The following is a 56,992-nucleotide window of genomic DNA, read 5'->3' as shown; positions in this document are numbered from 1 at the left end:
AACTCCTCGTTCAGGGCGCCGCGGTCCATCATCTCGCCGGTGTCGGGGTCGCGGTACTCCTGGTCCTGGATCCAGTAGTCGGCGTAGGTCACGTAACGGTCGAAGATGTTCTGGCCGTACTCCGCGTAGGACTCCAGGTAGGCCGTCTGGAGCTCCTTGCCGATGAACTCGGCGTAGCGCGGCGCGAGGAACTGCTTCAGGTAGCCCAGATAGCGCTCCTGGATCTCGGGCGGCAACTGCTCGCGGGCGATCTGCTTCTCCAAGACGTAGAGCAGGTGCACCGGGTTGGCCGCGACCTCGGTGTGGTCGAAGTTGAAGACCTGGGAGAGGATCTTGAACGCGAAGCGCGTCGAGATGCCCGTCATCCCCTCGTCGACGCCGGCATAGTCGCGGTACTCCTGGATCGACTTGGCCTTGGGGTCGGTGTCCTTCAGATTCTCGCCGTTGTAGATCCGCATCTTCGAATAGGCGCTGGAGTTCTCCGGCTCCTTCAGGCGCGTGAGGACCGAGAACTGGGCCATCATCTCCAGCGTCCCCGGCGCGCACGGGGAGGCCGCGAGCGAGCTGTTGCGCAGCAGCTTCTCGTAGATCTGCACCTCCTCGTCGACGCGCAGGCAGTAGGGCACCTTGACGATGTAGACGCGATCGAGGAAGGCCTCGTTGTTCTTGTTGTTGCGGAACGACTGCCACTCCGACTCGTTGCTGTGCGCCAGGATGATGCCCTGGAACGGCAGCGCCGAGAGCCCCTCGGTGCCGTTGTAGTTGCCCTCCTGGGTCGCCGTCAGCAGCGGATGCAGCACCTTGATCGGTGCCTTGAACATCTCGACGAACTCCATCAGGCCCTGGTTGGCGCGGCACAGGGCGCCCGAGTAGCTGTAGGCGTCGGCGTCGTGCTGGGCGAAGCGCTCGAGCTGGCGGATGTCGACCTTGCCGACCAGCGAGGAGATGTCCTGGTTGTTCTCGTCGCCCGGCTCGGTCTTCGCGATCGCGATCTGCTCGAGGATCGAGGGGTAGAGCTTCACGACCCGGAAGCGGGTGATGTCGCCGTTGTACTCCTGGAGGCGCTTGACCGCCCAGGGCGACATGATGGTGCGCAGGTAGCGCCGCGGAATCCCGTAGTCGTCCTCGAGGATCGCCCCGTCCTCCTCGGGCGAGAAGAGCCCGAGCGGCGACTCGAAGACCGGCGAGTCCTCGATCGCGTAGAAGGGGACCTCCTGCATCAGCTCCTTGAGCTTCTCGGCGAGCGAGGACTTGCCGCCGCCGACCGGGCCGAGCAGGTAGAGGATCTGCTTCTTCTCCTCCAGGCCCTGGGCGGCATGCTTGAGATAGGCGACCAGGTGCTCGATCGGCTCCTCCATGCCGTAGAACTCGGAGAAGGCCGGATAGCGCCGCAGGACCTTGTTCTGGAAGATCCGGCTCAGGCGCGGATCGTTGCGCGTATCGACCAGCTCGGGTTCACCGATGGCCCGCAGCAGACGCTCGGCCGGCCCGGCGTAGGCCACCGGATCCGACTTGCAGAGCTCCAGATACTCGCCGAGGCTCATGACCTCGTGGCGAGACGCTTCGTAGCGGGCCTGATAGCGTTCGAAGATCGACATTTGAACATACCTCACACGGAGTCGGTATTGGCTCGCGGCCAGCCTCGGCGTGGCCAACCAAAATTCTGGGCGTCGGTTCTCGGCGGTTGCGGGCGCGGTCCCCGGCCTAATTCGGGCAATCTTCGGGCCAGCTAGGCCCCGAACCCGATCCATCGCGGGCTCACGACGCCCTGGACGTGGTCATAGACGGGGCACCACCGAGCCCGACGCCGCACCAAAAGGGTGCGTCACTCGATCGCCATTGCCGCGAGGCGATCCGGCCTGTTGGGAGAGTTGTTGGGCACCTGTGCGAAATTTGCAACGGCCAGATGGCGTTGCGTCGGCAATGTGACCCTGATTACAACTTGGCGACACCCCACCCGCGGGGGGCGGCGGCCCGACCCGGCGCCCCAGTGCACGACATCCCAACGGGAGCGGCGTGGTGATTAGATCGGGGCGGGAGGCGCCATGTTCCACCGCCCACCCGTTCGTCGTCGTCCCCGATCTCCGTCCCCGATCTCGTAAGAATAGCCGGGCAGATGCGACCAGACGGGCACCACCGTCCTCTGTGATGAGACCGCGGATTCGGCGGAAAGATCGGGGCGGGGAGGGCCTTCAGCGTTTACAGCCTTCAGCTATCAGCCACCAGCCTTCAGCCTTCAGCCTTCAGCTGGTGGCTGGCGGCTCGCGGCTCGCGGCTGGTTGCTGACAGCTGGTGGCTGACAGCTGGTGGCTGACAGCTGGTGGCTGACAGCTGGTGGCTGGTGGCTGACGGCTGGCGGCTGGCGGCTGGCGGCTGACGCCTCAGGCGCGTTGCGCGAGGGCGCGCCCGATCAGGGCCGCGGTCGAGGCGTCGTGGCGGGCCTGGAGCTTGCCGTCGACGAGTTCCTCGAAGATGACGCCGGCGAGTTGCTTGCCGAGCTCCACGCCCCATTGGTCGAACGAATTGACCCCCCAGATGACGCCCTGGACGAAGATCTTGTGCTCGTAGAGGGCGATCAGGGCGCCGAGCGTGCGCGGGGTGACCCGCTCGACGAGGATGGTCGTCGTCGGGCGGTTGCCATCGAACTGGCGGTGCGGGGCCAGGGCCTCGGCCTGGGCCGGATCCACCCCGGCGGCGAGCATCTCGGTGCGGGCCTCCTCGCGGGTGCGCCCGCGCATCAGGGCCTCGGTCTGGGCGAAGCAGTTGGCGAGCAGCTTCAGGTGATGGTCGCCGAGCGCGTGATGGCTCGCCAGCGGCACGATGAAGTCGGCCGGGATCAGCTGGGTGCCCTGGTGGATGAGCTGGTAGAAGGCATGCTGGCCGTCGGTGCCGGGCTCGCCCCAGACCACGGGGCCGGTCGGATAGGTGACCGTCACGCCCTCGCGGGTCACGTGCTTGCCGTTGCTCTCCATGTCGCCCTGCTGGAAGTAGGCCGGGAAGTACTTCAGGTACTGGTCGTAGGGCAGCAGGGCATGGCTCGCCGCCCCCCCGAAATCCGTGTACCAGACCCCGATCAGCCCGAGCAGGGCGGGCAGGTTCTCGCCGAGCTCGGCGCGGCGGAAGTGCTCGTCCATCGCGTGCGCCCCTTCGAGCAGCTCGACGAAGCGCTCGAAGCCGATCGCCAGCGCGATGGGTAGGCCGATCGCCGACCAGAGCGAATAGCGCCCGCCGACCCAGTCCCAGAAGACCAGCATGTTGGCGGTGTCGATGCCGAAGGCGGCGACGGCCTCGGCGTTCGTCGAGACGGCGAGGAAGTGGTGGGCGACCGCTGCCTCCTCACCGAAGGCGTCGAGGAGCCAGCGGCGCGCCGTGTGGGCGTTGGTCATCGTCTCCTGGGTCGTGAAGGTCTTGGAGGCGACGATGAAGAGGGTCCGGGCCGGGTCCAGCCCCTTGAGGGTCTCGGCGATGTGGCTGGCGTCGACGTTCGAGACGAAGTGCACGCGCAGCCCCGCGCGGTGATACGGGGTGAGGGCCTCGCAGACCATCTTCGGCCCGAGGTTCGAACCGCCGATGCCGATGTTGACGACGTCGCAGATCGACTCGCCGTTATAGCCCCGCCACTGCCCGGAATGGATGCGCGCGACCAGGTCGGCCATCTGCCCCAGGACCGCGTTGACCTGCGGCATCACATCCTCGCCATCGACCAGGATGGCGCGATTGGCGCGGTTGCGCAGCGCCACGTGCAGCACGGCCCGCTGCTCGGTGTTGTTGATCCGCTCGCCGGCGAACATGCGCTGGATCCAGCCCCGCAGGTCGACGGCGCCGGCCAGCGCCAGCAGCAGGTCGAGGGTCTCGCCGGTCAGGCGGTGCTTGGAATAGTCGACGTAGAGGCCGGCCACCTCGCCGGTCAACCGACGGGCGCGCTGCGGGTCTTCGGCGAAGAGGTCGCGCATGTGGACCCCCTGCATCCGCTCCCAGTGCCGCGCCAGGGCCTGCCATTCGGGGGTCTGATTGACGAGGGACATAGCTCTGATACTCCTCGGGATGTGACGCCCCGGACCGCGCCCGCGCGGAGGCAGGGGCCTGGTTGACGGATGAATCGGGTGGCCGGGACCGCGCCTGGGTCGGCAGCCTCAGCCATCGAGGCCGTTGCGCCAGTCTTGGTCGTCGCGATCGAAGAGGCGCGCGGCCTCGCGCGGCCCCCAACTGCCGGCCGGATAGGTATGGATGAAATCCCGCTCGCTCGCCCAACGGCGGATCACCGGGTCGACGATCCGCCAGGCCCAGTGCACCTCGTCGGCGCGCAGAAACAGCGAATGGTCGCCGCTGATGACGTCGAGGAGCAGGGCCTCGTAGGCATTGATCTGATCCGCCGCACCGAGGCAGGTGCTCGCATCCAGCCGCTCGGTGCGCGTGCGCATCTCCAGGCCCGGCTGCTTGGTCTGCAGTTCGATGCGCAGGCACTCGCGCGGCTGGATGTTGATGAGCAGCCAGTTGGGCTCGAGCCGCTCGATCGCGGTCGCCCGAAAGAGCTGCTGGGGCGGGTGCTTGAAGCGGATCGCGACCAGCGAGTTGGTCTCGCGCAGGCGCTTGCCGGTGCGCAGGTAGAAGGGCACGTTGCGCCAACGCCAGTTGTCGATGTAGAGCTTCAGGGCGGCGTAGGTCTCGGTGACGCTGTCTTGGGCGACGCCCGGCTCGTCGAGATAGCCGCCGACCTTGGCGCCCTCGCCCTCGCCGGCGCGATACTGGGCACGCACCGCATGGGCCGGGACGGCCTGGCGGGCGATCGGGCGGATCGAGCGCAGGACCTTGACCTTCTCGTCGCGCAGGGCCTCGGCGTCGCAGCTCGGCGGCGGCTCCATCGCGACCAGCGTCAACAACTGGAGCAGGTGGCTCTGGACCATGTCGCGCAGGGCGCCGACCTCGTCGTAATAGCCGGCCCGCTCGTCGATGCCGCCGGTCTCGGCGTGGAGGATCTGGATGTGGTCGATGTGATGGCGGTTCCAGAGCGGCTCGAGCATCAGGTTGGCGAAGCGGAAGACCAGCACGTTCTGGACCGTGCTCTTGCCGAGGTAGTGATCGATGCGAAAGATCTGCTCCTCGCGGAAGGACCGACGCAGCCGTTCGTCGAGGACCTGGGCGCTCTCCAGATCGAAGCCGAACGGCTTCTCGACGACCAGCCGCGACCAACCCGCGGCCTCCTCCGCCAAGCCCTGGGCCGCGAGTCGATCGGCGACCGTGCCGTAGTGGTTCGGCGGGATCGCGAGGTAGAAGAGCCGGTTGGCCGGCAGCGCACCATCGTGCAGCCGCCCGGCCAGGGCCGCGTAGGCGTCGTCCTCTTCGAGGTCGCCCGACTGGAAACGCAACCGCTCGGCGAGCCGCGCGAGGACCTCGGCGTCGAGCGAGCCGCCGAGCCGCCCCTCGAGGCCGCGGCGGACCTCGCCCCGCCAATCCTCATCCGACCAAGGGCGGCGGCCGATGCCGAGGATGCGCGTCGCCGCCGCCAGATGCCCGCCGGCCTCCAGGCGGTAGAGGGCCGGCAGCAGCTTGTTGCGCGCCAGATTGCCGGTCGCGCCGAAGATCACCAGTACGGCAGGCTCGGTCATGCAAGCGCCCCATTTGATGGAGATTTGTGCTAACGTTTCGCCCTTCGCGCCCGCCGGCGCGTCGCATCGATCGGCGACGGGCGGGACACCCCACACCCGGAACCCCGCGGCTCGTCATGGAGCAGTCCGTTATCTCATCGCCCCCCGACCGAGCGGGGCTGCGCATCCTGATCGCGAGCAGCGAGGTGCACCCGCTGGTCAAGACCGGGGGACTGGCCGACGTCGCCGCCAGCCTGCCCGCGGCGCTGCGCGAACTCGGCCATGACGTGCGGCTGATTATCCCAGCCTACCCGCGGGCGGTAAAACAGCTCGCCACGCTCGAGCCGGTCGCCACGCTGCGCCCGCCGGGCGCCCGCGCGACCGTGCAGCTGCTCGCGGGGCGCCATCCCGACCACGCGGTGCCCCTCTACCTCGTCGACGCCCCCGAGTACTTCGGCCGCGAGGGCAACCCCTACATCGACGTCAGCGGCCGCGATTGGGGCGACAACCCGGAGCGCTTCCTGCTGTTCTGTCAGGTCATCGCCCAGATCGGCCTCGGCGTGCCGGCCCTCGACTGGCGGCCCGAGATCATCCACGGCAACGACTGGCAGACCGGCCTCACCCCGGCCCTGCTGCACGACAGACCCGAGCGCCCGGCGCTGGTCTTCACGATCCACAACCTCGCCTATCAGGGGGTGTTCGATCGCGCCACCTTCGAGCGGCTGCGGCTGCCACCGGCGCTCTGGTCGCTGACCGGGCTGGAATTCCACCAGCGCATGTCCTTCATCAAGGGCGGCATCGTCTTCTCCGATCGGGTCAACACCGTCAGCCCGACCTATGCCGAGGAGGTCAAGACGCCGCGTTTCGGCTGCGGCCTCGACGGCCTGCTGCGCCAGCTCGGGACGCGCTTCCAGGGCATCCTCAACGGCATCGACTACCGGACCTGGGACCCGGCAGCGGACCCGCTCATCCCGCAGCGCTACGGACCCGAGACCCTGGAACTCAAGGCCCCGAACAAGCGCGCCCTCCAACTGGAGTTCGGGCTGCCGCAGACCCCCCGCGCGATCGTCTTCGGCTACATCGGCCGGCTCGTCGAGCAGAAGGGGGTCGACCTGATCCTCGCGGTGCTGCCGCGGCTGCTGGCCCACCCGGACGTGCAACTGGTGATGCAGGGCAGCGGCGACGCCCAGATCGAGCAGGCGATGCTCGAGGCCTCGCGCGCCCACCCCGACCAGATCGGCGTGCACATCGGCTACGACGAGGATCGCGCCCACCGCATCGAGGCCGGCTGCGACGCCTTCCTGATGCCGTCGCGCTTCGAACCCTGCGGCCTCAACCAGATGTACAGCCTGCGCTACGGCACCGTGCCCATCGTGCACCGCACCGGCGGGCTCGCCGACACGGTCGTCAACGCGACCCCGGAGCGCCTCGCCGAGGGCACGGCCACCGGGCTCTTGTTCGATCACTCCAACGCCGACAGCCTCTGGCACGCACTCCGCTACGGCCTGCGCCTCTATCGCGACCACCCGGATCAGTGGCGCTCGCTGATGCAGGCCGGGATGCGCCAGGACCTGAGCTGGGAGCAGAGCGCCCGGCGCTACGTCGCCCTCTACGAGGGGGCGTTGGCCGAGCGGCGCGACATCAGCAGCGTCGCCTGAGCGGCGCGACCGCCGAGGGCGCCGATCCGCGCGGGCGGGAGGCCTCAGGCCGCCTGGGCCGGGATCGCGTCGCCGGTGCGCAAGACCCGATTCTGCTCGTCGAGATAGACCAGGCTCGGCTTGAAGACCGCCGCCTGCTCCTCGCTCATCCCCGCATAGGCGCAGATGATGACCCGATCGCCCGGGGCCGCCTTGTGCGCCGCCGCCCCATTGACCGAGATCACCCGCGAGCCGGCCGTGGCGCGGATCGCGTAGGTCGTGAAGCGCTCGCCGTTGGTCACGTTGTAGATCTGGATCTGCTCGTACTCGCGGATCCCCGCCAAGCCCAGCAGCTCCTCGTCGATCGCGCACGAGCCCTCGTAGGAGAGCTCGGCGTGGGTCACGCAGGCCCGATGGAGCTTGCACTTCAGCAATGTCAGTTGCATCGCCAACTACCTCCGAATCAGTGCCGGGACCGCCCGGCCAGAAAGTAAAAGGGTCAATTATTGCAGAAAAGGGGGACGGTCGCCGCAGAAAAATGATGCGCCGCACAAAAGGGCCTCGCCCCGGTCGCGCCCGACCGCGATGGGGTGAGTCAGTCCAGTCGATCGCGCGAGCCGCCGCGGCGCACCCGCAGGTTGTCGATCAGCCGGGTCGTGCCGAGGAAGACCGCCGCGAGCACGACGAGGTCCCGGTCGGCCGGCTCCGGACGACCCAGATCGCCCGCCCGGCGGACCGCGAAGTAGTCCGGACGCAGCCCGGCCGCGTCGAGCCCCGCCCGCCCGGAGCGCTCGACCTCGGCGACGGCCTCGCCCGCGCGCAGTGCCGCGCCGGCGCGTTCCAGCGCATGATACAGCGCCGGCGCCAGACCCCGCTCGGACGGTGTCAGATAGCCGTTGCGCGAGCTCATCGCCAGGCCGTCGGGCTCGCGCACGGTCGGCACCCCGACGATCTCGATCGGCAGGCCCAGGTCCTCGACCATGCGCCCGATTACGAGGAGCTGCTGGAAGTCCTTCTCGCCGAAGTAGGCCAGGTCGGGCTGCACGATGTTGAAGAGTTTGCAGACGACGGTCGCGACCCCGGTGAAGTGCCCGGGCCGGCTCGCGCCGCAGAGGATCCCGGAGAGGCCCGGCACCTCGACGCGCGTCTGCTCGGCGAGGCCGCGCGGATAGATGGCCGCGGCGCTCGGCGTGAACAGGACATCGACCCCGGCCGCCGCGAGGCGCTCGCGATCCTCCTCCGGGGTGCGCGGATAGGTCGCCAGATCCTCGCGCGGCCCGAACTGGAGCGGGTTGACGAAGATGCTGACGACCAGCCGCACCCCGTCGGCGCGGGCCGCGCGCACCAGGGTCAGATGGCCGTCATGGAGGTTGCCCATCGTCGGGACGAAGGCGATACGCTGCCCACCCCCCCGCCAGGCGCGCACCTGCTGGCGCAGCGCGGCGATCTCCTCGATGACCCGCAGGCTCGCGCTCATAGTGGGCTGTGCTCCGCGGCCGGGAAGGCCCGCGACTTGACGGCCTGGACATAGGCGGCGAGCGCGTCGCCGACGCTCGCGTGGCCCGGCAGGAAGTTGCGGCTGAAGCTCGGCGAGCGGCCCGGATAGAGGCCGAGCATGTCGTAGAGGACCAGCACCTGACCATCGGTCTCGGCGCCGGCGCCGATGCCGATGACCGGGATCTCGAGCATCAGGCTGATCTCCTGCGCCAGGGCCGCCGGCACGCATTCGAGGACCAGCAGTCCGGCCCCGGCCGCCTGCAGCGCCAGCGCGTCGTGGCGGATCGCATCGGCCCCGGCGTGGTCGCGGCCTTGGTAGCGGTAGCCGCCGAGGCGGTGGATCGACTGCGGCAGCAGGCCGAGGTGACCGCAGACCGGCACGCCCTGGGCCGTGAGTTGGCGCACCGTATCCAGGATCGCCGCGCCACCCTCGAGCTTGACCATCTGGGCGCCGCCCTCCTGCATCAGCCGCCCGGCGGCGGCGAGGGCGCGCTCCGGGGTCGCCGCGGTCAGAAACGGCATGTCGGCGACGAGCAGCGCGCGCGCGCGGCCGCGGGCGACGCAGGCGGTGTGGTAGACCATCTGCTCGATCGTCACCGGCACGGTCGTGTCCTGACCCTGCACGACCATGCCGAGGCTGTCGCCGACGAGCAGGACCTCGACCCCGGCATGCTCGAGGAGCTGGGCGAAGCTCGCGTCGTAGCAGGTGAGACAGGCGATCGGTTCGCGCCGCGCCTTCATCGCGGCGAGGGTCGAAATGGTGATTGGGGCCGGAGCTTTGGCCATGATCGGGTCCTCGTGCGAGAACGGACTCAACAACAGGATAGGGGCGAGGCCGGGCGCACGCCAAGGGTCGCCGGCGCGTCGGCGAGGCGCGCCACGCCCTGCATCGGGCAGGCGCGCAGCAGTTCGCCGAGCACCCCTTGGCCGGGCACGGGCAGGTCGAGCGGGGCGATGTCGGCGAGCGGCACCAGGACGAAGGCGCGATGGCGGATCTGCGGATGCGGCAGGACCAGGCCCGGGACGACGGTCTCGAGCCGACCGTAGAGCAGGATGTCGAGGTCCAGGGTCCGCGGCCCCCAGCGCGCGCCATCGCGGCGCCGCCCGTGACGCCGCTCGATCCCCTGGAGCGCGGCGAGCAGGTCGGCCGGGGAACGCCGGCTCTCCAACGCGACGACGGCGTTGACGTAATCCGGCTGACCGGACGGCCCGACCGGGGCGCTCGCGTAGAGTGCGGAGCAGGCGAGCAGGCGAGCGCCGTCGAGCGCCGCCAGCTCGCCGATCCCCTGCTCGACCTGGGCCCGCGGATCGGCGAGGTTGCTGCCGAGGCCGATGTAGACGACGGCCACGGCCTCAACCCCCGCCGTCGTCCGGGGCGGCGGCCGGGCGCTTGCGCCGCCGGCGCCGCGGCCGACGCCGCTTGGCGCCGCCCTCGAGCATCTGCGCCCGTTCCTCGCCGTCGGCCTGCTGGAAGCGGGTCCACCAGGCGGCGAGCTGCGGGTCGGCCTCGCCGGCCTCGGCGCGCAGGAGAAGGAAGTCGTAGGCGGCGCGGAAGCGCGGATGGCTCAGCAGCCGGTAGGGCCGCTTGCCGTCGCACTGCTCGAGACGCGGCTGGAGCGACCAGATCTCGCGCATCGGCAACCCGAAGCGCTTCGGGATCGACACCAACGGCTGCTGGGTCGCGCAGACCTCGCCCGAGGCGAGGTACATCGCCTCGGTGGCGCCCATGCCCTCCTCGTCCACCAGGGCCTGGAAACGCCGGCGCACCGGCTCCCAGAGGAGGATCGCGAACAGGAAGGCCGGCGTGACCGGCTTGCCCTCCTGGATGCGCCGGTCGGTATTCTCCAGACCACGGGCGACGAAGGTCAGCGGGAAGGCCTGCTCCTCCCGCGCGAGCGCCGCCTCGGTGGCCGGGAACAGATACTCGAACAGGCCGTAGTAGCGGAGCTTCTCGAAGGCCGACAGGCCGGTGCCGGCGAGGAACAGCTTGATGAGTTCGTCGAACAGGCGCGCCGCCGGGATGTCGCGCAGCAGGCCGGCCAGCTCGAAGAGGGGGCGCTCGCAGGCGGGATCGACCCGAAAACCGAGCTTGCAGGCGAAGCGCACGGCCCGCAGCATGCGCACCGGGTCCTCGCGGTAGCGGCGCTCGGGGTCGTCGCCGATCAGCCGCAGGTTGCCGGCGCGCAGGTCCGCGAGACCACCGGCATAGTCGATCAGCGAGAAGTCGGCGATGTTGTAATAGAGGGCGTTGATCGTGAAGTCGCGCCGCAGGGCATCCTCCTCGATCGTCCCGTAGGCGTTATCGCGCACGATCCGCCCGTTCTCCAGGCAGCGATCGCCGTCGACGTCGTCCTCGAGGGCGCCGCCGCGGAAGGTCGCGACCTCGACGATCTCCCGGCCGAAGTGCACATGGGCGAGCCGGAAGCGTCGCCCGATCAGGCGGCAGTTGCGGAACACCTCGCGCACCTGTTCGGGGCGTGCGTCGGTGGCGACGTCGAAGTCCTTCGGCTCGTGCCCGAGCAGCAGGTCGCGCACCCCGCCCCCGACGAGATGGGCCTGAAAGCCCGCCTGCTTCAGGCGGTAGAGGACCTTCAGTGCGTTTTCGCTGATGTTGGCCCGCGAGACCTGGTGATCCGGTCGCGGCACGATCAGCGGGGCGAGGGCGGTGGTTGGAATGGGGTTGGTGTTGTCTTGGTCCGGCATGGCGTATCGCGTGGGCTCCTGTGCCGGCTCGATCTCGCGGGTGTCGTGGCCTTCCCGGTGGCGCAGGAGAGAACCCGAACCGGGCCGCCGTAGACGAAATGGCGGCTTGTGGAATGCCGGCGTCTCAGTATAATACCCGCTTTCACGATTGTATTCTGCTCCCTTCGTCTAGCGGTTAGGACGCCGGCCTCTCACGTCGGTAACAGGGGTTCGAACCCCCTAGGGAGCGCCAACCGCGAAGGGCCGCGCACCGCAGGTGCGCGGCCCTTTTTCGTGTCTGCGCCACCCCCTGGCCTCTTTGCGGGGCACCGCTCGCCCTACCCGTCGTTGCCGCCGAGGGCCGATGGCCTTACCATCGGGCTTCGGGGCACCGGCGTGCGTCACCCGCCGCCGGCAGCCGATCGAGACCCCACCGACCCCCATCGTCCCCGCACCCGCATCGGCCCAGCCTCCATCGTGTCCGTCGCCACTGCCAAGGCCTTCCGCCAGCAGGTCCTGAAGCCTGCCGACGGGGTCTTTCTGTTCCATGCTCGGGCCATCGAGCGGCTGATCGAGGAACAACTGGGGACCCGCCTGCTCGGCGTCTCAGTGCCGGATCTGCCCTACTACCTGATGCCGCGGACCGATTTCCTGCTCGGCCTCGAGACCGAGAACGCCGAGGCCCTGTCGGTCATCGAAGGCCTTCAGCTGCCGAACCACGTCATCCTGCTGCCGAGCCCACCGCGGCTGGGGTTGGAGGCACGCAACCTGCACCGCCTGCGGCTCGACTACTGGGGGCGCACCTTCGAGGCCGAGGTCGCCCGCGCCTGGCAGGACCACCGCGACGCCGCCGGCGGTGGCGACGACTACGGGGCCGCGGCCCTGACGCGGTTGATCGGGCCTCACGCCTTCGCCGAGGTGCGCGACGTCCTGGAGCGCGACGGCATCGCCCTGCCGATCTGGGACGACGATCTGATCTGCCGCACCTTCGCCGCCCTGGTCGTGCGGCTGCGCTACTTCGCCCCTGCGGCCCGCGGCTTCTTCTTCCCGGCGATTCGCGTCTGGGGCGAGATCGACGAGTGGCTCGCCGCCAGCGGCCTGGACCTGCCCGAGCCGGGTGGACGGCAGCCGGAGCTGCTCGCGCGCAGCCGCCCCGGCGACGTCGAGCTACCGGCCGAGCCCCCGGTCCTGCCGATCGGGCTGCCGTTCGCCGACTCCGACCCCGACCTGGCCCACCTCGGCCAGGTCGTCGACCAGCGTTCGGGCGACCAACCGAGTCGAACGCCGGCCGCGGCGACCCCGCCGGCCAGCGCGGCGGCCCGACCCGGCGCCGCGCTCGACAGCGAGCTGGCGGAACGCTGCCTCGCCGCGATACGCGCCGGCTCCCTGTTGCGCCGCCGGCCGGGGCCGGCGCGGCGCATCGGCGCGCAGCTGCGCGCCGTCGGTCGGCGCCTGCTCGGCCGCGTCCTGCTGCTGCCGGGCTTCGAGGACACCCGCAACGGCCAGGGCGGTCGGACCGCCCGCTGGCGCGACCTGGGCCTCGCCGCCCTCGAGGGGCAGATCGCCCGCGCCCAGCGCGCTGAGCTCGACGGCCACTGCGCGCGCGCCCTGCGCGCCCTCGGCGACGCCCGCCGCCTCGTGCAGCGCCTGTACCGCTCGACGGGCCCCATCCCAGGCGCCGTCGAGCGCCTCATCGCCGCGCGCGAGGCGGATGCCGAACGGCAGCTGGCGATCCTGCTCGCGGCCAAGTGGAGGCTGGCCCCGGCGACCACCGACGAACTCCAGGCGCTGATCGCGCACCTCGCCGAGGACGACCGGCACTACTCGGGTTCGGCCACGGCGCGCACCTTGCTTCACCACCTCGAACAGGTCCTCACCGAGCGGCGCAGCAACTACTACCGGCTGCGACTGGGCCACTGGCTGAGGAATCCGCTGCGCCACCGCCTGCGCCAGGCGCTGCCGTTCCAGCCGCTGCTCAAGTCGCTGCGGGCCTTGGATGCGGCGCGCCAACAGCTAGAGGACCTGCCCTGGCCGATCGCCGAGCTGGAGCGCGCCCGCACCGCCCTCGCGACATTGAATGCGCGCGTGACCAACCGCCTCGATGCCCAGATCACGCCGCGCCTGGAGTTCGCGATGCGCGAGGCCGACTTCGTCGCGCGCGACCACCGCGAGCGTATCGCGGTGCAGAAGATGCGCCTGGAACTGCTCGACGTCATCAAACACCGCCGCCACCTGAAGTTCACCGATGTGCGCGACATCGTCGCGCGCAACGTGCTGCGCCTGCCCGACCCGACGCTCGGCGAGATCCTGCGCGGCGACCGCCTGGCGCGCTTCGACCGGGCCGCGGCCCGCGCCCTACCCGGCGTCTACCGCCCGGGCGAGCTCTATATCAAGGGCCTACAGCAGCTCGGCGCCCCCCTGTTCGGCACCGACGACGGGCGCGCCGTCGTGCGCCACCTGCTGCTGCCGTTCGGCGGCGCCTTCCTGGTCCTGAAGACGCTCGACCTCGTGGCCCACCTGATCCCGTCCGGGTCGCAGCCGCCGCCGCTGGCGACGCCCGTGGTCGTGTTGCTGGCGGGCACCCTGGTGAACCTCGCCGTGCACACCGGCCTCGGCCGACACCTGGCGGTGTCGCTGTGGCAGGGGGTCGGGACCCTGCTGCGCTTCCTCTTCTACGACGGCGTCCGGCAGTTGCTGCGCTGGGGACCGGTCGCACGACTGATGAAGACCCCGGCGATGCGCGCGCTGTGGCGCAACCTCGTGCACCCGATGCTGATCGGCACGCTGCCGCTGATCCCGATCATCGCGCTCGCCGTGCTCGTCGAGGAGGTACCGATCCAGCCCGGCCTGTGGCTCGCCGGCCTGGCCTTCGCCCTCGGCACCCTGGCGCGCAACACCCCGGCCGGGCGGCGCTTCCTCGACAACCTCTCGACCAACACCGTCCTCTATCTGCGACGCCTCAATCAGGCCCTGCTGATCGGCCTGATCCAGCGGCTGCTGTACTTCTTCAAGGAGACGATGCGCCGCTTCGCCCAGTGGCTGAACCGGGTCGACGAGGCCCTGATCCACCATCGGGGCGAGCGCCTCGACAGCCTGCTGCTGAAGGCCGTCCTGGCCCCGGCATGGCGCCTCGCCGAGGCCGTCATCCAGTTCTACGTGACCGTGCTGGTCGAGCCGCAGGTCAACCCGGTCAAGCACTTTCCGATCGTGACGATCGGCCACAAGATCCTGCTGCCGTTCCTGCCGGCGATCACGACGGCCTTCATCGACGTCAGCGACCAGGTGCTACCGAAGGTCGTCGGGTACCCGCTCGTCACCCTGACCATCGCCCTGCTGCCCGGGCTGTTCGGGTTCCTCGTCTGGGAGTTCAAGGAGAACTGGCGGCTCTATCAGGCCAACCATGTGCGGCGCCGCGCGCCGCCGGCGGCCGACGACACGGGCGAGGACATCGGCGTGGAGCCGGCCATCGTCGGCTCCCACGGCGAAACGATGAACGCGCTGATGATGCGCGGCTTCCACAGCGGCACGGTGCCGAAGGGGTTCGACCGGCTGCGCCAGGTCATCCGCGAGGAGATCGACGAGCAGACCTGGTACCCGCGACGCCTGAGCCGCGCCCAGCGGCGCCTCGAGGACGTGCGCTACGCCATCTGCGTCTTCTTCGAGCGCGAGCTGACCTTCGCGCTGCGCGAGCACTGCCGCGACCCGGACTGCGCGCTCCAGTACGTCGAGACGGGCCGACCGCGCATCGCGACCAATCTCGTCGAACTCCAGGCCGATCTCTACGTCGGTACGGGGCCGGGGCGCATCAGCCGGCACGCGCTCGGGCGTTCACTCGCCCGCCTCGACCGGATCACCCTCTGCGTGCGCCTCTTCTGCCGCGGCGCCCGCATCCAGATCGAGGCCGATGTGCACGGCACCTCCCGCCACCTGCGCCTGTACTGCTGGTCGCTGGTGCGCGACGACCTGCGCCTGTTCGCCGGGCGCGCCGGGGCCGACCCGTGCGGGATCGACCTGCCCCTGCCGGCGGCCGAGTCACAGGTGCAGCCGGCGCAGTTCGGGCGGCGTGTCGGCCTGCTCCCAGAGACGGTCGAATTCGGCGCGCAGCGGTCGCACGGTCGCCGGGTTCGCGAAGTCGACGAGCCAGGGTGACGGGGCCGCGCGGCGACGCAGACAGTAGCCATCGTCGTCGACGAGCAGATAGGCGTCGCACGACTCGGCGAACTCGCCGGGCACGCCGGCGATCTGCACCGCCGAGGTCAACCGCCGGGCGAGTTCGACCAGCCGGGGGCTGCGGCGCACAGCCGCCTCGACGTCGACCAGCAGGATCCGCACCGGCCGATGCCCGGCGCGTGCGAGCGCGAGCCGGCGCAACGCCTCGAGGAAGGCCGGCTGGTCGTAGAGGGCCGGCTCCAGGTCCGGGGTCAGCAGGGTCAGCTCACGGCGGGCCTGCGCGGCCATCGCGGCGACGGCCCGCGCGGCGGCCCCGACCGTCGCGCAACGCACCGTCCCGGCGTCCTCGCCGAGCACGCAGTCAACGAAGTCCGGCTCCGGGGTCGACGCGTCGAGGTCAGCCACCTGTAGTCCTCCCATCCAAGTTTTCGGGTTGACGGCCGCCTCCGGGTGGGCGATGGTGACGACGACCCTCCGGGGCTCACCGGCACGGACGAGCCTGCCGGGGCCGGACCGCTTGACCTGAGCCAGTATAGCCAATGCCGACCGAGCGACAGGACTTCCCCCTCCCGCCGCTGCCACGCACGAACACCGGCGCGGCGCGGCGCATCGGCGTCGAGATCGAGCTGGGCGGGCTCGAGCTGGAGGCCGTCGTGGCCGTCGTCGCCGACTTCTTCGGCGGCCGCATCGCCGAGCACGGGCGCTACGAACGGGCCATCCTCGGGGATCAGGCAGGGCCTTGGCAGGTCGAGATCGACTTCGCATGGCTCAAGGAACTCGGGCGGCGCGAGCGCGACGCCGGCGACGCCCTCGCCGGGCTCGAAGAGGCCGGCGAGGATCTGGTGCGCGCCGCGAGCGCCTGGATGGTGCCGGTCGAGGTCGTCAGCCCGCCGCTGCCACTCGCGCGCCTCGCCGAGATCGACGCGCTCATCGCGCGCCTGCGCGCCGCCGGCGCCCAGGGCACCGGCGGCAGCCTGATCAACGCCTTCGGGCTCCAGATCAACCCCGAGGTGCCGGCCACCGACGCCACCACGCTGCGCCGCTACCTGCAGGCCTTCCTGTGCCTCTTCGACTGGCTCCAGGGGCGCGCGCAGGTCGATCTCGCACGGCGCCTGACGGCCTTCGTCGCCCCGTTCCCGAAGGCCTACGTCCGCCTCGTCGTCGACCCCGATTATCGGCCCGACCTGGCCGGCCTCATCGACGACTACCTGGCCGCCAACCCGACCCGCAACCGCGCGCTGGACCTGCTGCCGTTGTTCCTGCACCTGGATCCCGAACGGGTCCGGCGGGTCGTCGACGACCCACGCGTGACCGCCCGACCGACGCTGCATTATCGACTGCCGAACAGCGAGGTCGATCGCCCGGGCTGGGGGGTCAGGCCGGTCTGGGAGGACTGGCTCCAGATCGAACACCTGGTCGCCGAGCCCGAGCGCCTCGCCACGCTCTGCCGGGCCTATGCCGACTTCCTCGATCGACCCCTGAGCGGACTCATCGAGGACTGGACCACCGAGAGCCGCGCGTGGCTGAAGGCACCGGACGACCTCTGATCGCCGTCACCGGCCCGCGCCGCGGCGGGCGGGCGCCACGGCTCTTCGTCGCGCTGGCGCTACGCCTGGCCGGGGCCCGGCCGCTGCAGGTCGGCCCCGGGCGCGACGCCGGGCGGGGCGGGATGCGTGGGCTGATCGTCACCGGGGGCCACGACGTGGAGCCTGTCCTCTATGCCGAGGCGCCGCAGGTGACGGGCCGCTACGACAAGGAGCGCGACGCCTTCGAGTCCTTCATGATCGACGAGGCCCTGGCCCGCGGTCTGCCGATCCTCGGGATCTGCCGCGGCGCCCAATTGCTCAATGTCCGCCTGGGCGGCAACCTGTTCCAGGAACTGCGTTCACGCCGCCGCCGCACGTCCAATCAGCGCACGGTCCTCCCGCTGAAGACCCTCCTGGTCGCGGAGGGTACCCAACTGCACCGCCTGCTCGGGTGCGAACGGCTGCGCATCAACAGCCTGCACAACCAGGGCATCGACCGCCTCGGTCCAGGGCTCGCGGTCTCGGGGCGCGACCTCGACGGAATCGTCCAGGCGATCGAGGCACCGGGGGAGGACTACTGCATCGGGGTGCAGTGGCATCCGGAGTTTCTGCTCTACAGCCGCCGTCAACGCCGGCTCTTCGGGGGGCTGGTCGCCGCGGCACGACGCCACGGCGGAGATTGACGGACGGGGCCGTGCTGGAGGGGTATCTCGGGCTCTTTCTCGTCGCCTTCCTGGCCGCGACCCTGCTGCCGGCCTATTCGGAGGTCGTCTTCGCCGGCCTGCTCGCGGCCGGCTACGAACCGCTCGCGCTCTGGGCCTGGGCGACGGCGGGCAACACGCTCGGTTCGGCCGTCAACTGGGCGCTCGGCCGCTACCTGCTGCACTATCAGGACCGCCGCTGGTTTCCGTTCCGCCCCGCGACGCTGGCCCCGGCGCAGCGCTGGTTCCAGCGCTACGGGGTCTGGTCCCTGCTGCTCGCGTGGGCCCCGGTCGGCGGCGATGCCCTGACCTTCATCGCCGGCCTGATGCGCGTGCGCTTCGACCTCTTTCTGCTGCTGACCGCGATCGGCAAGGGCGCCCGTTACGCCATCCTCCTCGGCCTCATCGAGGGCGTGGGTCGCCTCCTTTGAGGGGACCGAGGGGACCTTTAAGGGCTCTGACCCCTTATTCAGTCTGTGTTCTCGTGGCGGATCGCGGCCGCGAGTTCGGCGAGCAGGCGATCCTCGTCCTGGCTGGGGGGGCCCTCCTCGGGCGGCCGTTGCGGCTTGTCGAGGCGGGTCGGCACCTCCGCGGGCGGCGGGGCCATGGCCGCGGCGAGGGCCTCGGCGAGTTCCGTCGGGTCGTAACGCTCGGCGGCGGTGACCGTGACGAGCGGCAGGCCGGCGGCCCGGCAGATGCGCGCGAGGGTCGCGTCGGCTCGGGCCCCGAAGAGGCGGCGCTCATCCCCGACCAGGTCGACGGCGCAGAGCACGCGCAGGGTCCGCGCGTCGCAGATCAGGAAGTCGAAGCGGCGCTCGGCGAGCCGGGCGCTGGCGCGCGCCTGGAGCTGCCGGCCGACGCGGCGCTCGAGACCAATGACGTCCTCGACCAGGACCTTGCCGAAGATCCGCCGACCCGGGCCGGCGGCCACATCGAGCGCGGCGAGCAGGTCCGCCTCGGCCGGTGCGAAGAGCCCGTCCTCGAGCCGGTAGGGCATCAGGGTCTGGCGGCGCCACAGGCGCCAGACGGCGAGCGCCGCCGAGGCGAGAAGCAGGACGGCCAGGCCGAGGAGGAGGTAGAAGAAGGTCATCGCGGTCGCTACTGGATCGCCGAACGGCCGCCGCCGCAGCGCCGGCCGCCGGACTGGGCGGGCCTCAGACGTAACGCACGCCGAGGATCTCGAATTCGCGCAGGCCACCCGGGGCCTGAACCGCCGCGACATCGCCCTCGCTCTTGCCGATCAGGGCCCGCGCGATCGGCGAGCTGACCGAGATCATCCCGAGCTTCAGATCCGCCTCGTCGTCGCCGACGATCTGGAAGGTGTGCTCGGCGTCCTTGTCGATCTCGAGCACATCGACGGTGGCGCCGAAGACGACCTTGCCGTTCGCGTTGAGGGTCGTCACGTCGATGATATTGGCCGCCGCGAGCTTGCCCTCGATCTCCTTGATGCGTCCCTCGATGAAGCCCTGCTCCTCGCGGGCCGCATGGTACTCGGCGTTCTCCTTCAGATCGCCGTGGGCGCGCGCCTCGGCGATGGCCTGGATCACGCGCGGGCGCTCGGTCTTCTTCAACCGCGCCAACTCTTCACGCAATTTCTCAGCGCCTCTGGCGGTCAGAGGTACCTTGGTCATGGGCGATGTCCTCTCGTGAGATGGGCACCGCGCGTCGGCGCGGGCCGCGTATTACCGTGAAAGTCGCCCTGCGGGCGCTCCGTCCCGCCCCGGTCGCCGCCGGCCCGGCCCACCTCGAGGGGCACCGGGCTTGCGGCCCGCGGCAGCGAAGCGGCGCGCGCAAGGAACGCGCACGCCGCTTCGGAGACCACTCGGGACGAGGGAATCCATCATGGCGGACGCGGCCCGCGGTGGTCCGGGGCGGCCGCCGCCATGAAGGTCAGCGGAGAGGTCGCCGTCGCCGCGGGCGCCGAGGATCTCCCCGGCGCCCGGGTGCGACCCCGACCTCAATACAGGTCTTGTAAACGATTGACCGACAGGATGTCCAACTGTTTCAGGGCGAGGCAGGTCGCCTCGGCCCCGGCGATGGTCGTCGTGTAGCTCACCTTCTGCTGCAACGCGGCGCGCCGGATCTCGGCCGAATCGGCGATCGCCACGGCCCCCTCGGTCGTGTTGACGATGAAGCTGATCTCGCGGTTCTTGATCATGTCGACGATGTGCGGCCGACCCTCCTTGACCTTGTTGACCCCCTCGCACGGGATGCCGTTCGCGCGCAGGGCCGCGGCGGTGCCGTGGGTCCCGTAGAGGCTGAAGCCCAGATCGAGGAGGTCTTGGGCGACCCGCACCAGACGCCGCTTGTCGGCGTCGCGCACGCTGAGCATCGCCTTGCCCTTGGCCGGCAGCTGGGCGCCGGCACCCTCCTGGGCCTTGGCGTAGGCCTCGCCGAAGGACTCGCCGACCCCCATCACCTCGCCGGTCGACTTCATCTCCGGGCCGAGCACGGTGTCGACCCCGGGGAATTTGATGAAGGGGAAGACCGCCTCCTTGACGAAGTAGTGTTTGGGCTTGCGCTCGGCGGCAAAGCCCTGATCGCGCAGGCCCTTGCCGACCATACAGCGCGCCGCGACCTTGGCGAGCGGGATGCCGATCGCCTTGGAGACGAAGGGCACCGTACGCGAGGCGCGCGGGTTGACCTCCAGGATGAAGACCTCATCGCCCTGGATCGCGAACTGGGCATTCATCAGGCCGACCACGTCGAGCCCGCGGGCCATCTTCGCCATCTGCTCGCGCATCCGGTCCTGGATCGCCGCCGAGAGGGTGTAGGGCGGTAGCGAGCAGGCCGAGTCGCCGGAGTGCACGCCGGCCTGCTCGATGTGCTCCATGATGCCGCCGATCAGCACGTCCTGGCCGTCGCAGACGGCATCGACGTCGACCTCGATGGCGTCGTCGAGGAAACGGTCGAGCAGCACCGGCGAGGCGTTGGAGACGCGCACCGCATCGCGCATGTAGCGGTCCAGGTCGGCCTCGTCGAAGACCACCTCCATCGCCCGTCCGCCGAGCACGTAGGACGGACGCACGACCAACGGATAGCCGATGCCGGCCGCCAACCGCTTCGCCTCGGCCTCGCTGCGCGCCGTGGTGTTGGGCGGCTGGCGCAGGCCGAGCCGGTCGACCAGTTGCTGGAAGCGCTCGCGATCCTCGGCGAGATCGATCGAGTCGGGGGTCGTGCCGATGATCGGCACGCCGGCGGCCTCCAGGGCGCGGGCGAGCTTCAGCGGGGTCTGACCGCCGTACTGGACGATGACGCCGCGCGGGCGCTCCTTCTCGACGATCTCCAGGACGTCCTCGAGGGCCAGCGGCTCGAAGTAGAGCCGATCGGAGGTGTCGTAGTCGGTCGAGACCGTCTCCGGGTTGCAGTTGACCATGATGGTCTCGTAACCGTCCTCGCGCAGCGCGAGCGCGGCATGGACGCAGCAGTAGTCGAACTCGATGCCCTGGCCGATGCGGTTCGGCCCGCCGCCCAACACCATGATCTTCTCGCGCCCGGTCGGCGCCGCCTCGCACTCCTCCTCGTAGGTCGAGTAGAGGTAGGCGGTGCTGGTCGCGAACTCGGCGGCGCAGGTGTCGACCCGCTTGAAGACCGGACGCACGCCGAGCCCCCAGCGCCGGGCGCGGACCTCGGCCTCGTCGAGGCCGGTCAGCTCGCCCAGGCGGCGATCGGAGAAGCCCTTGCGCTTGAGCGCGCGCAGACGCTCGGCGGTGAGCCCGTCCGGGCCGCTGGCCTGCGTCGCCTGCTCCTCGCGGATCAGGTCCTCGATCTGGGCGAGGAACCAGGGATCGATGCCGCTCAGGGCCTGGATCTCCGCCAGGGCCAGGCCGGCGCGGAAGGCGTCGGCGACGTAGAAGAGCCGCTCGGCGCCGGTCTGGCGCACCTCGTGGCGGATCGTCTCCAGGGCCTCCGGGGCGTCGAGCCCGACCATCTCGGTCAGGCCGTAGCGATCGGTCTCGAGGCTGCGGATGGCCTTCTGCAGCGATTCCTGGAAGGTCCGCCCGAGGGCCATCGCCTCGCCGACGGACTTCATCTGCGTCGTCAGCCGCGCGTTGGCCTGCGGGAACTTCTCGAAGGCGAAGCGCGGGATCTTGGTCACGACATAGTCGATGCTCGGCTCGAACGAGGCCGGCGTCGCCCCGCCGGTGATCTCGTTGCGCAGTTCATCGAGGGTATAGCCGACCGCGAGCTTGGCGGCGACCTTGGCGATCGGGAAGCCGGTCGCCTTCGAGGCGAGCGCCGAGGAGCGCGAGACGCGCGGGTTCATCTCGATGATGATCATGCGCCCGTCGGCCGGGTTGATCGCGAACTGCACGTTCGAGCCGCCCGTGTCGACGCCGATCTCGCGCAGGACCGCGATCGAGGCGTCGCGCATGATCTGGTATTCCTTGTCCGTCAGCGTCTGGGCCGGGGCGACCGTGATCGAATCGCCGGTGTGCACGCCCATCGGATCCAGGTTCTCGATCGAGCAGATGATGATGCAGTTGTCCTTGTGGTCGCGCACCACCTCCATCTCGAACTCCTTCCAGCCGAGGACCGACTCCTCGATCAAGAGTTCGCTGGTCGGGGAGAGGTCGAGGCCGCGTCGGCAGATCTCGTCGAACTCCTCCAGGTTGTAGGCGATGCCGCCGCCGCTGCCGCCGAGCGTGAAGGAGGGCCGAATGATGCAGGGGAAGCCGATCGAGGGCTGGACCTGGTAGGCCTCCTCGAGGCTGTGGGCCATCGCCGAGCGCGGCAGGTCGAGGCCGATGCGGCGCATCGCCTGACGGAAGAGGTCGCGGTCCTCGGCCTTGTCGATCGCCTCGCGCGAGGCGCCGATCAGCTCGACGCCGTAGCGCTCGAGCACCCCCTGGCGGACCAGATCCAGCGCGCAATTCAGTGCCGTCTGGCCACCCATCGTCGGCAGCAGGGCATCGGGGCGCTCGCGCTCGATGATGCGCTCCACCGTGCGCCAGGTGACGGGCTCGATGTAGGTCGCATCGGCCATCTCCGGGTCGGTCATGATGGTGGCCGGATTGGAGTTGACGAGGACGACGCGATAGCCCTCCTCGCGCAGCGCCTTGCACGCCTGGGCACCTGAGTAGTCGAACTCGCAGGCCTGACCGATGACGATCGGCCCCGCGCCGATGATCAGGATGCTGTGGATGTCGGTTCGCTTGGGCATCTGTCGCCTTGGATTACGCTGGATGAATGCAATGGATCGCCGCGATCCTCCCGACCCGGCGCGCCGCGGCCCTAGCCGCGGTGCTGCGCCATCAGCTCGATGAAGTGATCGAAGAGCGGCGCGACGTCATGCGGCCCGGGGCTCGCCTCCGGATGCCCCTGGAAGCTGAACGCCGGGCGCTCGCGGTGGTGGATGCCCTGGAGCGTGCCGTCGAACAGCGAACGGTGGGTCGCGCGCAGGGTCTCGGGCAGACTCGCCTCATCGACCGCGAAGCCGTGGTTCTGGCTGCTGATCATGACCGCCCCGGTGTCGAGGTCCTGCACCGGGTGATTGGCACCGTGGTGGCCGAACTTCATCTTCACCGTGCGCGCGCCGCCGGCCAGCCCGAGCAACTGGTGGCCGAGGCAGATGCCGAACAGCGGCACCCCGGCATCGAGCAGTTCGCGGATCGCGGCGATCGCGTAGTCGCAGGGCTCCGGGTCGCCGGGGCCGTTGGACAGGAAGACCCCGTGCGGCGCGAGCGCCATGACCTCGGCGGCCGGCGTCTTGGCCGGCACGACCGTCACGCGGCAGCCGCGCGCAGCCAGCATCCGCAGGATGTTGCGCTTGACCCCGTAATCATAGGCGACGACGTGCCAGGGGAGCCGCTCCGGATCCGGCGCCGGGGCCGGGTGGCCGCCCTCGAGCGTCCAGAGCCCCTCGGTCCAGGTGTAGGCGGCGCTGGTGCTGACCTCCTGGGCCAGATCCATGCCCTTCAAGCCCGGGAAGGCCCGGGCGGCGGCCACGGCGGCGCCCTCGTCGAGGCCGTCGCCGGCCTGGAGACAACCGTTCTGGGCGCCCTTCTCGCGCAGCAGCCGGGTCAGGCGGCGGGTATCGACATCGGCGATCGCGACGATCCCCTGGCGAGCGAGGTAGGCATCGAGCGACTCGCGGCAGCGCCAGTTGCTCGCGAGGATCGGCAGATCGCGGATGATCAGGCCGGCCGCCTGCACGCCGGGGGCCTCTTCGTCCTCGTCGTTGGCGCCGGTATTGCCGATGTGGGGATAGGTGAGGGTCACCAGCTGACGGCGGTAGGAAGGATCGGTGAGGATCTCCTGATAGCCGGTCAGGGCGGTGTTGAAGACCACCTCGCCGACGCTTTCGCCAGGTGCGCCGATGGAGACACCCCGGAAGACCGAGCCGTCTTCCAGGGCGAGCAATGCGGGTTTTCTCAAGGGTTTCTCCGGACCAGACTACGGCTGGGAACGACCATCGGGCCGTTGGGTGATGCGGGAACGCGCGTGGGGATGGCGATTTCGCAAGATGCCCTGACCCGTCGGAATTCTAAAGAAAGCCAATTGGGCTGTCACGTCCGCGCCGCAACCCGGCCACGCTGGCGAACCCGCCACCCTCAGAGGCCGGCCGGGCGCTCCCGATAGCCGGTCATCTCCAGGTAGCCGCGGCCGATCTCGCGCCCCGCCTCGAAGAGCCGGGTCGCGCCTTCCCAGTAGACGACACCGGTCGAGCGGCGGCTATCGAGCTCCTGATCGTCCATCAGGGGCACGAGCGCCATCGACCGTCCGGCGATCTCCAGGTCCCACTCGACGACATATTCGGCCCCGGTGCGCGGCGAGGTCCAGCGGCGACGCGGCCGGAATCGCACCTGCTCCGGGGCCAGGGCCTCGACCTGCCCGTCGCCGTCGCGCAGCGTCCCGGCCGACCAGATCGGCGAGCCATCAGGGCGGCGCATCTGAAAGGCCATCAGCGAGCCGCCATCGTGGAGATTCATGCCGATCCAGTCCCAACCCTCGGCCTCCTCCGGCAGGTACTCGCTCGACCATTCTTGATCGAGCCAGGCCTCGCCGGTCACCCGATGGGCGTGCTCGCCGAGCCTCAGGGTGCCGCGCACGGCCAGGTGCGGACGGCTGTAATAATAGCTGGCATTGCGGGGGTCGGGCGTCTTCTGGCTGAAACCGGCCTCACCGTTGAGCACCGGCGGACCCGGCGGCAGCAACGCGAGGTCCAGACCGAACTCGTCGGCCGCGATCCGGGCGCGATACTCGCCGTCGGCCAGCGCCAGCTCCCAGTCTCCGATCCAGGCCCGCGTGCGCCCGACGGCCGCGCCGGCGAGCGGGTCGAGCGCCCGGTCGGAGCGCTGCGCGTGCAACAAGTGCCCAGTCTGCGCATCGGCGATCGCGGCGTGGGCCATGATGATCTGGCGCGGCGCGAAGCGGCTCGGGTTGTCCTGCCCCACGCCGGTCGCGGAGCGGAAGAAGGTGACCTGAAAGCCGCGCTCGCGCCCCGCCTCGTCGATCAGCCAGCCGGTGATGTACCACCACTCGGTGCGGAACGCCGGATGGGCGCCCGTATCGGCGGGGAAGACGAGCGGCCGCCCGGGGAGGACAGGCGCGAAATCGCCCGCCCGGGCACCACTCCCCGGTAGCGCGCCCAGCCAGGCGCCCAAGATCAGGACAAGGCCCGCCGCGGCCAAACGCCGCAGGGAACGGTCGTTCGCGTATCGGCTCATGGCGTCTCGCTCGCTGGCAATAGGGAGGGCGGGCGCACCGCTCACCAATCCTCGCGCACCGCCACGACCGCGTCCTGGCGCATCGCCTGGCGGCCGGCCAGGTGCGCCGCGAGGGCCGAGAGCAGGATCAGCGACAGGCCGAAGGCGACCAGCACCCCGATGGGCAGACGCAGGTCCATGCTCCAGTGGAAGCTCTGGCGGTTGATGACCTCGACCAGCACGAGCGCGATCGCACCGCCGGCGGCCAGGCCCACGGCCAGGCCGACGCCGGCGGTCAGGGCGGCCTCGCGCGCCAGCAGCGCGCCGATCTGGCGTCGCCGCAGGCCGAGGTGGCGCAGGATGCCGAGTTCCTTGCGCCGGCTCGTGGCGAGGGCGGCAAAGGTCGTGCTGACGCCGAACAGGCCGATGAGCACCGCCACCGCCTCCATCAGGTAGGTGACGAGGAAGGTGCGATCGAAGACCTCGAGGATCATGGTGCGCAGCTCGCCGGGCAGGATCATCTCGCTGACTCGCTCGCCGAGCGCATCACGGATCGCGGCCATGACCGCCTCGGGTGCGACGCCCTCGGCCAGGAACAGGCCGAGGTCGTTGGTGCGCAGATCGCCGGTGAGCGCCCGGTAGTCGTCGAGCTCGATGACGACCGCGCCCTGCTGGCGGGCATAGTCGCGCCAGATGCCGGCGACGCGAAACGGATCGGCCTCACCCCGCAACGGCAGGGCCAGCGGGTCGCCGACGGCCAGCCCGAACCGGTCGGCCAGGGCCTCGGAGATCCAGGCCGGGCGCGCCCCGTCGCCGACCCAGCCCGGGCGCTGCATGCCGGCGACGAGCGGCAGACCACTGCTGCGCTGCACGGGCCGCGCGATCAGCGTCACCGCCCGGCGCGCCTCGCCGAGGCGCAGCGTCTCGAAGCGCACGGGGCGGACCCGCTCCACGCCCGGCAGGGCCGCGACCCGGCTGACCGCGTCGGGATCCAGATAGCCGCTGGCGCTGGAGTCCGAGGCGCGCACGTAGAGATCGGCCGGCAGCAGCTGGGTCAGCCAGTCGTCGACCGAGCCGCGGAAGGAGAAGACCATGATGGCCATCGAGACCGCGAGCGCGGCGCTCGCGACGATCCCGGCCCCGGCGATCAGGACCTGCCCCGGTGCCGCCGTCAGGCGCGCCTTGGCCAGGCGCCAGGGCGTCGAGCGGCCCGGCCGCAGGAGCGCCAGCGCCCGCGGGGTCGCACCCGGCAGCGCGAGGACCGCCCCGACCAGGATGAGGAGGACCGCAAGGTAGCCGAAGACGGGCACGCCGCCGAGCGGCGGGAGCAGACACAGGGCGCCGGCGACTGCCAGGATGGCGACGACAAGACCCCAGCGCGGCGCCGCGCGGTAGGCCTCGGCCTCGTCGCCCGAGCGCAGCGCCCGGGCCGGGATCATCCGCGCCGCCTCGCGCGCCGGCAGCCAGGCCCCGGCCAGGCCGGCGAGCACCGCGAGGCTCAGGTAGACGGCGGTGAGGACGGGCGCGAAGTGCAGCTCCGGCGATACCCCGCGGAAGAAGCCGGCCCCGAGGTCGCCCCCGATCACGCGGAAGGCGAGCGCCGTCAGCAGATAGGCGACGACGACGCCGAGCAGCCCGCCGAGCAGCCCGAGCGCGCCGCCCTCGACGAGGAGCCCGCGGCGCAGCGCCGCGCGGTCGAGGCCGAGCGCGCGCAGGAAGGCCAGCTCCGAGCGGCGGCGCACCACCGACAGCCACTGGGCCGAGAAGACCAGGAAGGCGCCGGTCAGCAGCGCGATCGCCGCTAGCATCGTCAGATTGACCCGGTAGGCGCGCGAGAGCCCCAGGACCTCCGACTCGCTCTCGGCCGGGGTCATCGCGGCGACGCCGGGCGGCAGCTCGTCGTTGAGGCGCTGCTGCGCGACGGCCCGACTCACGCCGGGCGCGAGACGCAGGTCGATGCGCGTGATGACGCCAATCCGCTCGAAGACCTGCTGCGCCCCGGCGATGTCCATCACGGCGAGCGCCTGATCGGCATCCGGCACCGAGCCGGCAACCTGCAGGGCGACCGCGCGGACGCCGACCTGCACCTCGAGCCGATCGCCGACCGCGAGCCCGAGCCGGTCGGCCGCCGCCGGGCTCAGGAAGAGATTGTCGGGGCGCAGCGGGGCCAGCTGATCCCGACGCTCGTCCGACGCCCCTTCGGGCGTCTCGACCTCCATCCGCAGCAGCGGGGTTACGCGCGCCGCGCGAAAGAGATCGATGCCGAGGATTCGCAGCGTCTCGCCCTCGTGGTCCGGCAGACGCGCCTCGATCTCCAGCACGGGGCTCGCGACGCGCACCTCCGAGCGCTGCGCGAGGGCCGGATAGAGGGCATCGTCGAAACCGCCACGCGGGCCGACCACCTGTAGGTCCGCCTCGCCCGCGAGCAGGCGCATGCCGCGGCCGAGCTCCTCGAGCGCCGCCGAGTTGATGAGCTGCACCGCCAGCCCGAGCGTCACCCCGAGCCCGATCGCGAGCAGCGACAGCGCCGTCGCCAGCCGCCGGCGTCGCAGGCTCGCGAGGAAGACGTGGCGCAGCGCAGCGCTCATCGGGTCCGCAAGGCCTGGTCCGCGTCCGGGACCAGGCCGGCCTCGGTCAGGCGCAGGATCCGGTCGGCGTGGCCTGCCGCGGCGCGCGAATGGGTGACCAGGATGGCGATCGCGCCGGCCGCGCGCAGGCGCTCGAAGAGCAGTTCCAGGACCCCGGCGGCCCGCTCCGGATCGAGATTCCCGGTCGGCTCGTCGCAGAGCACCAGGGCCGGCCCGTGGACCAGCGCCCGGGCGATCGCGACGCGCTGCAGCTCACCGCCCGAGAGATGGCGCGGCCAGTCGTCGGCGCGCCCCTCCAGGCCCACCCGAGCCAGCATCGCCCGCGCCCGCCGGTCGGCCTCGGCCTCGCCGACCTCCAGCAGCCACAGCGGCAACGCGACGTTCTGCGCCAGCGTCAGGTGCGGCAGGATGTGGAAGGCCTGGAAGACGAAGCCGAGCGCGCGTCGGCGCAGCTGCGCGAAGGCGTCTTCATCGAGCGCGGTGAGCTCGGTGTCGCCGAGGCGGATGCGCCCGCCATCGACCGGCTCCAACCCGGCGATGCAGTTGAGGAGCGTCGACTTGCCGACGCCCGAATCGCCCATGATCGCGACCGACTCGCCGGGCGCGACGGTCAGCGACAGGTCCTCGAACAGCGGACGGTCTGCCGACGAGGCGAAGCGCTTCGTCAGGTTCTCGATGGAGAGCATCGCGGGGGTACTTCCTGGCAGCGGGGAGGACGGCGACATCGGACCATTCTACGGCAACCGCCCTGGAGATCGCCCTGGAGATCGCCGGGCGGCCGCCCTTCCCGACCCGAGACCGGCGCCGCCGCGGCGAAAGTCCCGCGCGGCGTCGAGCGGCCCGACGAGGCCGCCGACAACGGCAAGCGGCGAGCGGCCTGACAAGCTCGATTCCCGAGCCGCTGGCGGTGGCCGAACCATACGGAGGCCGGCTATAGTCGATGCGTGGGGTCGGCCATGAACCATGAGCCCGCCGATGTGGGTCGGCCGAGTTTCATCATTGTTCGATCGACGAGATGCGCGATGAGCACGACCGCAGACAGAATCTTCGAGCACGCGAGCAAGCTGCCAGAGCCTCTGGCCAGAGAGGTGCTCGATTTCATTGGCTATCTCGAGCTCAGGCACGGTCTGCGCGATCCGCTGACCGAAGACCTGATGAGTGCTCAAGCGCCGGCCATGCAGCACGTTTGGGACAATCCTAATGACGAGATCTGGAATGACCTGTAGTCCAGCGGACCTCGTCCTGATCCCCTTCCCGTTCGCTGATTCGCCAACCGCCAAGAGGCGACCTGTCCTTGTCTTGACCGAACCGGATCGGCACGGCGATTTTGTCGCACTCGCTGTCACAACGGTGCCGTCCGTCGCGCACGGATTGCGGCTCGCTTCCGGGTGTCTCGTCTCCGGCGCGCTACCGCGGCAGAGTTGGGGGCGACTCGACAAAATCTTCACGCTGAACGCAAATCGTATTGTAAAGGGCACCTTGAAAAGTCCAAGGTGCCCGCGCGGGGCAAGGATGCCCCGCCATTTTCAGTCGCCTAAGCGACGGAAAATGAAGCGAAGCGGAAATCGCATTTTCGCTTCGCGTCTTGAAAAATTGCCCGGATGGCAATGTTTCAAGGTCCCCTAAAGACGTTCGGTCAAGTCACGCCTGACACCCTTCGGGCAGTCCTTCAAGGGCTCTGCACGCGTCTTGGCTACACCCATGCCTGAACGCAGGACACGAAGGACGAACGCGACGAGTGGCGCTACACCTCGCGGAGGAGACGCCGTCCCGCCATAGCGGGCAAGAACCCCCGCACCTGTGGCACAGTTCGCCACACTCATGCCGCCGAGGAGACCGCCCGTCCATGTCCCTGTCCGCGACCTTCGACCGCGGGGTCGTGCTCGACCTCGCCACCATCGACACCGGCGACATCTCGCTCGCGCACCTCGCGGCGACCTGTCGCGCCTGGACACACCATCGCGCCACGCCGGCCGACGCCGTCGCCGAACGGATCGCCGAGGCCCAGGTGGTGGTCACCAACAAGGTCGTCCTCGACCGGGCGCGACTCGCCGCGACCCCGGGGCTGCGGCTCGTCTGCATCGCCGCGACCGGCACCAACAATGTCGACCTGGCCGCGGCGCGCGAACTCGGCATCGCGGTGACCAACGTCACCGGCTATGCGACGCCGGCGGTCGTACAGCACGTCTTCGCCGGGATCCTCGCGCACGCGACGCGGATGCAGGACTATCGCGCCTCGGTCGCAGCCGGCGACTGGTCGCGCAGCGGCCAGTTCTGCCTGCTCGATCACCCGATCCACGAGATCGCCGGGCGACGCCTGGGCATCGTCGGCTACGGCGAACTCGGCCGGGCCGTGGCGCGGGTCGCCGTGGCGTTCGGGATGGAGGTCCTGATCGCCCAACGCCCAGGCGGACCGCCCGAGGCCGGCCGGCTACCACTCGCCGAGCTGCTGCCGCGCGTGCACGTGCTCAGCCTGCACTGCCCGCTCGCCGACAACACGCGCGGCCTGATCGGCGCCGCCGAGCTCGCCGCCATGCGCCCCGACGCCCTGCTGATCAACACTGCCCGCGGCGGGATCGTCGACGAGGCGGCGCTGGCCGAGGCCCTACGCCGTGGCCAGATCGCCGGCGCCCTGGTCGACGTGCTCGGCACCGAACCGCCGCCCCCCGACCACCCGCTCCTCGCCCCCGACATCCCCAACCTGACCGTGACGCCCCACTGCGCCTGGGCCAGCCGCGAGGCCCGCCAACGGCTCATCGACGGCGTCGCGGCCAACATCGCCGACTTCGCCGCCGGGCGCCCCTGCGCGCGGGTGGCCTGAACGCGGGAGCGCGCAGACGCTCGTTCCTGCGAGGCGTCGGCATCGCCACGGGCATTGGATCCGAAGTGCAGGATGCGCCTCGGATTCGCGGCATCGGCCATCCCAGCGCTCAGGGCCCGGGCGGCGGGAGGCGCCGCACCAGGTCGTCCCAGGCGATCGCCACGCCCGGCAGGATCGCCACCGGCGTCTCGCCGGCGAGTTCGCAGATCTCGGGCTTGCCGAAGCGGCCCGCTTCGAGACGATAGATGGTCACCATCCGGTCGGTCGGGTGTACCAACCAGAACTCGGGCACGCCGGCGCGCTCGTAGACCTGGCGCTTGCGCCGATGATCGTGGCTCGCCGTCGCCGGCGACAGGACCTCGACGACCAGATCCGGCGCCCCACGCACGCCGCGCCGGTCGAGCTTCGCCGGGTCGCAGACGACCAGCACGTCCGGCTGCACCACCGTGTCGACCAGCTCATCGGCCTCGTCGGCGCGCGGCAGGCGGACATCCACCGGGGCGATGAAGGGACGGCAGGTCTGCCCCGGGTCGGCCAGGGCGTTCGCCAACTGCCGGAAGATCTCCCCAGCGACCTCCTGGTGCTCCAGCGTGGGCGCCGGGGCCATCAGATAGGCCTCGCCATCGATCAGCTCGTAACGCACATCGTCCGGCCACGCCAGATAGTCACCGTAGGTATGATGATCGCGCGCGTATCGTGCCGCCTCCATAGAGCCTCCAGATAACTCGTTTCGCCCCGAATATCTCTAAATCATAGCGTTACTTGCAAACGCGCAGCACACTGAGCGCCACGTTTACGCTACCCCGGATGGATCGGCTCCGATTCCCGTTCGAGGCGCCCCAGCCTCGTCGGGTCCGCTGCGCGGACCGTCAGGCTTGCCGGGATCGCTGCGGGGACCTCCGGGCATGACGCCGGCAGGTCCCCGAATACTCGACCAATTCGAGGCGAAACAGCAGGTCGCTCCCCTCGAAATCCTCCACCAGCCGCGCGCGAACCAGGTCGGGCAACGGCTCCGTGCCCATGACGACCAGGTCGAGGTCCGAATAGCGCTATGCCCGTCCATGGACCCGCGACTCGAACGCCCGCAGGTCACGCCCCAGCACGTGACGCGCCAGCACCTCCAGGACCGTCGCACGGTGCTTCGGCAGGAGTGTCCGGGCGCCCCTCGCGCTCACCCGAACCTCCGTCTCGCCGGGCGTCACCGGTCGGCGGACTCCGGGCGGATCGAATCCACCGCGACCCCGAGACCAGGCCCCAACCGCGCCCAGGCACGGTCGGCAGTCAACGCGGTCATCCCACGCGTTTGCGCGAGTGCCAGACAGGCGCGGTCGCCAAGCGACAAGCCCAGGGCACGGGTCAACGGCCGCAGCGCGGCGGTCGCGCGGGCCGCAGGCGCATCGAAGACCGCGATCTCCAGGTCCCAGGCCGCCAGCGCGGCCTGCGCCTCCTCCAGCGGCACGTCCCAGTCCGAGAGCCGGGACAAGACCTCGGCCAGATTGACACCGGACAAGACGCAACGCCCCTGTAGCAAGGCCGCTTCGACACGCTCCCACCCCGCCTCCTGCTGGAGGTACGCCAACACCGCGGAGGCATCCAAGACCATGTCAGTCGCGTCCCGACTCGGCGCGGCGCTCCGCCTCGAGCTCGGCGACCAGGGACCGATCCGCCGGCACGTACCGCCGCACCAACGCCTGAGCGCGGCGCAACTGCTCCCGGCGCGTCGTCAGCCGCGCCTCGCCCTCGCCCAGCTCCCACAACACGGTATCGCCGTCCCGGATCCCGAGCGCCTTGCGAATCTCCGCCGGCACGACAACCCGACCGCCTTCCGACATCTTCATCGCTATCATGACCAATACTCCAGCCCGCCTAATAGCTGTCATGATAACAGGCACCTGTCTCCCTAGAGCGGAGATGGCAGCTCGTGGCGAGACCATGCGTCCGCCAATGCGGCTCGCCGGCATGGGCAAACGCCGCCTTCAAGGCCTTCTCGGCCCCCTGCTGGACGTGAAAGGCAACCACCGTCTCATGGATATCCGGATCTCCGGCCAGCTCACGCAACGCCCGATGGAGGACGCGGCCCAGCGGGTCTCTCCAGCACGCCACCCCTCGGCCGAGTGGACGGGCACACCGACCGGCAGATGCAACGGACGCTACACCCACGGTAACCGCACCCGCTCCGTGGCGCGATTTGGACCCGCGGCCCGATCACCAGAAAATCGAGCCCCGACCCGATCAATCTGACCGCACCTTTGTCAGACGCCGCCCGCGATCAGGCGCGGCGCCAGGTCGTGCCTTGGGGGCCGTCTTCGAGGAGGATGCCGGCGTCCTGGAGCTGATCGCGGAGGCGGTCGGCCTCGGCCCATTGGCGCGCCTGGCGGGCGGCGGTGCGGCGTTCGATCAGCTCGTCGATGGCCGCGTCGTCGAGGGCGGCGGGTCCCGCATCGGCGAGGCCTTCGCCGCGCAGATAGGCCTCTGGGTCGCCCTGGAGGATCCCCAGCACGTCGCCGAGGCGGCGCAGCTCGGCGCCGAGCGCGGCCGCCCGGGCCTCGTCGTCGGCGCGTACCCGGTTGATCTCGCGGACCAGGTCGAAGAGGACGGCCAGGGCCTCGGGGGTCGCGAAGTCGTCGTCCATCGCCGCATGGAAGCGCTCGCTGAAGGCCTCGCCGCCGGCGGGCTCGGCCGGCGGCAGGCCGCGCAGCGCGGTGTAGAAGCGGGTCAGCGCGCCGCGCGCCTGCTGGAGGTGGTCCTCGTCGTAGTTGAGCGGGCTGCGGTACTGACTGGTGAGGATGAAGTAGCGCACCTCCTCGGGCCGGTAGCGGGCGAGGATCTCGCGCACGGTGAAGAAGTTGCCGAGCGATTTGGACATCTTCTCGTCGTTGACGCGCACGAAGCCGTTGTGCATCCAGACGTTCACGAACGGCTCGCCGGTCGCGCCCTCGGACTGGGCGATCTCGTTCTCGTGGTGCGGGAACTGGAGGTCCGCACCGCCGCCGTGGATGTCGAAGTGGGCGCCGAGCGCGCAGGTCGACATCGCCGAGCACTCGATGTGCCAGCCGGGCCGCCCCGGCCCCCAAGGCGATTCCCAGGCCGGCTCGCCGGGCTTGGCGGCCTTCCAGAGGACGAAGTCGAGCGGATCGCGCTTGGCCTCGTCGACCTCGACGCGGCTGCCGGCGCGCAGCTCCTGCGGGTCCTTGCCGGAGCGGTGGCGGCAGGGGGCATGGCGATGCGCTCGTTGGGAAGCTGCTGTGAGGCTGGCGCGGCGGGCAACTCAAGCCCGCGGGCTGGGGTCGGGGTCCGCTGGCCAGGACGCGGCGTCGCGCGGCAGCCGGTTACCATCATCGATAACACGGATTGCGCAGGGCGCGGTGTCCGCCCAGCGCCAGAGCACGAGATTGCGGGCGTCAGGCCGGGCGCCGGGCGCGAAGCTCGGCACCAGCACGCCATGCAGGCCGCCGGCGATCAGGGCGCGGGCGAGGTGCCATGTGGGCGGGGTGTGTCCGCGGCTGGCGAGGTCTTCCCAGGCGCAGGCCAGGGTGTCGGGGCCGACCCCGACGGCGGCCTGGACAGCGGCTGCGGTCAGGTCGAGCAGCGGCCCGCAATCCACCCGATAGCCGACCAGCGTCATCGGCTGCGCCTTGAACGGCAGCCCTTGCTGGGCCTCCATCCACGCGGTGGTCGGGTCGAGCGACGTGTACAGGGCTGGCGTGCCACGCGAGTTGAAGCGCCCGCCGTGGCGGGCGGCGCCCTCGCCCGAGACGGGCGCGAAGGCCCAGCGCGGGTGATGGGCGCGGTAGACCAGGCCGGTGAAGCGCCGGGTCGGCAGGTCCCCATCAGCCAATCCGCCGGCCAGTTCCCCGGACGGCCCGCCGCCCGGCGCCGCCGTCACGCGTAGCCGCCCTCGGCGATGCGCGACAGATAGTCCTTGACGGCCTGGGCGCGGCCCTGTTTGACCAGGTCCTCGGCGGTCAGGTCACCGAAGGAGGCCAGGGGTTGCGAGCGGAACCAGGCGAAGGCGCGACCGGTGGAGCCGGCCCAGCCGGCGACCCGGTTCAGGATCTCCACCGTATCGCGCAGCCGTTGCTGGGTCTGGCGCGAGGTGGCGCGGCTGCGCTTGGAGACCGCGTCCCGCGACAGGCCGATGGCGAGCGCCAGTTCGCCCTTGGAGATGTGCAGCGTCGCGGCCAGCCGGTCGGTCGCCACCGTGCCGTCTGCGGCGGTGACCGCGTGCAGCAGTTCAGCGGGTACGGACATCGGATGCCTCACGCATTGACCTGTTCATGGGTCGGAGTATGCGGCAGCAGCTCGGCCTGTCAAGCAGGTGGCGTCGATGGCCGCGAGCGGGGACCAGGGCTGGCCGTGGCCGCCGTCCGGGCGCTCGCAATGGTGCAGCGTGTGTAGCTCCGCGACGGCTAAACGGATACGGATAGGAAATCCAAGCTGCCTTGGGGGTCCAGCCGGGGCTGAGACAGGACGTTGGTGGCGGCGGGAGCGGGATGTGAGGTCAAGGCCGGAAAAGATGGCAGACCGACCTCGCGCGACGCCCGTGGCCGGCTAAGACGGTGCGCTGGAGCGGGCCCGGGTTCATGCCGGACGGTGGCAAGACGAAGGGGCTCGGCACCGTCTTCCGCAGGAGACGGCGGCTACCAGGTGATACGCTGATCGAATTCGAGCTCGGGCTCGGGCTGAGCACCAGGGTCGTGCGCCCATCGCGTCGCGGCTTGGGCAGGTGGTAGATGAGCTGGTGCGGGTTGATCTGCTCGAGGCGCTTCAGCGCGAAGGGCGGGCGAGCTGACCCTACCGTGGACGCTTGCGGGCTTAACCCGCTGGGCTCAACCGCCGGATGCGGAAAACCGCATGTCCGGTGGTGTGGGAGGGGTGACGGGCGCAATCCCGTCACCCCGACCCGATCGTCAGGCGCGGCGCCAGGTCGTGCCTTGCGGGCCGTCCTCGAGCAGGATGCCGGCGTCCTGGAGCTGATCGCGGAGGCGGTCGGCCTCGGCCCATTGACGAGCCAGGCGGGCGGCGGTACGGCGTTCGATCAGCTCGTCGATGGCCGCGTCGGCGAGGGCGGCGGGTCCCGCATCGGCGAGGCCTTCGCCGCGCAGATAGGCCTCTGGGTCGCCTTGGAGGATCCCCAGCACGTCGCCGAGGCGGCGCAGCTCGGCGCCGAGCGCGGCCGCCCGGGCCTCGTCGTCGGCGCGCAGCCGGTTGATCTCGCGGACCAGGTCGAAGAGGACGGCCAGGGCCTCGGGGGTCGCGAAGTCGTCGTCCATCGCCGCATGGAAGCGCTCGCTGAAGGCCTCGCCGCCGGCGGGCTCGGCCGGCGGCAGGCCGCGCAGCGCGGTGTAGAAGCGGGTCAGCGCGCCGCGCGCCTGCTGGAGGTGGTCCTCGTCGTAGTTGAGCGGGCTGCGGTACTGACTGGTGAGGATGAAGTAGCGCACCTCCTCGGGCCGGTAGCGGGCGAGGATCTCGCGGACGGTGAAGAAGTTGCCGAGCGATTTGGACATCTTCTCGTCGTTGACGCGCACGAAGCCGTTGTGCATCCAGACGTTCACGAACGGCTCGCCGGTCGCGCCCTCGGACTGGGCGATCTCGTTCTCGTGGTGCGGGAACTGCAGATCCGCCCCGCCGCCGTGGATGTCGAAGTGGGCGCCGAGCGCGCAGGTCGACATCGCCGAGCACTCGATGTGCCAGCCGGGCCGCCCCGGCCCCCAAGGCGATTCCCAGGCCGGCTCGCCGGGCTTGGCGGCCTTCCAGAGGACGAAGTCGAGCGGATCGCGCTTGGCCTCGTCGACCTCGACGCGGCTGCCGGCGCGCAGCTCCTGCGGGTCCTTGCCGGAGAGCTTGCCGTAGCCGGGGAAGCGCCCGACCGCGTAGTAGACGTCGCCGTTGTCGGCGCAATAGGCGAGGCCCTTGTCGAGGAGGGTGGCGACCATCGCCTGGATCTCATCGATGTGGGCGGTCGCGCGCGGCTCGTCGCTCGGCGGCAAGACGCCGAGCGCGGCCGCATCCTCGTGCATCGCGGCGATGAAGCGCTCGGTGAGGGCGGCGATCGGCTGGCCATTCTCGGCGGCGCGGCGGATGATCTTGTCGTCGATGTCGGTGATGTTGCGGATGTAGGTCACCTCGTAGCCGAGGTGGCGCAGATACCGGTAGACGACGTCGAAGACCACCATGACGCGCGCGTGCCCGAGGTGGCAGTAGTCGTAGACCGTCATGCCGCAGACGTACATCCGCACGTGGCCGGGCACGAGCGGGGTGAAGGCGTCTTTCCGACGGGTCAGGCTGTTGTAGATCTGGAGCATGGGAACGGGCCGCACGGTGGTGAAGTCGGGATGTTAGCAAAGCCGCCGGGCGGACCCAAAGGGCGCGCCGCGCCCCGACGTCCGCCGAGGTGAGGAGGGGGCGAGGCGCCCGGCAGGCGACTTTCACGGTAACATGATGGCTTTGGCGACCGCGCCTCGGCGCCCAACCCACCGGAGAGGACCATGATCAAGCTCACCACCAACCACGGCGACATCTCGATCGAGCTCGACGCCGAGAAGGCCCCGGAGACCTGCGCCAACTTCACCCAATACGTGCGCGACGGCCACTACGACGGGACCCTGTTCCACCGCGTCATCAATGGCTTCATGATCCAGGGCGGGGGCATGGACACGAGCTTCTCGCCGCTGCCGACGCGCCGCCCGATCAAGAACGAGGCCCAGAACGGGCTGAAGAACAAGACCGGCACCATCGCGATGGCCCGCACCAACGACCCGCACTCGGCGACCAGTCAGTTCTTCATCAATGTCGCCGACAACGACTTCCTCGACTACCCGGGGCAGGACGGCTGGGGCTACTGCGTCTTCGGCAAGGTCACCGACGGGATGGATGTCGTCGAGCGGATCAAGGCGGTGCGCACGACCAGCCGCAAGGGCCACCAGGACGTGCCCGTCGAGGACGTCATCATCGAGAAGGCCGTCATCGTCGACTGACCGGTCGCGGGGCGAGCGCCGATGGTCCGACCCGGCATCGACTCCAGCGATCCCGCCGGCGAGTGCCTGTTCATCTCGGACCTGCACCTCGCCCCGGAGCGCCCGGAGACGGTGGCCCGGTTCCTCGACTTTCTCGCCGGTCGGGCGCGCCGCGCCGAGCGGCTCTACATCCTGGGCGACCTGTTCGACGCCTGGATCGGCGACGACGACGACACGCCACCCTATCCGCAGCTCCGCGCCGCGCTGCGCGCGTTGACCGAGGCCGGTATCGCCTGCCGGCTGCTGCGCGGCAACCGCGACTTCCTGATCGGCCGCGCCTTCGCCCGCGACACCGGCTGCACCCTGCTGCGCGACCCGACCCTGGTCGGGCTCGGCGGCGAGCGGGTGCTACTGATGCACGGCGATCTGCTCTGCACCGACGACGTCGCCTATCAACGCTTCCGCCGCCGGGTGCGCAACCCGCTCGTGCAGCGGCTGTTCCTCTGGCGCTCCCTGGCACGGCGCCGCGCCCAGGCCGCCGACTACCGTCGCCGCAGCGGCTCGGCGACGGCGGCCAAGGCGGCGGCGAGCATGGATGTGAGCGGGCCGACCGTGGCCCGCGTCATGCGCCGCCACGCCGCCGACCGGCTGATCCACGGCCACACTCACCGCCCGGCCGACCACGCCTTCACGCTCGACGGGCGCCCGGTCGTGCGCCAGGTCCTCGCCGAGTGGCACCCCGAACGCGGCGAGGTCCTGGTCGCCGACGCCACCGGCTGGTCGCGCGAGGCGGTCTGAATTGCCGTTCGCGTAGCGGAGGGGGATCGATTGCTGGTCGCCCTGGGTCTGCGGCGACGGGCCGAACTGACGCGCCCACCTGTTGGACCGCGAGCACGCTGCGCCGTGCCCCGCGTTCAGCGATAATCGCCCCGTGGACCCCCGACTCGCCGCACTCCTCTCGCAGACCCTCCTGCTCGACCTGGAGGTCGGCGCCGATGGCGCGCTGCACAAGATCGGCGCGCTACGCGGCGAGGTAGCCTTCCTGCGCCAGGGCCGCTTCGATGAACGCGCGGCCCTCGCCGAACTGGAGCGGTTCGCCGGCGACGCGTCCTTCATCCTCGGTCACAACCTGCTCGGCCACGACCTGCCGGTCCTGCGGGCGCGCGCCTCCGGTCTCGGGCTCCTCGCGGCACTCGACCGGCTGTGGGCGGGGCAGGTCTGTCGGACGGTCGCCCGCGCCGAGGCCATGCGCTGCCTGAGCGAGACTGTCGTTCTAATATAGATCAAGAGCTTAGCGACTACGCCCGCAGCGTCAGAGCACATGCAGAAGCATACCGAAACATCGACCGTGGCACGCTGGTGGCACAGTGGCGCGCTCAAAACCGACCGAGCATCGGTCGGTCCAGACAGGCTAAGATCCTTTACACGCTACAGGAATCTCCTATCTTAAAGGCCGGGCGACCACTACCCGCCGCGCAGGTCCCAGGAGTGACCACAGGAGAACACCATGAGCACCACCATCACCTGCCGCAAGTGCGGCGCGCACAATCTGCGCAGCGGCGGAAGATCGCGTTGTTGGAACTGCAACCTGCCACTGAGTGCAAGCGACCCGGCCGCCCGCGCCAAGAAGGGCGCCATCCTGCTGGGCTTCACATTGCTTGTCGGCTGGCTCGTGCTCGGCTCGATCGAAGAGAGTTCCCTCACCGACGCCGAGCGCGCCCAGCGTGCGGCACAGGCCGAAGCCTCCAGAGAGCTGCGCGCGGAGCAACGCGAGGCCGAGCAGTTCGCCAAGGAGTCCGAGAAGATCCGGGCCGAGGCGGCCAAGGAGCGCGAGAGGAAAGAGGCGCGCGCCGCCCGCCTCTGCGATGACGACGTCTCCGCGCACAGCTACGCCAGGCGCGAGGTCAAGCGCGCCCTCGAACCGCGCCCCGCCAAGACGGCGCCAAGGGACAACACCCTGGTCCTGCCGCTCGGCGACTGCCGCCACCTCGTGACCGGCTACGTCGACACGCGCAACGCTTTCAACGCCGACATCCGCGCCTGGTACGCCGCGTGGATGTATTACTCGCGCACGCTCGATACCTGGATCGTCGAGCGCCTAGAGATCGGCGACGCGACGCAGATCAACCGGCTGATCGACAAGTCGTCATGAGGCAGAGAGCCAACCGCCCATCCGGCGGCCCGGCCACGCGCCGCGCCCGTGTTGCACGCACCCGCGCCAACTGCACAGGAGCAGATCGCCATCGTCGCCGCCGAGCCCGAGGCGAACCGGCTGGTGCTGGCGGGCCCGGGCTCGGGCAAGACCCGGGTCATCGTCCATCGCTGCGCCTACCTGCTGCGCGTGCGGCGGGTCGATCCGCGCTCGATCCTGATCCTCTGCTACAACCGCTCGGCGGCCCTGGAGCTGCGCCGGCGGCTCGCGGCCCTCGTCGATGCCGACGCCCGCGGCGTCACGATCCAGACCTATCACGGCTTCGCGATGCGCCTGACCGGCACCTCGTTCGCCGAGCGCGCCGAACGGGTTCAGCAAGGCGATGACGGTTTTGCGGACCTGATCGAGGCGGCGCTCGACCTCCTCGAGGGGCGCGCCGACTGGCCCGGCATCGAGGCCGACGGCCTGCGCGAGCGCCTCCTCGCCGGCTATCGCCACATCCTGGTCGACGAGTACCAGGACATCGACGCGCAGCAGTACCGGCTGGTCGCCGCGATCGCCGGCCGCACCCTGACCGACGAGGCGGACGCGGCGCGCCTGACGCTGCTCGCGGTCGGCGACGACGACCAGAACATCTACGCCTTTCGCGGCGCGAGCATCGAGTTCATCCGCCGCTTCGAGGCCGACTACCAGGCCCGCATCCACCACCTGATCGAGAACTACCGCTCCAGCGCCCACATCTGCGCCGCGGCCGCGGCCCTGATCGGCCACAACCGCGAGCGGATGAAGACGGGCCAGCGCATCGGCGTCGACCGTCGGCGCCGAGCCGACCCGCCGGGCGGGCGCTGGACCGACCTCGACCCGCACGGGCGCGGGCGGGTCGAGGTCCTCGAGGTCGCCGATCCGGGGCGCCAGGCGGCCACCTTCGTCGCGCGCCTGCAACGGCTCAGGGCGCTCGGCGGCGGCACCTGGAGCGACTTCGCCATCCTCGCCTTCCGCCACGACGCCCTGCGACCGATCCGCGCCGCCTGCGAGGCCGCCGGCATCCCGGTCGCCTGGCGCGACGACCTGCCGCCGCTCGCTCGGGTGCGCGAGATCGCGGTCTTCCTCGACCGGCTGGGCGACCTGGGTCACGGTGAGGTGGCGTTGGATGCGCTGCGCGGCTGGCTCCCCGCCGCCGAGTCACCGTGGCGGGCGCCCCTCGCCGACCTGATCGAGGACTGGCGCGAGGAGGCCGGCGACGCACCGAGCGCCGCGAGCCGCTGCCGGGAGTTCTGCTACGAGTCGCTCCGCGAGCTGCGCAACGACCGCCGCCTGGGCGAGGGGGTCCTCTTCTCGACGCTACACGGGGCCAAGGGACTCGAATTTCCGCACGTGCTGATCGCGGACGACCGCCCATCGGCCGAGGCGCAACGCGATGCCGAGGGGTGGCGACGACTCTACTATGTCGGCATGACCCGTGCCCGCGAGACCCTGGCCCTCGGCTGCCTGCCGCGCGGCGCCGGCCCGCGGCCCGAGGCCCTCGCCGGCGACTGGCTGCTGCGCACGCCGGTCGCGATCGACCCGCCGCCGCAGGCCATCCTGCGGCGCCGCTACACGCGCCTGACGCCGGCCGACATCGACCTCGGCTATGCCGGGCGCCAGGCGCCCGAGGATCCGATCCACGCCCGGCTCGCGGCCCACGCGAGCGGCGATCGGCTGCGGCTCGTCGCCCGCGGCGGCGACTTGCTCCTCTGCGACGGACGCGTCGCACCGGTGGCCAGGCTGTCGCGTCGTGCCGCCGAGACATGGCGGCCGCGGCTCCAGTGGATCGAGACGGTCCGGGTCGTCGCGCTGATGCGCCGCCGGCGCGACGACGGCGAGGGCGATTTCCGCACCGCCTGCCGCTCGCCGCAGTGGGAATACCCGCTCGTCGAGATCGTCTGGCGCTCGGACGAGGGCGACAGGTCGGCGGATTGAGCCGGCGGGGGCGGATTCGCCCGGCGAGGCGTCGATGGATCGCACTCGCAGCGCGCGCGGCGTCTCGGACGCGGCCGGAAACGCCGGGCCTCGCTCACCAGGCCGGCAACGGCATCGCACGAGATCGCACGAGCGGGGCTCGGGGCGGGTGCGTTCTGATCGACAGGCGAATGCCGACGATCGATACCGGCGGACTCCGCCGGCATCGCCGGCGCCGGTAGGAGGCCGCCTGTGGACGATCCGGGCGGGCGATCCGGCGAGCCGGCTCCTACCGGTGAGAGGGTCGCCAGGACACCCGGGGGTCATCCGCGACCGGGTGCCCTCGATTGTCGTTCGGAATAGAGAGCCGGTTGCGGTCGCGATCGGTGCGGCTGCGTCAGTAGGCGGGTGCCGTCGGGGCGTCGGCGTCCGACTGGCCGCGCCAGGCACCGAAGGTGATCGTGCGCAGGCCGCTCGCCGGGACCTGGACCGTCTGCTCCAAGGTTCGGCCACCGCTCGTCGCCTGGACGCGATAGCCCCCGGCGGGCAGCCGCGTCAGGAACCAAGGCCCCTCGGAGACGGCCTCCATGACGACCTCGCCATTGCGGCTCATGATCCGCACCGCGACGTTGCCGAGATAGGAGCCCCCGGCGAGGGCGAATTCCAGCTTGAGGTTGAAGTCGCCGGCGTAGCGATCGAGGATGTACTCGCGTTCGTCGAGCCCGACGCCGCCGCTCAGCCAGGGCGTACCCTGGAAGTCGCCGCGGTCGAGCATGGCCTCGGGCGAAGAGGTCGGCATCGGCGTGTATTCGGTCGCGTTGGCGGCAGCGCCGCACCAGAGGAGCGACGTCGCCACGAGAAAGGCTATCGTCTTCATCACGCGTATTCCTCCATAACATGTCGGATCACGGACAGCGGGCCTCCTTGCTCGAAATGCCAGGCAATCGCCGCACCACTCGGCTTGGCCCCTGGGGCCGTCGCGGGGCGACCGCCGGCCGAGGGCGATCACCAGGTTGATTTGCGCGCAGACCGGTGGTTTCCAACCAATCGATGTTCGGGACAGTGGTGCGCCACTCGGGGAATTCAAGGTCCCGCCAAGGGTTTTAGAACCGCAGGATCCCGGCCTCCAGGAGGCCGACCAGGATCAGATAGACGCCGACGACATAGTTCAGGATGTTCGGCCTGAGCAACACCAGAACGCCGGCGACGAGGGCGATCGCCGCGCGGGCATCGACCGGGCCACCATTGACGAAGTGCAGCAGCCCCAGCGCGCCGACGCCGAGCAGATAGATAGCGACGGCGTAGTTCAGCGCCCGCGGGACGAGCAGGATGGCCAGGCCGGCGATGAGGGCGAGGAGGGCTTGCAGCGGCCAGTGCGCGAGGAAGGCGGGGATCTCCATCAAGCGGTGACCTCGTGTGGGCGTGGGTGGGTCGGGGCGACGCACGCCCCGATGCGCGGAATCCTGGTGGTCGACGGCGCCGGCTCGCGATTCGGAATGGTCCTACGGCGCTGGCTCGCGGCTCGGGATGGTACGCACAGCGGACCCTACAACGCGCGGCCGGTGCCGACCGCCGGCAGCTCCAGGCCGGTCCAGGTCGGTGGCGGGGCCAGGCCGATGCGGGCGACGGCGGCGATGTAGCCGGGCGCGGCCAGGCAGTGGCCGATGCCCGGCGGGGCGGTGAGCGGCTCGCGGCGGCGGGCGAGCCCGCGGCCGTCGGCCTTGACGTCGGCCTCCAGCGCGGTCCAGGCGAGGTGGAACTGCTCGAGCCGCGCCGCCGCTGGCAAGGCGGCCAGGGCCTCGACGACGGCGGCCGGGAGCATCCGCCGGGCGATCGCATCGAGGCTCGTCCGCGGGCGCACGCGCTCGCAGTCGACTCCCAGTGGCGCACCCCGGGCGACGGCGACGACGGCCAGCTCGCCGGTCGTGGTCAGACTGAATTGCAGTGCGCCCGCGTCTTCGCCGGCCCCGGCCAGGTGGGGCTTGCCGCGCGGGCCGTGACCGAAGGCGATCTCGGCGGGGTGGCAGCCGAGATAGGCGGCGAGTACGCGGCGCAGCCCGATCTGGGCGCGGGCATAGCCGGCCCGGGCGGCAGGGTCGCGCAGCGCCGCTACGCGCGCGCGCTGGGCCGGGGCCAACCAGGCCAGCCCCGTCTCGGGGTCGTCGCCGTCCTCGCCCGTGCGCAGGCGCCAGAGATGGATCGCCGAGTCGCTCAGCGTCGGCGGCTCGGCCGCGACCCGCCAGGTCAGCGGCCAGGGTGGTCCGTACATCGCACGCCCCCATTGACTCGGCCGGGCCGACGTTTGCCCGCCGTGGGCCGGATCATATAATCGGGCGACCCTGGTGGCGAGGGCGAGGACCCGGCGGGCGCCTCGTCGCGCCGTCCCGTCCCCCGCCATGCCGATCCCGTCAAGAGAACCGATTCCCCGATGCCGACCATTACCGAGACCATCAGCCGCGAGCTCGCGGCCCGCCCGGCCCAGGTCGAGGCCGCCGTGCGCCTCCTCGACGAGGGGGCCACCGTGCCCTTCATCGCCCGCTATCGCAAGGAGGTCACCGGCGGTCTCGACGACGCCCAGCTGCGCCACCTCGAGGAGCGGCTCGGCTATCTGCGCGAGCTCGAGGAGCGGCGCGCGACCGTGCTGAAGAGCATCGCCGAGCAGGGCAAGCTGAGCGATGCGCTGCGCGCCGACATCGAGGGCGCCGATTCCAAGCAGCGCCTCGAAGACCTCTACCTGCCCTACAAGCCGAAGCGGCGCACCAAGGCCCAGATCGCCCGCGAGGCCGGGCTGGAGCCGCTCGCGCTGGGGCTGCTCGCCGATCCAAGCCAGGCACCCGAGACCGTCGCCGAGGGCTTCGTCGACGCGGCCAAGGGGGTCGCCGACGTCGCGGCGGCGCTGGAGGGGGCGCGCCAGATCCTGATGGAGCACTTCGCCGAGGATGCGGCCCTCGCCGGGCGCCTGCGCGAGCACCTCTGGGAGGAGGGCCAGCTGGTCGCCGCCGTCGTCCCCGGCAAGGAGCAGGAGGGCGCGAAGTTCGCCGACTATTTCGACTACCGCGAGCCGCTCGCGCGGATCCCGTCGCACCGTGCGCTGGCCCTGTTCCGCGGTCGCAACCAGGGGGTGCTGACGCTCGAGCTGATCGCCGGCGACGGCGAGGACCCGGACGCCGTCTGCCGGCACGCGATCGCCCAGCACTTCGGCATCGCCCAGCAGGGCCGCCCGGGCGACGCCTGGCTCGCCGAGACCGTGCGCAAGGCTTGGCGGATCAAGCTCCTGACGCGCCTGGAGCTCGACCTCAAGGGGCGCCTGCTGGAGGCCGCCGAGGAGGAGGCGATCCGCGTCTTCGGCCGCAACCTGAAGGCCCTACTGCTCGCGGCCCCGGCCGGTCGGCTGCCGACGATGGGCCTCGACCCGGGCCTGCGCACCGGCGTCAAGGTGGCCGTCGTCGACGCCACCGGGCGGGTCGCCGCGACTGCGACCATCTACCCGCACGCGCCGAAGAACCAGTGGGATGCGGCCATCGCCGAGCTCGCCGCGCTGGCGCGGGCGCATCAGGTGAAGCTCGTCAGCATCGGCAACGGCACCGCCTCGCGCGAGACCGACCGGCTAGTGCGCGACCTGACCCGCCGCCACCCGGAGCTCGGCCTGCGCTCGCTCGTCGTCAGCGAGGCCGGCGCCTCGGTCTATTCGGCCTCGGCGCTCGCCTCCCACGAGCTGCCCGACCTCGACGTCTCGCTGCGCGGCGCCGTGTCGATCGCCCGTCGGCTCCAGGACCCGCTCGCCGAGCTCGTCAAGATCGAGCCGAAGGCGATCGGCGTCGGCCAGTACCAGCACGACGTCAGCCAGACGCGCCTGGCCCGGACGCTGGATGCCGTCGTCGAGGACTGCGTGAACGCCGTCGGCGTCGATCTGAACACCGCCTCGGTGCCGCTCCTCGCGCGCGTCTCCGGACTCAACAAGACAATCGCCGAAAATATCGTCAAGCAGCGCGAGGTCCAGGGCGCCTTCGCCAACCGCGCGGCGATCAAGGCCGTGCCGCGCCTCGGTGAGAAGACCTTCCAGCTCTGCGCCGGCTTCCTGCGCATCCCCGACGGCGACGAGCCGCTCGACGCCTCGGCCGTGCACCCCGAGGCCTATCCGGTCGTGCGGCGCATCATCGTGAAGGCCGGCAAGGGCATCCGCGAGCTGATCGGCGACACCGATACGCTGCGGCGGCTGAACCCGGCGGAGCTGACCGACGATCAATTCGGGCTGCCGACCGTCCAGGACATCCTCGCCGAGCTGGAGAAGCCGGGCCGCGACCCGCGCCCCGAGTTCAAGACGGCGCAGTTCCTCGAGGGGGTCGAGACCCTCGCCGACCTCGAGCCCGGCATGGTCCTGGAGGGGACGGTGACGAACGTCACCAACTTTGGCGCCTTCGTCGACATCGGCGTCCACCAGGACGGCCTGGTGCACATCTCGGCGTTGGCCGATCGTTTCGTCAAGGACCCCCACGAGGTCGTCAAGTCCGGCGACCTGGTGCGGGTCAAGGTCCTGGAGGTCGACGAGCCGCGCCGACGCATCGCACTGACGATGCGCCTGAGCGACACGGCGCCGGCCAAGGGCGAGGACAAGCGCCAGGGCGGCAAGGGCGCTGCGGCGGCGCGCCCGAATCGGAACCAGGACCACCGGCCCGCTCAACGTCGAGCCGGGCGCCAACCGGAACCGCGGCCGGACCCCAGGCCGGGCCCGCCCGCGGCCGGCGCGATGGCCGCGGCCTTCGCGAAGGCGCGCAAGCCATGAGCCATCCCCTTGACGACGCGGAACGCGCACGGGTCCTGGCCCTGTCGGCGGACGAGCAGTATCGGCACTTCATCGAGCGGGCCCTGGCCGATGGCGAGGTCTGGACCCTGCGCGGGCCCGGTGGCTTCGTCGCCTACCGCGGCGAGGACGGCGAGCCCTGCTTCCCGTTCTGGCCGCACCCGGATTACGCGCTGGCGCTGGCCAACGACGACTGGTCCGATTGCCGGCCCGAGCCGCTGCCGCTCGATCGCTTCATGGACCGCTGGTTGCCTGGCATGGCCCGCGACGGGCGCCAACTCGCGGTCCTTCCGACCCCCGCCGGCCAGGGGCTGATCGCCGACCCACAGGAGCTGTTGGACGATCTGGTCGCGGCACGCGAGCGAGCGGATCCCACCGCGACGGGGCGCGGATCCGATTGAGGGCGGCCAGGGTGCCCGCCGGAGACCGCGCCGCGCGCGCAACGGCGTCCACGCCCGGGGAGCCCGGCCGCGTTGCGTCTGGACGGCCAACTGCGCACCGTCGGGTGGCCGCCTTGCCGGCCATTGGCCGCCCGGATCGCCCGCAAGCGGGCACCTACCGGCGCAAGCGGCGCGCGGGGAGGCCGCCGATCTGCGCCGGGGCTGTAGGTCGGGTTAGCCCCTCAGGGCGTAACCCGACAGCCAGCAACGCCGCGCCCGCGGAGGTCGCCGTCGGGTTACGGCGCGCGCCGGCCTGTGCTTGCGCAGCGACCACCGCGATGGCGCGCCTAACCCGACCTACGGCCGTGCCGATCTGCGCCGGGGCCGTAGGTCGGGTTAGCCCCGCGGGGCGTAACCCGACAGCCGGCAACGCCGCGCCCGCGGAGGTCGCCGTCGGGTTACGGCGCGCGCCGGCCTGTGCTTGCGCAGCGACCACCGCGATGGCGCGCCTAACCCGACCTACGGCCGTGCCGATATCGCCGAGGGCCGTAGGTCGGGTTAGCCCCTCAGGGCGTAACCCGACAGCCGGCGACGCACCTCCCGCCGAGGCCGCAGCCCGGTTGCGGCGCGCGCCCGCTCCTGCTCGGCGACCGCCGAACCGCGCCTCCATCGTGCGTGCCGGCGTGGCGGCGCGCCGAGAGTGAAACGGCCTGTTCCACGGCGGCCCGACGCGGCTGACCCGAACAGATCCGTCGTGGAAAACGGAATCGGGCCGGCGACGCATGCACCGCGCACGGGCTACAATGACGCGTTTTGCCGCTGAGGAGAGCCCTTATGTTCGACAAATCCATGCAGATCGCCGGTTATGACGATGAGCTGTGGCAGGCGATCCAGGACGAGGAGCGCCGCCAGGAAGAGCACATCGAGCTGATCGCCTCGGAGAACTACACCAGCCCGCGCGTGATGCAGGCGCAGGGCGGCGTGATGACGAACAAGTACGCCGAGGGCTACCCGGGCAAGCGCTACTACGGCGGCTGCGAGTACGTCGACGTCGCCGAGCGCCTCGCCATCGAGCGGGCCAAGCAACTCTTCGGCGCCGACTACGCGAACGTCCAACCGCACTCGGGCTCGCAGGCCAACGCCGCCGTCTACATGGCGCTGTGCGAGGCGGGCGACACGGTCCTCGGCATGAGCCTCGCCCACGGCGGGCACCTGACCCACGGGGCCAAGCCGAACTTCTCCGGCAAGCTCTACCACGCGGTCCAGTACGGGCTGGATCCGGCCACCGGGGAGATCGACTACGCCGAGGTCGAGCGGCTCGCCCACGAGCACCGCCCGCGGATGATCGTCGCCGGCTTCTCGGCCTACTCGCGCATCGTCGACTGGGCGCGCTTCCGTGCCATCGCCGACGCGGTCGGCGCCTACCTGCTGGTCGACATGGCCCATGTCGCCGGCCTCGTCGCCGCCGGCCTCTACCCGAGCCCGGTCGCGATCGCCGACGTGACGACGACCACGACCCACAAGACCCTGCGCGGACCGCGCGGCGGCCTGATCCTCGCCAAGGCCAACCCGGAGATCGAGAAGCGGCTGAACTCGCTGGTCTTCCCCGGCATCCAGGGCGGACCACTGATGCATGTGATCGCCGCCAAGGCGGTGGCCTTCAAGGAGGCGATGGAACCGGCCTTCAAGGTCTATCAGCAGCAGGTCATCAGCAACGCCCGGGCGATGGCCGAGGTCTTCCTCGCGCGCGGCTACGACGTGGTCTCCGGCGGCACCGACGACCACCTGTTCCTGGTCAGCTTCATCGACCAGGGCCTGACCGGCAAGGACGTCGACGCCTGGCTCGGCGCGGCCAACATCACCGTCAACAAGAACGCGGTGCCGAACGATCCGCAGTCGCCGTTCGTCACGAGCGGCATCCGGGTCGGCACCCCGGCGATCACGACCCGCGGGCTGGGCACCGAGGAGGCGCGCGAGTTGGCCGGCTGGATGTGCGATGTCATCGATGCCCGCGGCGACCAGGGCGCGATCGGCGCCGTGCGCGACAAGGTCCTGGCCCTCTGCGCCCGCTTCCCGGTCTACGAGCGCGACTAGGGACCCGCGACCATGCGCTGCCCGTTCTGCGGTGCCGACGACACCAAGGTGGTCGACTCGCGCCTCTCCGGCGAGGGCGATCAGGTGCGGCGGCGGCGGCGCTGCGGGGTCTGCAAGGAGCGCTTCACGACCTACGAGACGGCCGAGCTGAACCTGCCGCGGATCGTCAAGCGCGACGGCAGCCGGGTGCCGTTCGACGGGCGCAAGCTGCGCTCCGGGATGATGCGGGCGCTGGAGAAGCGCCCGGTCAGCACGGGCGACATCGACGCGGCGCTGGCGCGCATCAACCGCCGGCTGCTCGCGAGCGGCGAGCGCGAGATCTCCTCGCGCAAGGTCGGCGAGCTGGTCATGGAGGAGCTGCGCGGGCTCGATCAGGTCGCCTACGTCCGCTTCGCCTCCGTCTATCGCGAGTTCGAGGACGTCAACGCCTTCCGCGAGGAGATCGAGCGCCTCGAACGCCAGCCCCCGCCGGGGACGGCCCGCCAGCAACTCGACCTGCTCGACGGGCTGGAGAAGGACGAGCCGGAGAAGAAGCGGTGATGGCCGCGGGCCATGCCTTCATGGCCCGGGCGCTGCGCCTGGCCGAGCGCGGCCGCTGGACGACCGATCCGAACCCCCGCGTCGGCTGCGTCCTGGTCCGCGACGGCGAGATCGTCGGTGAGGGTTGGCACCAGCGTGCCGGCGGCCCGCACGCCGAGCGCGTCGCCCTCGCCCAGGCCGGCGAGCGGGCGCGTGGCGCGAGCGCCTTCGTCACCCTCGAACCCTGCTCGCACCACGGCCGGACCCCGCCCTGCGCCGACGCGCTGATCTCGGCCGGGGTCGCGCGGGTCGTCGCGGCCATGATCGACCCCAACCCGCGCGTCGCCGGCCGCGGTCTCGAGCGCCTGCGCGAGGCCGGGATCGCCGTCGAGGTGGGCCTGCTCGCGGAGCAGGCCGCGGCGCTCAACCCAGGCTTCATCAAGCGGCAACGCACGGGCCTGCCCTTCTGCCGGGTCAAGCTCGCCGCGAGCCTGGATGGGCGCACCGCGATGGCGAGCGGCGAGAGCCGCTGGATCACCTCCGAGGCGGCGCGCGCTGATGTGCAGCGGCTGCGGGCGGGGGCCTCGGCGATCCTCACCGGCAGCGGCACCCTCCTCGCCGACGACCCCTCGCTGAACGTCCGCCTCACGGCCGAGGCCCTCGGGTTGCCGCCGGGCGAGGCGGTCCGCCAACCGCTGCGGGTCATCGTCGACAGCCGCCTGCGCACGCCTCCGACGGCCCGCCTGCTCGGCCTGCCGGGCGCGACCCTGATCGCCTGCGCGACCGACGAACCGGCACGCCGCGCCGCGCTGGAGGCCGCTGGGGCGCAAGTCCTCGTCTGCCCGGCCCCAGACCCAAGCCAGGACCCGACCAAGGACCGGACCGAGACCCACGTCGACCTGTCCACCCTGTTCGGCGAGCTCGCCCGGCGCGAGCTCAACGAGATCCTGATCGAGGCCGGCCCGACGCTGGCCGGGGCCGCACTCCAGGCCGGGCTCGTCGACGAGCTGATCCTCTACCTCGCGCCGCACCTGATGGGCGACGCGGCCCGCGGCCTGTTCCGGCTGCCGGGTCTGACCCAGATGGCCGAACGCGTCCCGCTGGAGATCCACGACGTCCGGCGGATCGGACCCGACCTGCGCCTAACGCTGCGCCCGACCCCGCGATGAACCCGCCTGCGATCGACCTCGGGGGCGGGCATAGTGGGGTTGGATGGTAAACGGCTCCCGGGGTGGGAGCCCGCTTGCGGGCGATCGGCAGTGCCGGCGTTGGTGACATCCCGCCGGCATCGCAACCCTGATCCTGCCGCTATCCTATCGGGAGCCCATGCCTCATGTCGCGCGCGATCATCGTCTTCAACCCCCGTTCCGGATCCGCAGCCGCGCAGGGCGACGACCTACCGCGACGTCTCGCGGCACGGCTCGCCGAACGCGGGGCGACAGCAACCTCGATCCCGTTCGACATGGGCCGCCGCCGGCCCGGGACCTGGCGCCGTCGCCTGGAGGCGGGCCTCGCCGAGGGCGCCGAGCAGGTCTTCTGCCTCGGCGGGGACGGCACCATCCTCGCGGTCGCCGAGGCCCTGATCGGGCGCCCGGTACCGCTCGGCATCGTCCCGCTCGGCACCGCGAACCTGCTCGCGCGCGATCTCGGCATCCCGCTGGAACCGGCAGCGGCGATCGAGGCCCTCGTCGACGCGCCGACGCGGACGATCGACGTCGGGCGCGTCAACGGCGCCCACTTCCTCTGCGCGTCCATGCTCGGCATGAGCACGGCCCTGTCGCGCACCCGCGAGGCGGCGCGCGGCGTCGGACCCCTGCGGCTCTGGGGGCGGTTGGTGCGCAAGGCGCTCTGGATGCTCGGGCGCTACCCCTATCGGCGCGTCACGTTGGACCTCGACGGCCGCAGTCGGACCCTGCTGACCCGCGCGCTCGTGGTCACGAACAATCCCCTCGCGCCCGAGCCGGGCCTGTACCCGCGGCGGCCGCGCCTGGATCTCGGGCTGCTCGGCGTCTACGGCGTCCACAAGGGTCCGCTGCGGGAGCTACCGCGCCTGGCGCTGCGAGTCCTCAATGGGACCTGGACGGAGGATCCACGCATCTTCCACCATGTGCTGGCGCAGGCCAGGCTCGGGGAACGGCGTCGCTCGCGGGTGACCCTGATGAACGACGGCGAACGGCTGCGCCTGACGCTGCCGCTGCACTACGAGGTGTTGCCCGGGGCCCTCGCGGTGCTGGCACCGGACACCCCCGACGGGCGGGCCGCATGACCCGAGTCGCGCACCTCTCGGACCTGCGCGCCCGCCACCGCTCGCCCCCCGATGTCGGGCGACTCAGCGCCGACCCGACGAGCGCACAGGTTATTCTTGAACCTAGGAACGACCGTTGACCGCTTCATCATGGATCGAACGCGCTGAAATCGCGAAGAGGCTTTACGGGAGCCCGGCTCACCAGCGATTCGCAGGCCGCTACGACGCGCACCGCGGGCACCGTCGAACGGCCGCTTCGTAGGTTGAAGCGATACCTGAGCGGCGGACGGACGGCGCCGCCGGGGAAACGGGGCACTCGAGAGGGACCTTTAGTCGCGCGCGGTGCCACGATGCCCGCCTGCGCGTTAGCTGCAATACCTATGAGGTACCCGATGTCGAACCGCAACCGATGGAACCCAGGGCCGATCGCGACTTGCCTCGTCGCCGCCGGTTTGGTCGCCGCGCCGGCGGTCGCACCCGCCGGGCCGCTGCAGGCGGCGGCCCCACCGACGCTCCTGCTCGGGCTCGGCGACAGCCTGACGCACGGCACCATGGATGCGACCAACAATGCGACGAACACGCTGAACGCCTACCTGCAAGGGGTCGCCGACTCGCTCGGCCAGGTCATGCCGCTGACCTTCTCGCAGCCCCTCTTCGACGATGCGGGCGTGCGCATGGACCCCTTCGTCAAGCCGACCAACCTCGGCGTCGACGGGGCCAACATCTTCTCGATGGTGGGGCTCGAATACTACAAGCGCGCCGGGGTCGACGAATCCTATCCGAGCGACGACTATCTCTGCGACCCGATCCTGCCGCGCCGCCTCGAGGACAAGTACGACCGCGTGCTCTATCCGCTGAACCTCCTCCACGGCGCCCCGGCCTCGCAGATGGATGGGGCGCGCTGGTGGCTGAAGCGCAGCGCGCTCGATCCCTGGACCAGCGGCCTGGTCATCCTCTGGATCGGCAACAATGATTCGAGCGCCGCCTCGCTCGGCGCCGGCGGGCAGTCCCCGACCTATCAGCCCCTCCCGTTCGACGCGATCGCCGCCGAACTGAGCCCGGGGCTGCGCCGGCTGCTCGGGGAGGCCGAGGCGCGTGGTCTGGTGTCGTTCGAGCCCTTCACCGAGTCGGCGATCCTGCGCAATCTCACCGACCTCGCCGACTTCGAGGCCCAGTACGGACAACTCCTCGACCTGCTCGAGTATCCCGCCGGGCGCCTGCCGGCCGGCTTCGACCTCTTCGCACTGACGCTGCCCTACTACACGGGCGTCGGCTATCTGATGGACGCCGAGGACCTGGAACTCTACCTGCGCAAGCTGAGCCCAGACTACAGCGTGCCCGCCTCGTTCGCACGACCGCAGCCCGGCCAGACGACCGCCGTCAACGGCGATCGGATCTCGCTCTTCACCTTCTTGATGATGTACACGCTGCTCGGCACCGGCGCGTCGATCGACGAGGTCAACGCGATCCTCGAAGACGCCGACGGCACGCAGGCCGACGGCCTGGTCCTCTCGGAGGCCGAACAGCGGCTCATCGTCGAGCGCATCGAGGGCTTCAACGCCCTGATCCGCTCGGCCATCGCGGCGCGCGGGCCGCGCATGCACCTCGTCGACATGGGCGCGCTCCTCAACGACGCGCTGACCGGCGCGACGACGATCGAGGTCGGCGGGCGCGCCTTCACGCGCCGCTGGGGCCGCGGACACGCCTTCTCGATGGACGGCGTGCACCCTGGCCACACGATCCAGGGCTATGTCGCGAACCAGGTCATCGCCGCCATCAACGAGGCCACCGGTGCCGAGGCCCCGGATCGGGACCTGGAGACGATCATGGCGAGCGACCCCTATGTCGATCGCGACGGCGACGGTTGGGTCCCGGGTCCGGATTCGGTGAGCGCCGGCGTCGCCGAACTGCTGGCCCTCTTCCGCGACCCGGACGATGGCGACGCCGCCGTGCAACCGGTCCTGCCCGCCGACATCTGGGATCAGATCAGCGCCATCCTGGTGCGGAGCCTCCTCGGCATCGAGGCAATCCGTGGCGAGGCCGAACGCCTGGGGATCGCCGAGGCGACCGACCGGCCCGACTGAGCATTCCGGGGAGAACCCGGGGGCTATTGCGGTAGGAGTCGGACGGCGCCATTGCTCGGCGCCCGATACGAAAAGGCCCGACCAGGGCCGGCCCTGGTCGGGCTCGCGGCCGGACCGGCCCGGCGTGGGCCGATCGGCGGCCGTTCCGTCATAGGTTGAGATCCGGACCGTCTTCGGCGCGGGGTGACCTGGGCCTACTCGCCCTCGTCCGCGCCGGTCGATGCGCCAAGCCCGCCGATCGGCAGCGAGGTCGGGATGATCCCCAGGTCCTCGGCCTGCTTGACTTGGCGGACGACGCCGAAGTTCTTCTCGGCCGTGCCGTGGGCCCACTGGGCATGCGTCACGGCCCCGCCCTTGTCGCTGTAGCGGTCCCAGTCGTCGCCGGCGAAGACCGTCGGCGACGCCAAGGCGATGCCCACGACCAAGGCCCCCAAATGCGCAGCATGCAGCGTCTTCATCTCTACCTCCGCTCGAAATCTTGTCGATGACTGCCGGCGCCGCAGCGGGCCGTCCGGCATTGCCGAGCCTGAAGCACTTGGCATGCCACGTACGCCGACTGGCCCCTCCCGCGTGCCGTCGAGGAGACCCGAATCGAACGCAAGGAACTGACAGAAAATCCAAAATTTCGCACCGCTCGGGTGCTCGCCGGCCAGCGCGAGGCCGTCGCGAGCGCCCACGAGCCGACCTGGCCGCCCCGGGTGCGTGTCGGCAACGGGGGATTACAGCCTGGGCTCGGGTCCATTTGCCCCTCCCGCGACGGACCGCCCCGCCGCGGCAACCCCACCGGCTCAGCCGCCGATCGCCGACAACGACCGTCCCACCTGCCCCGGGCGCTCCCGCAACAGGTGGCGCTTCGGCTTCAGGGCGATCGCGCGGCGCAGATGGGTGGCGAGTTCGGTCTCATCGAGACCGGCGCGCAGCAGCGCACGCAGCGGATAGGCGCCCTCCTGGCCCAAGCAGAGGTGGAGGGTGCCGTCGACGGCGAGGCGCACCCGATTGCAGGTGGCGCAGAAGTGCCGGGAGATGGGCGTAATGAAGCCGATGCGGGTCTCGCTGTCGGCGACGCGATCGTAACGGGCCGGACCACCGCCCTGGATGAGGTCTGGACTGAGGTCGAAGCGGCGCGCGAGCCGCCGACGCACCTCCTCGAGAGCCAGGTAATGCGCCGGGGTGGCGAGGCGACCCGCCCCCATCGGCATGGTCTCGATCAGGCGCAGCGTGAAGCCACGCGCGATGCAGTAGGCGAGGATGTCCTCGATCTCGTCGTCGTTGACGCCGCGCATCACGACCGTGTTGACGCGGATCGGCGCCAGCCCGGCCTCGCGCGCCGCCTCGATGCCGACCAGGACCTGGGCGAGGCGCCCCCCGGTGATCGCTCGGAAGACCTCGGGCCGCAGGCTGTCCAGGCTGACGTTCAGGCGTCGCACGCCGGCGCGGCGCAATGGCTCCGCGAACGCGGCCATCCGGGTGCAATTGCTCGATATCGACAGGTCATCGAGACCGGGCAGGGCCGCGAGGCTCGCCGCCAGATCCGGGAGGCCGCGACGCATCAGCGGCTCGCCGCCGGTCAGTCGCACATGGCGCACGCCCAAGGCCGTAAAGGCGCCCACGACCCGCACGATCTCGGCGAAGCTCAACCAATCGCCCGGCGCCTCACCGCCCTTGAACCCCCGCGGCAGGCAGTAGCCGCAGCGCAGATCGCAGCGGTCGGTCACCGACAGACGCAGATAGGAGATCTGCCGCCCGAAACCATCGACGAGCGCCGCATCGCTCGCGTCGGGGGTCATGGCAGGCAGGCGCCGGGGCAAGGTGGCAACGGGCTCGGCATCGCTCGATCATCCGGGAGGCAAGCGATCAGGTTCGCCCCTCGTTCGCCTCCCGTCAACACGCGCCGCATCGGGGGCCTTTCCTCGGACGCACCGCTCGCCTCGAACGCGGACGCCACCCGCATTCGATGAACGCAAGAGCGGCAGTGGGACGGTGCCGAGGTGCGCCACGCGGAGTGTCCGGCACGGCACGAGGAGGCGCAATCGTCAAGCGATTGTTGCGACCTGCAACACCGCCGGGCGCCGCAGTGTCTACAACGCTCGCATCCCATGGACCGCAAATTGCGTCCATGACGATGACGCGCGACCGCCAAGCCTCGGCAGCGTGGGAGGGGCCGGGCGCCGCCCTATCCGTCCGCGCGGCGCCACTCGGCGTGCCCGACCCGCCCCCGACTGGCGCTGGCACAGGACGAGCGATGCGATCTTACTGCCTGATCGCGCTCGCAAAAGGACCGATCGCCACCATATTCGACGCATGAGATGAGGTGAACAGCAGATCGGCGTCGTCGAGGACGCCGACCGGATCGGTCACCGAAATGCCCCCATCGGAGCCCAGCGATGGCCCAGAGAAAGACCAAGCCAAGTCCGAAGCCAGCGTCAGACCCCACCCGCGGGGCGGCCGCCCAGCGGCCGATTGTGACGCTGCGCGGCACCCAAGCCACCCCGGCGGAGGAGGCGACCTACCACCGGATCATCGCCGCGGCGGCCTACTCGTTCCTCGCGGAGCGGGCGAAGCGCAGCCGAGGCGAGGCCGCCCCGCCGCCGACCGTACGCCGAGGCCATGCGAAGCCGCGCATCGCCCGGCCCACGTAACCAGCGTCCGCACCGCGGACCATGACGCGCCCGCCGCCCCCCACGGGCTGCGGACGATCCAGCATAGGCGGTACCGCTCGACCTCCGATGTCGGGTCAGGCTCCGCTACCCGACCCGGCATCTCGATTTCCTGGCGGCCGGCCCCCGCCACACGAGCGGCGCCGGATTCGCCGGCCGTCGGGTTACGGGCTCGCGCAGAGACGGTAGAGTAGAGGCCAGGGTTGCCCCTGGCCCCCCTCGTCAAACGCAGCATGCGGTTTTCCCGCACCGCGCTTTCCTGCTGTCTTCATGGTTCATCGCTGTCGCAGTGGAGTCGCAGGATCACAGC

48 protein-coding genes, 1 tRNA gene and 2 pseudogenes (1 of these 51 cut by a window edge) are annotated in these 56,992 nt (G+C 70.8%); 21 read left to right on the top strand and 30 right to left on the bottom strand.

Annotation, left to right across the window (positions count from 1 at the left end; translation table 11 throughout):
* The 3 genes from CKO41_RS07750 to zwf form a co-directional block, all read right to left on the bottom strand.
* On the bottom strand, positions 1 to 1,598 hold the 5' portion of the coding sequence (locus tag CKO41_RS07750) for a PrkA family serine protein kinase (RefSeq protein ID WP_200251825.1). 325 nt of this gene lie to the left of the window's left edge; the window shows 1,598 of its 1,923 coding nt (coding positions 1-1,598); it begins with the start codon at positions 1,596 to 1,598; its stop codon lies beyond the left edge, outside the window.
* Positions 1,599 to 2,381: 783 nt separating this feature from the next.
* A complete protein-coding gene (pgi, locus tag CKO41_RS07745) occupies positions 2,382 to 4,025 on the bottom strand; it encodes a glucose-6-phosphate isomerase (protein ID WP_200381738.1) in 1,644 nt (547 codons plus the stop codon).
* Between the two features lie 108 nt (positions 4,026 to 4,133).
* A complete protein-coding gene (gene zwf / locus CKO41_RS07740) occupies positions 4,134 to 5,606 on the bottom strand; it encodes a glucose-6-phosphate dehydrogenase (protein WP_200253900.1) in 1,473 nt (490 codons plus the stop codon).
* Between the two features lie 116 nt (positions 5,607 to 5,722).
* Between zwf and glgA the strand changes: the two genes are divergently transcribed.
* The gene (gene glgA / locus CKO41_RS07735; protein WP_200381737.1) at positions 5,723 to 7,243 is read left to right on the top strand and encodes a glycogen synthase GlgA; all 1,521 of its coding nucleotides are present in this window, start codon (positions 5,723 to 5,725) and stop codon (positions 7,241 to 7,243) included.
* Positions 7,244 to 7,287: 44 nt separating this feature from the next.
* Here glgA and panD read toward each other — a convergent pair whose 3' ends face one another.
* From panD to pcnB, 5 genes are all read right to left on the bottom strand, one after another.
* The gene (gene panD, locus CKO41_RS07730) at positions 7,288 to 7,668 is read right to left on the bottom strand and encodes an aspartate 1-decarboxylase (RefSeq protein WP_200253896.1); all 381 of its coding nucleotides are present in this window, start codon (positions 7,666 to 7,668) and stop codon (positions 7,288 to 7,290) included.
* 149 nt (positions 7,669 to 7,817) lie between these two features.
* On the bottom strand, positions 7,818 to 8,699 hold the full coding sequence (gene panC, locus CKO41_RS07725; protein ID WP_242464078.1) for a pantoate--beta-alanine ligase: 882 nt from the start codon (positions 8,697 to 8,699) through the stop codon (positions 7,818 to 7,820).
* The gene (gene panB / locus CKO41_RS07720) at positions 8,696 to 9,505 is read right to left on the bottom strand and encodes a 3-methyl-2-oxobutanoate hydroxymethyltransferase (protein ID WP_200381736.1); all 810 of its coding nucleotides are present in this window, start codon (positions 9,503 to 9,505) and stop codon (positions 8,696 to 8,698) included. Before panB ends, panC begins: the two co-directional genes overlap by 4 nt.
* Positions 9,506 to 9,531: 26 nt before the next feature.
* The gene (gene folK, locus CKO41_RS07715; RefSeq protein WP_200381735.1) at positions 9,532 to 10,068 is read right to left on the bottom strand and encodes a 2-amino-4-hydroxy-6-hydroxymethyldihydropteridine diphosphokinase; all 537 of its coding nucleotides are present in this window, start codon (positions 10,066 to 10,068) and stop codon (positions 9,532 to 9,534) included.
* A gap of 4 nt (positions 10,069 to 10,072) precedes the next feature.
* The gene (gene pcnB / locus CKO41_RS07710) at positions 10,073 to 11,422 is read right to left on the bottom strand and encodes a polynucleotide adenylyltransferase PcnB (protein ID WP_200381734.1); all 1,350 of its coding nucleotides are present in this window, start codon (positions 11,420 to 11,422) and stop codon (positions 10,073 to 10,075) included.
* Positions 11,423 to 11,579: 157 nt separating this feature from the next.
* Here pcnB and CKO41_RS07705 point away from each other — a divergent pair.
* Positions 11,580 to 11,654 (top strand) — tRNA-Glu (locus CKO41_RS07705).
* A 224-nt stretch (positions 11,655 to 11,878) separates the two neighbouring features.
* The gene (locus tag CKO41_RS07700) at positions 11,879 to 15,550 is read left to right on the top strand and encodes a sulfite exporter TauE/SafE family protein (protein WP_200381733.1); all 3,672 of its coding nucleotides are present in this window, start codon (positions 11,879 to 11,881) and stop codon (positions 15,548 to 15,550) included.
* Here CKO41_RS07700 and CKO41_RS07695 read toward each other — a convergent pair.
* Positions 15,434 to 15,976, bottom strand: a complete 543-nt coding sequence (locus tag CKO41_RS07695) for a DUF7931 domain-containing protein (protein ID WP_200381732.1) — start codon at positions 15,974 to 15,976, stop codon at positions 15,434 to 15,436. The two genes, CKO41_RS07700 and CKO41_RS07695, sit on opposite strands and share 117 nt — an antisense overlap.
* A 134-nt stretch (positions 15,977 to 16,110) precedes the next feature.
* Here CKO41_RS07695 and CKO41_RS07690 point away from each other — a divergent pair, with 134 nt between their 5' ends.
* The 3 genes from CKO41_RS07690 to CKO41_RS07680 are packed head-to-tail and all read left to right on the top strand — an operon-like array spanning position 16,111 to position 18,229.
* Positions 16,111 to 17,118: an amidoligase family protein gene (locus tag CKO41_RS07690; protein ID WP_200381731.1), complete on the top strand. Its 1,008-nt coding sequence runs from the start codon at positions 16,111 to 16,113 to the stop codon at positions 17,116 to 17,118.
* Complete coding sequence (locus CKO41_RS07685; RefSeq protein ID WP_200381730.1) at positions 17,091 to 17,780, top strand: gamma-glutamyl-gamma-aminobutyrate hydrolase family protein; 690 nt, start codon at positions 17,091 to 17,093, stop codon at positions 17,778 to 17,780. Before CKO41_RS07690 ends, CKO41_RS07685 begins: the two co-directional genes overlap by 28 nt.
* Positions 17,781 to 17,791: 11 nt before the next feature.
* On the top strand, positions 17,792 to 18,229 hold the full coding sequence (locus CKO41_RS07680; RefSeq protein ID WP_338115551.1) for a YqaA family protein: 438 nt from the start codon (positions 17,792 to 17,794) through the stop codon (positions 18,227 to 18,229).
* A gap of 38 nt (positions 18,230 to 18,267) precedes the next feature.
* Here the strand turns inward: CKO41_RS07680 and CKO41_RS07675 are convergent, their stop codons facing one another.
* The 7 genes from CKO41_RS07675 to CKO41_RS07645 all read right to left on the bottom strand — a co-directional run bounded on the left by CKO41_RS07675 (position 18,268) and on the right by CKO41_RS07645 (position 28,721).
* A complete protein-coding gene (locus tag CKO41_RS07675) occupies positions 18,268 to 18,888 on the bottom strand; it encodes a DUF2726 domain-containing protein (RefSeq protein ID WP_200381729.1) in 621 nt (206 codons plus the stop codon).
* Between the two features lie 64 nt (positions 18,889 to 18,952).
* Positions 18,953 to 19,429 carry a transcription elongation factor GreA gene (greA, locus tag CKO41_RS07670; protein ID WP_200252962.1) on the bottom strand — a complete coding sequence of 159 codons (477 nt, stop codon included), beginning with the start codon at positions 19,427 to 19,429 and terminating at the stop codon, positions 18,953 to 18,955.
* A gap of 326 nt (positions 19,430 to 19,755) precedes the next feature.
* Positions 19,756 to 22,962: a carbamoyl-phosphate synthase large subunit gene (gene carB / locus CKO41_RS07665; protein ID WP_200381728.1), complete on the bottom strand. Its 3,207-nt coding sequence runs from the start codon at positions 22,960 to 22,962 to the stop codon at positions 19,756 to 19,758.
* A 71-nt stretch (positions 22,963 to 23,033) separates the two neighbouring features.
* The gene (gene carA, locus CKO41_RS07660) at positions 23,034 to 24,176 is read right to left on the bottom strand and encodes a glutamine-hydrolyzing carbamoyl-phosphate synthase small subunit (protein WP_200381727.1); all 1,143 of its coding nucleotides are present in this window, start codon (positions 24,174 to 24,176) and stop codon (positions 23,034 to 23,036) included.
* Positions 24,177 to 24,352: 176 nt separating this feature from the next.
* Entirely contained in the window at positions 24,353 to 25,468 is a 1,116-nt protein-coding gene (locus CKO41_RS07655) for a lipocalin-like domain-containing protein (protein WP_200252974.1), read from the bottom strand.
* A 41-nt stretch (positions 25,469 to 25,509) separates the two neighbouring features.
* Complete coding sequence (locus CKO41_RS07650; protein ID WP_200381726.1) at positions 25,510 to 28,035, bottom strand: FtsX-like permease family protein; 2,526 nt, start codon at positions 28,033 to 28,035, stop codon at positions 25,510 to 25,512.
* Positions 28,032 to 28,721: an ABC transporter ATP-binding protein gene (locus CKO41_RS07645; RefSeq protein WP_200381725.1), complete on the bottom strand. Its 690-nt coding sequence runs from the start codon at positions 28,719 to 28,721 to the stop codon at positions 28,032 to 28,034. The genes CKO41_RS07650 and CKO41_RS07645 overlap by 4 nt, the downstream gene beginning before the upstream one ends.
* A 336-nt stretch (positions 28,722 to 29,057) precedes the next feature.
* Between CKO41_RS07645 and CKO41_RS07640 the strand changes: the two genes are divergently transcribed.
* On the top strand, positions 29,058 to 29,261 hold the full coding sequence (locus tag CKO41_RS07640; protein WP_200255149.1) for a hypothetical protein: 204 nt from the start codon (positions 29,058 to 29,060) through the stop codon (positions 29,259 to 29,261).
* A gap of 620 nt (positions 29,262 to 29,881) precedes the next feature.
* The gene (locus CKO41_RS07635) at positions 29,882 to 30,856 is read left to right on the top strand and encodes a 2-hydroxyacid dehydrogenase (RefSeq protein ID WP_200381724.1); all 975 of its coding nucleotides are present in this window, start codon (positions 29,882 to 29,884) and stop codon (positions 30,854 to 30,856) included.
* Between the two features lie 109 nt (positions 30,857 to 30,965).
* Here the strand turns inward: CKO41_RS07635 and CKO41_RS07630 are convergent, their stop codons facing one another.
* The 8 genes and pseudogenes from CKO41_RS07630 to cysS (CKO41_RS07595) form a co-directional block, all read right to left on the bottom strand.
* Positions 30,966 to 31,565, bottom strand: coding sequence for a Uma2 family endonuclease (locus CKO41_RS07630; RefSeq protein WP_200381723.1), 600 nt, complete (start codon positions 31,563 to 31,565; stop codon positions 30,966 to 30,968).
* A gap of 489 nt (positions 31,566 to 32,054) precedes the next feature.
* On the bottom strand, positions 32,055 to 32,459 hold the full coding sequence (locus tag CKO41_RS07625; protein WP_200381722.1) for a type II toxin-antitoxin system VapC family toxin: 405 nt from the start codon (positions 32,457 to 32,459) through the stop codon (positions 32,055 to 32,057).
* A 1-nt stretch (position 32,460) separates the two neighbouring features.
* A complete protein-coding gene (locus CKO41_RS07620; RefSeq protein WP_242464076.1) occupies positions 32,461 to 32,694 on the bottom strand; it encodes an AbrB/MazE/SpoVT family DNA-binding domain-containing protein in 234 nt (77 codons plus the stop codon).
* 28 nt (positions 32,695 to 32,722) lie between these two features.
* Complete coding sequence (locus CKO41_RS19110) at positions 32,723 to 32,875, bottom strand: HEPN domain-containing protein (RefSeq protein WP_420826464.1); 153 nt, start codon at positions 32,873 to 32,875, stop codon at positions 32,723 to 32,725.
* Between the two features lie 250 nt (positions 32,876 to 33,125).
* Positions 33,126 to 34,070 (bottom strand): annotated as a pseudogene (gene cysS / locus CKO41_RS07610) (cysteine--tRNA ligase); the annotation flags it as partial.
* A gap of 54 nt (positions 34,071 to 34,124) precedes the next feature.
* Positions 34,125 to 34,742, bottom strand: coding sequence for an RES family NAD+ phosphorylase (locus tag CKO41_RS07605; protein WP_338115550.1), 618 nt, complete (start codon positions 34,740 to 34,742; stop codon positions 34,125 to 34,127).
* Positions 34,739 to 35,107, bottom strand: coding sequence for an antitoxin Xre/MbcA/ParS toxin-binding domain-containing protein (locus CKO41_RS07600; protein WP_200381720.1), 369 nt, complete (start codon positions 35,105 to 35,107; stop codon positions 34,739 to 34,741). Before CKO41_RS07600 ends, CKO41_RS07605 begins: the two co-directional genes overlap by 4 nt.
* A 659-nt stretch (positions 35,108 to 35,766) precedes the next feature.
* Positions 35,767 to 37,161: a cysteine--tRNA ligase gene (cysS, locus tag CKO41_RS07595; RefSeq protein WP_200381719.1), complete on the bottom strand. Its 1,395-nt coding sequence runs from the start codon at positions 37,159 to 37,161 to the stop codon at positions 35,767 to 35,769.
* A gap of 183 nt (positions 37,162 to 37,344) precedes the next feature.
* Here cysS (CKO41_RS07595) and CKO41_RS07590 point away from each other — a divergent pair, with 183 nt between their 5' ends.
* The 5 genes from CKO41_RS07590 to CKO41_RS07570 all read left to right on the top strand — a co-directional run bounded on the left by CKO41_RS07590 (position 37,345) and on the right by CKO41_RS07570 (position 41,923).
* Positions 37,345 to 37,833, top strand: a complete 489-nt coding sequence (locus CKO41_RS07590) for a peptidylprolyl isomerase (RefSeq protein WP_200253188.1) — start codon at positions 37,345 to 37,347, stop codon at positions 37,831 to 37,833.
* 21 nt (positions 37,834 to 37,854) lie between these two features.
* A complete protein-coding gene (locus CKO41_RS07585) occupies positions 37,855 to 38,610 on the top strand; it encodes a UDP-2,3-diacylglucosamine diphosphatase (protein WP_200253190.1) in 756 nt (251 codons plus the stop codon).
* Between the two features lie 133 nt (positions 38,611 to 38,743).
* Positions 38,744 to 39,094: a 3'-5' exonuclease family protein gene (locus tag CKO41_RS07580; RefSeq protein ID WP_200381718.1), complete on the top strand. Its 351-nt coding sequence runs from the start codon at positions 38,744 to 38,746 to the stop codon at positions 39,092 to 39,094.
* 225 nt (positions 39,095 to 39,319) lie between these two features.
* Positions 39,320 to 39,964, top strand: a complete 645-nt coding sequence (locus CKO41_RS07575) for a hypothetical protein (RefSeq protein WP_200381717.1) — start codon at positions 39,320 to 39,322, stop codon at positions 39,962 to 39,964.
* 48 nt (positions 39,965 to 40,012) lie between these two features.
* Positions 40,013 to 41,923: a UvrD-helicase domain-containing protein gene (locus CKO41_RS07570; protein WP_338115549.1), complete on the top strand. Its 1,911-nt coding sequence runs from the start codon at positions 40,013 to 40,015 to the stop codon at positions 41,921 to 41,923.
* A 376-nt stretch (positions 41,924 to 42,299) separates the two neighbouring features.
* Here the strand turns inward: CKO41_RS07570 and CKO41_RS07565 are convergent, their stop codons facing one another.
* The 4 genes and pseudogenes from CKO41_RS07565 to CKO41_RS07555 all read right to left on the bottom strand — a co-directional run bounded on the left by CKO41_RS07565 (position 42,300) and on the right by CKO41_RS07555 (position 44,171).
* On the bottom strand, positions 42,300 to 42,782 hold the full coding sequence (locus CKO41_RS07565) for a hypothetical protein (RefSeq protein ID WP_200252807.1): 483 nt from the start codon (positions 42,780 to 42,782) through the stop codon (positions 42,300 to 42,302).
* Positions 42,783 to 43,005: 223 nt separating this feature from the next.
* On the bottom strand, positions 43,006 to 43,119 hold the full coding sequence (locus CKO41_RS18645; protein ID WP_338113775.1) for a DUF3096 domain-containing protein: 114 nt from the start codon (positions 43,117 to 43,119) through the stop codon (positions 43,006 to 43,008).
* A gap of 48 nt (positions 43,120 to 43,167) precedes the next feature.
* Positions 43,168 to 43,302, bottom strand: a pseudogene (locus tag CKO41_RS18640) (DUF3096 domain-containing protein); the annotation flags it as partial.
* Between the two features lie 146 nt (positions 43,303 to 43,448).
* On the bottom strand, positions 43,449 to 44,171 hold the full coding sequence (locus CKO41_RS07555; protein WP_200381716.1) for a 4'-phosphopantetheinyl transferase family protein: 723 nt from the start codon (positions 44,169 to 44,171) through the stop codon (positions 43,449 to 43,451).
* Between the two features lie 159 nt (positions 44,172 to 44,330).
* Here CKO41_RS07555 and CKO41_RS07550 point away from each other — a divergent pair, with 159 nt between their 5' ends.
* The 7 genes from CKO41_RS07550 (at position 44,331) to CKO41_RS07520 (ending at position 54,025) form a co-directional block, all read left to right on the top strand.
* The gene (locus tag CKO41_RS07550) at positions 44,331 to 46,685 is read left to right on the top strand and encodes a Tex family protein (RefSeq protein WP_200381715.1); all 2,355 of its coding nucleotides are present in this window, start codon (positions 44,331 to 44,333) and stop codon (positions 46,683 to 46,685) included.
* The gene (locus CKO41_RS07545; RefSeq protein WP_200381714.1) at positions 46,682 to 47,104 is read left to right on the top strand and encodes a DUF2750 domain-containing protein; all 423 of its coding nucleotides are present in this window, start codon (positions 46,682 to 46,684) and stop codon (positions 47,102 to 47,104) included. The genes CKO41_RS07550 and CKO41_RS07545 overlap by 4 nt, the downstream gene beginning before the upstream one ends.
* Before the next feature lie 813 nt (positions 47,105 to 47,917).
* Positions 47,918 to 49,177: a serine hydroxymethyltransferase gene (glyA, locus tag CKO41_RS07540; RefSeq protein ID WP_200252801.1), complete on the top strand. Its 1,260-nt coding sequence runs from the start codon at positions 47,918 to 47,920 to the stop codon at positions 49,175 to 49,177.
* Between the two features lie 12 nt (positions 49,178 to 49,189).
* On the top strand, positions 49,190 to 49,717 hold the full coding sequence (gene nrdR / locus CKO41_RS07535; protein ID WP_200252799.1) for a transcriptional regulator NrdR: 528 nt from the start codon (positions 49,190 to 49,192) through the stop codon (positions 49,715 to 49,717).
* Positions 49,717 to 50,865, top strand: coding sequence for a bifunctional diaminohydroxyphosphoribosylaminopyrimidine deaminase/5-amino-6-(5-phosphoribosylamino)uracil reductase RibD (gene ribD / locus CKO41_RS07530; protein WP_242464074.1), 1,149 nt, complete (start codon positions 49,717 to 49,719; stop codon positions 50,863 to 50,865). Before nrdR ends, ribD begins: the two co-directional genes overlap by 1 nt.
* A gap of 164 nt (positions 50,866 to 51,029) precedes the next feature.
* Entirely contained in the window at positions 51,030 to 51,962 is a 933-nt protein-coding gene (locus tag CKO41_RS07525) for a diacylglycerol/lipid kinase family protein (protein WP_200381713.1), read from the top strand.
* 371 nt (positions 51,963 to 52,333) lie between these two features.
* Positions 52,334 to 54,025 carry a hypothetical protein gene (locus CKO41_RS07520; RefSeq protein ID WP_200381712.1) on the top strand — a complete coding sequence of 564 codons (1,692 nt, stop codon included), beginning with the start codon at positions 52,334 to 52,336 and terminating at the stop codon, positions 54,023 to 54,025.
* 194 nt (positions 54,026 to 54,219) lie between these two features.
* On the opposite strand, the gene CKO41_RS07515 is transcribed toward CKO41_RS07520, so the two are convergent.
* Positions 54,220 to 54,483 (bottom strand): hypothetical protein, encoded by a 264-nt coding sequence (locus CKO41_RS07515; RefSeq protein ID WP_200381711.1) that lies wholly within the window; start codon positions 54,481 to 54,483, stop codon positions 54,220 to 54,222.
* A 330-nt stretch (positions 54,484 to 54,813) separates the two neighbouring features.
* Positions 54,814 to 55,812, bottom strand: coding sequence for a GTP 3',8-cyclase MoaA (gene moaA, locus CKO41_RS07510; protein WP_200381710.1), 999 nt, complete (start codon positions 55,810 to 55,812; stop codon positions 54,814 to 54,816).
* Between the two features lie 597 nt (positions 55,813 to 56,409).
* On the opposite strand from moaA, the gene CKO41_RS07505 reads away from it, so the two are divergent.
* Positions 56,410 to 56,664, top strand: a complete 255-nt coding sequence (locus CKO41_RS07505; RefSeq protein WP_200252786.1) for a hypothetical protein — start codon at positions 56,410 to 56,412, stop codon at positions 56,662 to 56,664.
* Positions 56,665 to 56,992 lie beyond the last annotated feature (328 nt).

The sequence above is a fragment of the Thiococcus pfennigii genome (assembly GCF_016583835.1).
In the GTDB taxonomy this organism is placed as follows: Bacteria; Pseudomonadota; Gammaproteobacteria; order Chromatiales; family Chromatiaceae; genus Thiococcus; species Thiococcus pfennigii.
Note: the sequence above shows the minus strand (reverse complement) of the source record. Positions and strands in the feature narration are given on the sequence as shown.

Excerpts from the sequence above, each read along its gene's own strand:
- pgi (WP_200381738.1), bottom strand. The coding sequence starts at position 4,025 with ATGTCCCTCGTCAATCAGACCCCCGAATGGCAGGCCCTGGCGCGGCAC.
- zwf (WP_200253900.1), bottom strand. The coding sequence starts at position 5,606 with ATGACCGAGCCTGCCGTACTGGTGATCTTCGGCGCGACCGGCAATCTG.
- glgA (WP_200381737.1), top strand. The coding sequence starts at position 5,723 with ATGGAGCAGTCCGTTATCTCATCGCCCCCCGACCGAGCGGGGCTGCGC.
- panD (WP_200253896.1), bottom strand. The coding sequence starts at position 7,668 with ATGCAACTGACATTGCTGAAGTGCAAGCTCCATCGGGCCTGCGTGACC.
- panC (WP_242464078.1), bottom strand. The coding sequence starts at position 8,699 with ATGAGCGCGAGCCTGCGGGTCATCGAGGAGATCGCCGCGCTGCGCCAG.
- panB (WP_200381736.1), bottom strand. The coding sequence starts at position 9,505 with ATGGCCAAAGCTCCGGCCCCAATCACCATTTCGACCCTCGCCGCGATG.
- pcnB (WP_200381734.1), bottom strand. The coding sequence starts at position 11,422 with ATGCCGGACCAAGACAACACCAACCCCATTCCAACCACCGCCCTCGCC.
- CKO41_RS07690 (WP_200381731.1), top strand. The coding sequence starts at position 16,111 with ATGCCGACCGAGCGACAGGACTTCCCCCTCCCGCCGCTGCCACGCACG.
- CKO41_RS07675 (WP_200381729.1), bottom strand. The coding sequence starts at position 18,888 with ATGACCTTCTTCTACCTCCTCCTCGGCCTGGCCGTCCTGCTTCTCGCC.
- greA (WP_200252962.1), bottom strand. The coding sequence starts at position 19,429 with ATGACCAAGGTACCTCTGACCGCCAGAGGCGCTGAGAAATTGCGTGAA.
- carB (WP_200381728.1), bottom strand. The coding sequence starts at position 22,962 with ATGCCCAAGCGAACCGACATCCACAGCATCCTGATCATCGGCGCGGGG.
- CKO41_RS07655 (WP_200252974.1), bottom strand. The coding sequence starts at position 25,468 with ATGAGCCGATACGCGAACGACCGTTCCCTGCGGCGTTTGGCCGCGGCG.
- CKO41_RS07650 (WP_200381726.1), bottom strand. The coding sequence starts at position 28,035 with ATGAGCGCTGCGCTGCGCCACGTCTTCCTCGCGAGCCTGCGACGCCGG.
- CKO41_RS07645 (WP_200381725.1), bottom strand. The coding sequence starts at position 28,721 with ATGCTCTCCATCGAGAACCTGACGAAGCGCTTCGCCTCGTCGGCAGAC.
- CKO41_RS07640 (WP_200255149.1), top strand. The coding sequence starts at position 29,058 with ATGAGCACGACCGCAGACAGAATCTTCGAGCACGCGAGCAAGCTGCCA.
- CKO41_RS07635 (WP_200381724.1), top strand. The coding sequence starts at position 29,882 with ATGTCCCTGTCCGCGACCTTCGACCGCGGGGTCGTGCTCGACCTCGCC.
- CKO41_RS07630 (WP_200381723.1), bottom strand. The coding sequence starts at position 31,565 with ATGGAGGCGGCACGATACGCGCGCGATCATCATACCTACGGTGACTAT.
- CKO41_RS07625 (WP_200381722.1), bottom strand. The coding sequence starts at position 32,459 with ATGGTCTTGGATGCCTCCGCGGTGTTGGCGTACCTCCAGCAGGAGGCG.
- CKO41_RS07620 (WP_242464076.1), bottom strand. The coding sequence starts at position 32,694 with ATGAAGATGTCGGAAGGCGGTCGGGTTGTCGTGCCGGCGGAGATTCGC.
- CKO41_RS07600 (WP_200381720.1), bottom strand. The coding sequence starts at position 35,107 with ATGTCCGTACCCGCTGAACTGCTGCACGCGGTCACCGCCGCAGACGGC.
- cysS (WP_200381719.1), bottom strand. The coding sequence starts at position 37,161 with ATGCTCCAGATCTACAACAGCCTGACCCGTCGGAAAGACGCCTTCACC.
- CKO41_RS07590 (WP_200253188.1), top strand. The coding sequence starts at position 37,345 with ATGATCAAGCTCACCACCAACCACGGCGACATCTCGATCGAGCTCGAC.
- CKO41_RS07585 (WP_200253190.1), top strand. The coding sequence starts at position 37,855 with ATGGTCCGACCCGGCATCGACTCCAGCGATCCCGCCGGCGAGTGCCTG.
- CKO41_RS07575 (WP_200381717.1), top strand. The coding sequence starts at position 39,320 with ATGAGCACCACCATCACCTGCCGCAAGTGCGGCGCGCACAATCTGCGC.
- CKO41_RS07555 (WP_200381716.1), bottom strand. The coding sequence starts at position 44,171 with ATGTACGGACCACCCTGGCCGCTGACCTGGCGGGTCGCGGCCGAGCCG.
- CKO41_RS07550 (WP_200381715.1), top strand. The coding sequence starts at position 44,331 with ATGCCGACCATTACCGAGACCATCAGCCGCGAGCTCGCGGCCCGCCCG.
- CKO41_RS07545 (WP_200381714.1), top strand. The coding sequence starts at position 46,682 with ATGAGCCATCCCCTTGACGACGCGGAACGCGCACGGGTCCTGGCCCTG.
- glyA (WP_200252801.1), top strand. The coding sequence starts at position 47,918 with ATGTTCGACAAATCCATGCAGATCGCCGGTTATGACGATGAGCTGTGG.
- nrdR (WP_200252799.1), top strand. The coding sequence starts at position 49,190 with ATGCGCTGCCCGTTCTGCGGTGCCGACGACACCAAGGTGGTCGACTCG.
- ribD (WP_242464074.1), top strand. The coding sequence starts at position 49,717 with ATGGCCGCGGGCCATGCCTTCATGGCCCGGGCGCTGCGCCTGGCCGAG.
- CKO41_RS07525 (WP_200381713.1), top strand. The coding sequence starts at position 51,030 with ATGTCGCGCGCGATCATCGTCTTCAACCCCCGTTCCGGATCCGCAGCC.
- CKO41_RS07520 (WP_200381712.1), top strand. The coding sequence starts at position 52,334 with ATGTCGAACCGCAACCGATGGAACCCAGGGCCGATCGCGACTTGCCTC.
- CKO41_RS07515 (WP_200381711.1), bottom strand. The coding sequence starts at position 54,483 with ATGAAGACGCTGCATGCTGCGCATTTGGGGGCCTTGGTCGTGGGCATC.
- moaA (WP_200381710.1), bottom strand. The coding sequence starts at position 55,812 with ATGACCCCCGACGCGAGCGATGCGGCGCTCGTCGATGGTTTCGGGCGG.
- CKO41_RS07505 (WP_200252786.1), top strand. The coding sequence starts at position 56,410 with ATGGCCCAGAGAAAGACCAAGCCAAGTCCGAAGCCAGCGTCAGACCCC.